Below are 57671 nucleotides of genomic sequence, written 5' to 3' on the forward strand. Positions count from 1 at the left end.
TGTGGGGCAACACCAGCAATTCCGACACTGTTATTCGTAAGTGCTCCAGTAATTCCAGCGCAATGTGTACCATGACCATTACCATCATCAGATGTGTTGTCGTTATCAACATAATCATGCCCGTAAATTACTTTCGAAGCCAAATCAGGATGTGAACCTTGAACTCCTGTATCAATAATAGCTACTTTTACACCAGGATCACTTCGTTGGCTATCCCAAGCTTGTGGAGCTTGAATCTTTTGTAATCCATATTGATTTTTAAAATATGGGTCGTTTGGAGTCCAAAAGGCGTGAACGTAATAATTCGGTTCTGCATATTCCACATCTGGATTATTTTTATAACTCTTTATTTTTTCTTTTACAGTACCTTTTGAAAATTGTACGACTTCAAAACCTAACTTATCATCTTTAGATAAGACATTAGCTCCGACAGATTTATGAAAAGATTGCACATTACTTAAAGATGCATTTTGCTTGAACTTAACGATTAATTGGTTAGGAACGTAATCAGTAGATGATGTTTCAGCGCTTGAAGTATTTGTGTTAAAGAAGAAACCACCAATAATAAATGATAAAACAGATAGGAAAACAATGATTTTGTTTTTCAAAAGATTTTTCCTCCCTTTTCTTGGATGAGTTTTTCAGCGACACTTTAATGTCGCATTCCTTTTCAACTATATAGTTAGACCATACGATTTATGACATTTATGTGAAAAACTTTTGGAGGAATAAAAAGGAGTAAACATTGATATAAATATATTTTTAATGATAGTAATTAAGTAAAAGAGGGGATGAAAAAAGGAATGCTCATCATATATGAGTCATTCCTTTTTTCATAGATTAACTTGCCTGTTTTTTATTATTTTCTTTCAATTTCTCTGCTTGTAAAAAGCGATTAGTTTCAGCAACAACAATACTACTTAATCCAATTAGACCAATTAAGTTTGGAATGGCCATAAGTCCATTTGCAATATCAGCAAATGTCCATACGATTCCTAGCTTTAAATTAGCACCAATTGCAATCATGAAAATAAAGATTGCTTTATAATATTTAACAGCACTTTCTCCGAATAAATAAGCTACACATTTTTCTCCATAATACGACCAGCCTAAAATAGTAGAGTAGGCAAATAAAATAATTGCGATACCGAGAATCATACTACCAGCAGTACCAAATACAGATTGGAATGCAAGTGTTGTAGCTTCAACACCAGTTTTACCAGATTTCCAAGCACCTGTAGTAATTAATACTAGTCCTGTAATTGTACATACAATAAACGTATCTAGAAAAGTACCAGTCATTGAAACTAAAGCTTGCTTTGCAGGTGAATCAGTTTTTGCAGCCGCCGCCGCAATTGGTGCACTCCCTAAACCAGCTTCATTCGCAAATACACCACGCGCCATTCCGATTTGAATAGCTGATGCAACTGTTGCCCCAATAAAACCACCAGCAGCTGCTGTACCATTAAATGCACCAGAAAAAATAAGTGAAAATGCTTCAGGAATTTGGTCGTAGTGATAGAAAATAATTATAAGACCAGCAATTATATAAAAGAAAGCTTTAATAGGAACGACATATCCCGTCACTTTCCCGATTTTTTTTACACCGCCTAAAATAACAATTGCGATTAAAAATGCCATTAGTATACCAGTTAAAGCAGGAGGGAAAGAGAAATTAATTCGCATTGCCTCTGCAACTGAATTAGATTGCACCATATTACCAATACCGAAAGAAGCAGTTGTACCGAATATAGCGAATAATACTGCTAGCCATTTCTTACCCAAACCACGTTCTAAATAATACATTGGCCCACCTGAATATTCACCATTTTCATTACTAACACGGTATTTCACTGCAAGTATTGCTTCAGCATACTTTGTTGCCATACCGAACAATGCGGTAATCCACATCCAAAATATTGCACCAGGTCCACCTATAGTAACAGCTGTTGCAACACCGGCTATATTTCCCATACCAATCGTTGCGGCCATAGCTGTCATAAGTGCTTGGAAGTGACTAATATCTCCAGAAGAAGAAGTATCTTCTGATTTTTTAAACGCTAGTTTGTGAGCGTATAATAGTTTACTAAACTGTAAACCTTTCAAACGCACTGTGAGAATGACACCAGTTCCAACGAGTAGCAACAAAGTTGGTAATCCCCACACGTATTGATTTAGTTGTTCTAATACTTTACTTACTGTCTCCATCTTTATTCTCCTTTTTTAGAAAAAATAAAAACCACTTCAAGTAAATGAAATGGTCTCTGGAGAAACAAGGGATAGAAAAATAAACCGATACAATCGGCTTTTTCTTTCGCTTGTCTCTGTCCTTTTACCTGAGAGATTATCCGCTAAAGTAGCGGATTTGCTCCTTCGGTGCTCGTTTTCCTCCGCGCTCTATAAAAGCGAGAGGGAGTCTCTCCAGAGATTCGTCCCCATGCAGTTCTACTTGTAACCAAGACCTGAGAGTTTCAAAGTTGGTATAACAACTTTTTGCCCCGTCGGTAGATCAATAGACCTTCTCCTGAATGGTTCATCCGAATTATAAAATTTACAAACACATTGATTGTAAATCAATAAAAACATTATAGACATACAAATTGTGAATTGCAATCATTTTTTATTTTAAAATAGTAAATAGTTTTATTTTTTTGTAAGTCCTAATTTATCTTCAACTTCATTTAAAGTAGATAAAGCGATGACAATATGTTGATCCGCAAGTCCTAAAGCTTGTTTTGTTTTTTCAATAGTTTCATTGGTTGGAATAGAGTTATTTGTTCCGTCTATAATCAAATTTGCTGCATTTTTCATGAAATTTGATGCGGATTTAAACTGAGTTGTGAATTGAAGTAGTTGTTTTTGTATATCTATATCTGTGATGTTTTCTTCAATTTTAAGTGTGTCTATTTCGTTCATAATTGTTTCATACTGCTTGGAAACGGCATTCATTGTAACTAATAGTTTATTTCGATCTACTGAATCTCCATTCGTGTTAATCTCTTCCCAGGCAGGCAACCAATCTTTTTCAATGATTTCATTATAATTAGTAGTCAATTCATTAATTTTAGGTTGTAATTTCGTTTTGAAAGTTTTTGTATCCGCTGTTTCTACAGGTGCTTTTTCGTTGTTATTTTTAACATTAGTAACGTAGAAAATTGTACCGAAAATGATGAAAATAGAAATAATAACTGTCCATTTAGTAAAAAATAATTTCTGCAATATGTAACGCCTCCAAAATTTAAAAACTTATAATTATAATATATAACAATAATGTTGTTTGGAGTAGAGAAAATAGGTTGGAAATGATTTAAATTATATCTTTTCTATACATAAATAATTAAAGTTAGTAAAATGATGAAAGTTATATGTGAGAAAAGAGGGTTTTTAGTGAAAATGAATAGAAGAAAACTAGTTTCAAGTCTTTCAATGGCTATGTTATTAGTTGGTGTAATTGCATTCATATTTATGAATAAAGAATCTAAAATTAAAGGTTTTCCAGTACCAATGTCAGCAATTCATATTAACGATGATAAGGAAGAGGACTATCAATATATAAGTGTAATGCCAATTACAAAGGCGAGTGGATGGGAGAACTTAGGGGAAAACGGGCATACTGTTAGTTTTAAAAAAGGGGAGCGGAAGGTAGCAGTAGTACATTATCCAGGAGACATTACGTATTATTTATTTGAAAAATAATTGATGATAAAAGAGATAGGGAGTAGATGATAATGTAAGATTGTTTACTTTCTATCTTTTTTGGATTTTAATTCTGAATTGTTTGAATTAAAAATATTATGCGTATAGAATAAAATAGTATTTCTTATGGAAATGAGTTGATAGTTTGCCAAGTATAAAAAATAGGATGTTTTATTGAATGATATAGATAATCAGTAATATATAATTATGTTATGTAAACTGTAAGTGGAATAAGAAAGCGAAGCAAGAGATTTGAATTTTTATATTCTAGATGTCTTTTTACAAGCTAAGTATTTCGGTAATCAATTTACAGCATTTACGGAGGGGCATCAAACTTCGAGTAAGTAAATGGATCGAATCATAAGGGGGAATTAAAAATGTTACTAAAAACAATCTACTGTAAGGTGGAAGAAGAGAAAAAAGAATTGTTTTCCAGTGCGCAAGAAAAATGGCGTGATATACAGCACCTAGATGGTTTTCATGGACAATTTGGTGGATGGAATGAAGATGAGGCATGTGTATTTACTTTATGGGAAGATAGAAGTGTATATCAATCATTTATGAATGGTGCTCACGATACAATTTATTTAAATAGTAATCAAGAGGATACGTTTCTTTCATGTGAAATTGAATTATTTCAAACGTTGTATGATATAACTGATATGCATTTGAAAGACGCTGTAATAGAGGGAGCATTCGTAAGAGTTGCTATATGTGATGTAAAGTTGGAAAAGGAAAAGCATTTTTTACATAAGCAAGAAACAATTTGGAATAAAGGAATGGAAAAAGCAAAAGGAATGCTAGGTGGAGTAGTTGGGAAGTCTTTGAAAAATGAAAATCGTTACATAGTGTTAACGTATTGGAAAGATGAAATAGCGCACCAACATTATGTGGAAGAGATTTTCCCAGATTTATATAAATTAGCTAATATTCATGAAGATATAGAAAAGATACAAGGGAAACAAGCTGTATGTAAGGAAGAATGGCTTGTATATTAAACGATGAAAAAGTGCATAAATGAATGTATAATAAAGATATTTTCTTATAAACAAGTAATTAATAGAAGACGTTATATACCCTTTCATGTTAATATATTTAAGTTATAATAGGAGGCTTACCCTTTTGTATTGTACGGTAGAAGCAGTGTGAGCTTGAAATTTTTTTTAGAAAAGGATGTGCCTAATTTGCGTATCAATAAATTTATTAGTGAAGCTGGAAAAGCGTCTCGACGTGGAGCGGATAAACTAATTAATGAGAGAAGAGTAATTATTAACGGTAAGGTTGCAAAAATTGGTGACCAAGTGAACCCAGGTGATGATGTACGAGTAAATGGAGAGCAGCTTCGAATTGCTCGAGATCACGTATATATCGCTTTAAATAAACCAGTAGGTATTACATGTACGAGTGAAAAAGCTGTAAAAGGTAATATTATCGATTTAGTGAACCATCCTTTACGAATTAGTCACATTGGACGTCTTGATAAAGACTCAGACGGTTTAATTTTATTAACGAATGATGGTGATATTGTTAATGAAATTTTACGTGCTGAAAACAAACATGAGAAAGAATATATCGTTTCAGTAGATAAGCCAATTACACCTGATTTCTTAGAGAAAATGGCAGCGGGTGTTAAAATTTTAGGAACAAAAACGCTTCCTTGTGAGGTTACACAGTTATCAAAATATGAGTTCCAAATTATTTTAACACAAGGGCTAAATCGTCAAATTCGCCGTATGTGTGAAGCTTTAGGTTATCAAGTATACACGTTAAAACGTACGAGAATTATGAATATCGAATTGAATAATTTACCAGTTGGGCAGTGGAGAGATTTAACGAAGAAAGAGAAAAGACGTCTATTTGCAGACTTAAATTACGAACCACAAGATTGGTAAAATTGTGAAGTGAAACCAAAAAAATTTGGTTTCACTTTTTTAATTAAATAAATAAATTTTTTAAACACTTGCAAAAATAAAATGAATAAGATATATTAAATAACAATAAATGGATGTTTTACAAAAAGCAAAGAAAAGGACACGAGTTATTTTACCCGGTTATACAGAGAAGGAAGGAAAGCTGAGAACTTCCTAACGCAGAAAAATAACTTACCACCTTAGAGCTGCCCTAGGGAAATTAAGTATCTAGTGCCGTGTATGCGACGTTATCGCAAAAGAAGCCATTATGTTTTTTGTGATGGGAATCTGGGTGGAACCACGGATATAAGCATATTCGTCCCTATATTTAGGGATGAATATGCTTTTTTGCATTCAATTTCATAATAAGCGAAGAAAAGGACACGAGTTATTTTACCCGGTTATACAGAGAAGGAAGGAAAGCTGAGAACTTCCTAACGCAGAAAAATAACTTACCACCTTAGAGCTGCACTAGGGAAATTAAGTATCTAGTGCCGTATAAACGACGTTACCGTAAAAGAAGCCATTGCATTTTGTGATGGGAATCTGGGTGGAACCACGGGTATAAGCACGCTCGTCCCTATTTTAGGGATGAGTGTGCTTTTTATTATGAAATGGAGAGATGAAAAATGAAAGAACAAATGATTGAAATTAAATTTCCAGATGGTAGCGTGAAAGAATTTGGAAAAGGAATTACTTTAGAAGAAATTGCGGGATCTATTAGTAGTAGTTTGAAAAAGAAAGCAGTCGGGGGGAAAGTGAATGATGGATTATATGATTTACGCCGAAATATTGAAGAAAATGCGGAAGTAGAAATCATTACTATAGATTCAAATGAAGGTGTAGAAATTGCAAGACACTCCGCGGCACATATTTTAGCGCAAGCTGTAAAAAGAATGTATGGTGATATAAATCTTGGGGTAGGGCCTGTTATTGAAAATGGATTTTATTATGATATGGATCTTCCAAGTAGTGTAAACATAGAAGATTTACGAAAAATCGAAAAAGAAATGAAAAAGATTATAAATGAAAATATAAAGATAGAACGAGTTGAGGTTTCTCGTGAAGAAGCAGCAAAACTGTTTCAAGAAATGAACGATTGCTTGAAATTAGAACTTTTAGAAGCAATTCCTAGTGGGGAAAGTGTAACACTATATAAACAAGGTGAATTTGTAGATTTATGTAGAGGGCCACATTTACCATCAACAGGTTATTTGAAAGCATTTCAATTAACTCACGTTTCCGGTGCATATTGGCGAGGTGATAGTAATAACCAAGTGCTTCAGCGCATATATGGTGTTGCATTCTCTTCTCAAAAAGAATTAGAAGAGTATTTACATTTCGTTGAAGAAGCAGCAAAAAGAAATCATCGTAAGTTAGGCAATGAGCTTGAGTTATTTATGTTTTCTGAAGAGGCTCCGGGAATGCCGTTTTATTTACCGAAAGGACAAATGATTCGTAACGAATTGGAAGCATTTTTAAGAGAAATTCAAAAAGAGTACAATTATCAAGAAGTACGCACTCCGTTCATGATGAACCAAGAAGTATGGGAGAAATCAGGGCACTGGGGACATTATAAAGATAATATGTATTTCTCTGAAGTAGATAATAAAAGTTTTGCATTAAAACCGATGAACTGTCCAGGGCACATGCTTATGTTTAAAAATAAATTGCATTCTTATCGTGAATTACCGATTCGTATGTGTGAATTTGGTCAAGTACATCGCCATGAGTTTAGTGGTGCGTTAAACGGATTATTAAGAGTACGTACTTTCTGCCAAGATGATGCACATTTATTTGTAACTCCAAAACAAATTGAAAATGAAATTAAATCAGTAATGGCGCAGATTGATTACGTATATAAAACTTTTGGATTCGAATATGAAGTAGAACTTTCTACTCGTCCAGAAGATTCAATGGGTGATGATAAATTATGGGAGCAAGCAGAAGCAGCATTAGAAAATGTATTACAATCGCTAAATTATAAATATAGACTAAATGAAGGTGACGGTGCATTTTACGGGCCGAAAATTGATTTTCATATTAAAGATGCTTTAAATAGAAGTCACCAGTGCGGAACAATCCAGCTTGATTTCCAAATGCCAGAGAAATTTGATTTAAATTATATAGATGAAAATAATGAAAAGAAAAGACCAGTTGTTATTCACAGGGCAGTTTTAGGGTCATTAGATCGCTTTTTAGCAATATTAATTGAGCACTTTGGAGGGGCGTTCCCGGCATGGGTGGCACCAGTTCAAGTGAAAGTAATTCCAGTTTCAAATGCAGTACATGAACAATATGCCAATGAGATTGCACTTAAATTAGCACAAGCTGGAGTTCGTGTTGAACGAGATGCACGAGATGAAAAATTAGGATATAAAATAAGAGAAGCACAAATACAAAAAGTACCGTATGTTCTTGTTATTGGGGATAAGGAAATGGAAAACGGAGCTGTAAATGTACGTAAATATGGAGAAGAGAAGTCAGAAGTTGTTGCGCTAGATTTATTTGTGGCAAGTATTGAAGAAGAAATAAAGAATAGAAAATATTGATTGTAAAGAAAACACACTATTAGAAATTAGTGTGTTTTCTTTTTTATCTTACAAAAATGTAAGGTAAATGTAAGCGAAATCGAGGGAACGAGTTGTAGAAAAATGAGAATATGAAGTAGGAAATAGGTTCATGTTAAGGGGGTAACTCTTATTGGGTGAATAATTAAAAAATTCTTAAGAATTTACATGACAAAATAATAAGAAATATGTGAGAAATTGATTTTATACAAAAGGGATGGAGTGAAAGAGATGTCAACAAATGTAGTTACTGTAGAAAGTGTAGAAAAAACGTATGGGAAAAGAAATGAGAATCAGTCAAAAGCATTAAGGGGTGTATCGTTAAGTATTAAAGAAGGAGAATTTGTCGGGATCATGGGACCTTCTGGTTCTGGAAAAACGACTTTACTTAATGTGATAAGTACACTTGACCAAGCGACAGGTGGTAGTGTGACGATAGCTGGTACAAATATTACTTCTATGAAGGGCAATGCGTTATCTGATTTTCGCTCTCAAAAATTAGGTTTTATCTTTCAAGATTTTAACTTACTAGAAAATTTATCAATTTATGAAAATATCGCTTTACCACTTTCTTTGCAAGGCGTACCGTCAAGTGAGATTACTGGAAAGGTAAATGACGTTGCGAAGAAATTAGGCATCACTGAAATTTTAACAAAATATCCGACGGCTGTTTCTGGAGGACAAAAGCAAAGAACAGCGGCGGCAAGAGCTTTAGTACATAATCCAGCAATTGTATTAGCAGATGAACCGACAGGCGCGCTTGATAGTAAAAATGCAAAAAGTTTATTAGAAGCGATGCAAGATTTACATGAAAATCATAATGTAAGTATTTTAATGGTTACACACGATGCATTTAGTGCAAGTTATTGTGAGCGTATTTTATTTATTCAAGATGGTCTTCTTTATAAAGAATTAAATCGTCAAGGCACTCGAGAGAATTTCTATCAAGACATTTTAGGTGTGCTCGCTCATATGGGCTCAGCTGCTGAGTCTAAGTAGGGGGCGAAACTATGTTATTTAAATTATCACGTCATAGTATGAAAAAGATGTTAAAAGATTATATGGTTTTACTTATTGGCCTCGTTATTAGTATTAGTATTTTCTACATGTTCCAAACAATGGCGATGAATAGTGAATTTACGAAAGATAATAGCCTAATTAGTAGTATTAGACTCGTCTTTTGGGTAGGTGCAATACTATTATCTTTCATTACTGTATTTTATATTATATATGCCAACTCTTTCTTACTCACGTTAAGAAGAAAAGAACTCGGTATGTACATGATGCTTGGTGCAAAAAAGAAAAAAGTAGCACAGTTATTATTTATTGAAACATTCGGTATGGGTATTGTCAGTATTATTATCGGTATTTTAGTAGGGATGTTACTTGCAAGTGTAGCAGGAAACTTTTTAATGAATGGAATGGAAATTTCAGCAAAAGGTAGTTATGCATCTGTATACACACCAGCAATTTTAGTTACAGCTATTTTCTTTTTAATACTATTTTTCATTACTGGCTTAATGAACAGTGTCCGATTGTTACGTAAAACTGAACTAGAGTTAATTCGTGAAGATGAAACACTAGATGAAGTGAAGAAAAGTAAAACTCGTATTATTATAATGACAGTACTCGGTATATTGCTAGTAAGTACAGGATACTACTTTATGGTAAATATAAAAATGTTTGCTGAAGTCGGTTTTATAATAGCGACAATCGTTACAACACTTGGAACATATTTTATTTTTAGTTCATTGCTCCCATTTTTTGTGATGAAAATTAAAGGGAATAAAAAACGAAATGAAACAGGCTTAAATAGTTTTACATATGCACAGCTACGCTTTCGCGTAAATAGTTTATCAAGAGTATTAGGTACTGTAGCGATGTTAATTGCATTAGGCGCAGGTGCGATGACGGCAGGTATGGCGTTCCAAAAAAATGTAGGTATTATGACAGACTTTTCTCGTGTATATGATGTTGTAATTCATGATCCGAATGATCAAGACAAAGCTGCCTTAAAAGAAATGGAAATTGTTGAAGAAAGCAAGTACAAATATAAAGTAGATGGAGAAGCGGTTTATTATTTACGTAACGACTTAACTGCGAAACCACCACTTGTTTCAGACCATTTTGATACAAAAACGTTAAAAGAGCCTGTTCGTAAACGTGTGACTGAACCTTTAACTGAACCTGTATATTCAGCTTTAGAGGCTCCTGAATTAGCAAAATTCCCTCGTATGCCAAAGGATTGGGAAGACGCAGTTGTAAGAGAGATACAAATTACGCATAATCAATTTAGCGGAAAACCAGTAAGAATTGCAGACGAAGAGCATTATAAAGGAATTCAAGGAACAGAACACACTGTAACATTAGCAAAAGTAGATGATATGAAAAAATATAAACCGTTATTGATCGAAATAGACAAGAGACAAAAAGCACAAATTGAAAAAGCAACAGGTGAAAAGGTAGACTTATTTACGAAAATGACAATTTATCAGTTTATGAACAGCTTTATGAGCGGAACAATGTTTATGGGATTTTTCCTCGGAATTGCCTTTTTAGCAATGATGGCAAGTTCCCTTATGTTCAAAATATTAACAGGTGCTTCTCGTGACGTACGACGTTATGAAATGTTACGAAAAATCGGCGTAAGACGTAGTATGTTAACGAAAAGTATATATAAAGAAATTTCATATTTATTTATCTTCCCAGCAATTATTGGAATTTCCCACGTTTTAGTTGGGCTTAACTTATTCAGCTTTATATTAGTTGACCCGTTTGTAAAAGTATGGGTGCCAATAGGAATTTTCTTAGTCATTTATTTCATTTATTACTGGATAACTGTTCAACTTTATAAAGGTATGGTAATGCCGAAAGAAGAGGTAGCTAAATAGTTTATGAAAAGAGTCCTTGTGTTGAGAATAAGGGCTCTTTTTTTATGTTTTTTATAAAGAAGGAAAAGATTGGATAATGGTCGAAAAATATAATGTAACTTCCAAGAAATGACTAAAATAATACTGTTTTGTCGAGAGAAAGGATACGAAGTATGAAAGAAATGCTACAGTTATTTCGCAACAAAGTGTATGCACGTTTTTTTCTAGCAAATATTTTAGAGCGACTCGGTTCTATGATTGCTGGAATTTCTTTAATGTTTTATTTGCTAGATCAATACGGAAAACAACCAGTTTACGCAACGATGACACAAATTATGATTGCATTACCTGCATTAATCTTTTTTCTATTGGTAGGGACAGTAGTGGATCGATTTGATAGACAACGTATATGTACAGTAAGTAACATATGTTGTTCGCTCTGTAATATTGGAATCCTAATTTCGCTTTATTACGGGATGATTATACTTGTCTTTATATTTTTATTTTTGGAAAATGCGTGTATACAATTTTTCTCTCCAGCAGAACAATCGATGATACAGGGAGTAGTTGAATCAGACCAATACGGTGCAGCAGCGGGTATTAATCAAATGGTAAATAGTTTGTATGCTTTGTTTGGTGTAGGAATTGCAACGATGGTGTACTGGACTTTTGGGATTTACGGGAGCATTTTAGTAAATACGCTCACTTTTATTATGAGTGGTATTTTGATTCAAACAATCTCCATTCCAGAAAAAGTTCGTTTACCAAATGGTAGAACAAAATGGAAAGAAGTTAATTTGAAGATGTTAATAACAGAGTTTAAAGAAGGGATTAGGTATATATACCAAAATGAAACTTTAAAAAAATTACTTTTAGGATTTATCGTATTTGGATTATTAAATGGTGTTTTAAGTGTATCCACTACTTACATATTAAAATACAAACTAGCTCCAGAAACGTATGAAGGTTTAGCAATGGTGGGCGGTGTAGTTGGAGGGATTTCATTACTAATTGGAAGTATAGTAGCAACGAGTATAGGTAAGAAATATGCGCCAAAATCTATTATAGTTTTTGGTATGGCAGGCTCAGGAGTCTTCTTTGGTATGTGTTACTTTGTAAATTACGTATGGTCTTTTTATGTATGTATCGCTTTAGCGACATTCTTTTTACCGTTTATTAATGTTGCAATATCAGGATGGATGTATGAGATCGTAGAAGAATCATTCATGGGACGTGTTCAAAGTTTACTTAGTCCATTAACGACAGGATTCCAGCTGTTATCTCTCGGTGCGATAGCGATGTTGTTCCCGAAATGGATTCGTGCAGATACGTTGTTTATTATTTTATTTGGTTTATTATTTTTTGTTACGTGTTTATATCAAACCATTTTACCTAGTGGGAAGAAACGTGTGCAAGGTATAGTTGAAGAGATGTAATAAATGTGTTTTTTGATTTCTGAATATTCTATCGGATGGTAAGGGGAAATAGTTATGTTGATGCGAATTGTTAAATGGTGTGGGGTTACTTGTTTACAACTAGTAGCTGCAATTTTATGTATAATCTGCCTAGGTGCGCTGCCACGTTTATTTAAGGGATTGCAAATTGATTTAATCGGTTTTTGGAACACGATTGTCTTTCTTGGAGGGAAGATACTTCAACCGGGTGAAATTACATATGGATTTCGAGACTCAAGAAAATTATTTCCGCAAATATGGATTCATTATTTTGAAACGATGATTGTATTTCTATCAGCGTTTTTACTATCTTTGCTTATAGCGTATATACTTGTCGTTTGGGTATTGCAGCGTTCTCATATGAAGCAAAAAATGTGGAATGGAGTTTTTCTTACGCTAGAGAGTATACCGGATATATTACTTATTTTATTATCACAACTTCTTGTCGTAATTGTTTTTCAAAAAACAGGTTTTATGCCAATAAAACTTGCTGGATTAGGAGAAGAGAGAGTACGATTGTTACCGATTATATGTCTTACAATACCAACAACGTTATTATTTATTAAACTATTGTTATTACGTTTTAAAGAAGAAATGGAGAAAGATTATAGTATATTTGCGAAGAGTAAAGGACTAAGTTTGCAGCATATTTTAACACATCATGTTTCAAGGAATGTTTTATTGACGACAATTTACTATGCGAAAACAAATATTTTATTTATGCTATCCAATTTATATATTATCGAATGGATTTTTAATACATATGGAATGTTTGTATTTGTAAAAGAAAATTCTAAATTAGAAATATTTACAGTGAGTCTAGTTATATTATACGTTCCGCTTTTTATACTATTTCGTATATTACATACGCTTTTACAAAATGTTATAAGGGAGCGTGTGTAACATGTGGCAAGTTGTAAAAAGAGATGTGAGATTTTGGATAGGTGTTACTTTTCTGAGTGTACTAATGATTATTAGTATTGGATATACGTTATTTTTCGATGAGAATATTCGTGAACTTACGATGATGTATAACGAAAAAGGAGAACTAGAGGCTGCTCCATTTTCGCCATCAAGTAAATTTTGGTTCGGAAGTGATACGAAAGGCCGTGACCTTGTCCAATTAATAATAGAAGGCGCGAAATGGACAGTTGGAGCGAGTATAATTATAGCAACTTTACGAGTTATAGTTGGAGGAGGGATTGGTTTACTTCTTGGTATGTATGGTAAGCGATCTTTTCCGGTTATCTCATCCTTTTTTGATCCTTTTAGTATTGTACCAATGGTTATGATTTCTTATTTTATGTTAAATGAAGTTTTAACGTTTGATAGTGGAGCGGAAGTTGTGCCGTTGTATTTGCGGGTGACATTTCAAATTATAGTTCTTACATGTCTTGCTGTACCAACAGTTATGTTGTATGTAGCGCAAGAAGTTAAACGTATTAAGAAAGAAGAATTTATGTTGGCAGCCACTGTGCTTGGCGGGAGTAAATGGCAGAGGTTGAAGCGCCATATATGGCTTCATATGTTACCATCATTTCTTTTATTAGTAGCACAACAATTTGTGAGTACTTTATTACTTCTTTTACACCTTGGTTTGTTGCAATTATTTTTTGGTGGAACAATAACCTTCAGTGGAATGGATCCAGATAGTGTAACAAAAGAATGGACAGGATTAATTGGTCAAAACTTCCGGCACTTAACTACTCATACATGGATTGTACTTATACCGATTGCTTTTTATAGTATGACAATCTTAGCTGGAAACCTAATTAGTAATAGCATGCAAGATGCGATTAAGCTAGGAAATGTGAGAAGGTCAAAGCGGGAAGGGAGAGAAGTGCAAGTAGAGAAACAAGTACAACCAACTATGAATGACTTTTCTTTTTATAGGGAGATACAAAAGTAAAGAAAGATAGCTGAAGACAAATCGTTTTCAGCTATCTTTTTTCGCTTAAAGTGGAGGTAAATCAATCTTACCTTCTTCAAATAATTCTTTTATCATATGCTTCGTATAACCAGCGGCTTGACCAAATGTGATTTTTGCTGGCATTGGTGCTTCGTTAGCATCTACAACTACATCAATAATACACGGTTTATTTTGTTTTACTGCATTTTCGAAAGCGGGAAGGAGTTCATCTAAATTCTCAACACGGTATCCAATACCTCCACACGCCTCTGCATATTTTGCAAAATCAGGGTTCGTTAAATCTGTTTCGAATTCGATGTTACCCATAACTTCTTGCTCGAATTTAATCATCGCAATTTTATTATTGTTTAATACGACGACAACGATTGGTAATTTATATTTTACAGCTGTTACGAAGTCATTCATCGTCATTCCAAATCCGCCATCACCACAAACTGCAAATACTTGTTTATCCGGGAATGCAATTTTTCCAGCAAGAGCACCAGGTAAACCGCAACCAAGTGTTGCGAGCCAGCTAGAAATAACAAATTGCTGGTTCGTCATACGGAAGTGCCTTGCGGTCCATACTGTTACATTTCCGACATCGACTGATAGAATTGCGTCATCATGTGCTACTTGCTGCAGAGCATGCATAACGCGTTGTGGTTTAATTGGAATAGAAGAGTCTTCTTCTTGATCGTGTAATTTTTCTTCCCACTTTTTCATCATTTCTTGATGATGTTCTAAGAAAGAATGGTCTGTGTGTTTTTCAACATTTTCAATTAACCATCGTAATGTTTTATTAGCATCACCAGCTAAACCAATATCTGTCGCATAACGTTTTCCGATTTGGGCAGGATCTGTATCGATATGAATTGTTTTTGCTTTTTCAGGTAAGAAACCAGTGAACGGATAAGAAGTACCAACCATAATTAAAGTATCTGCATGTTTCATTGCTTCATAAGAAGGTTTCGTTCCGATTAATCCTAATCCACCGATACAAAGAGGATGCTCATCAGGAATAATTCCTTTAGCAGGTAATGTAAGTACGATTGGAGCACCAATATGTTCTGCCAATGCAAGTAAAGATTCTCTCGCATGTTTTGTTCCTTTTCCAGCTAAAATCACAGGCTTTTTCGCTTCATTTATTGCGAGTTTCGCTCCATCTAAATCTTCTTTTTGTGGAAACAACTCAGGTAAAGTAAAAGAAGTATTTGTAATACGAGCACCATTTTTCACTTCGAATTTCGGGACATCATCTGGAATTGTAAGAACGGATACACCTTTTTTCGTATAAGCCATTCGAATTGCTTGATTCACTACGGCAGGTAGTTGCTCTGCTGACATAATACGCTGGTTATAAACCGCAACATCATCAAACATTCTTTCTAAATTTACTTCTTGGAAAAAGTCCGTTCCAAGTAAATCGGTTTCTACTTGACCTGAAATTGCTAGAACAGGGGCTTTATCGAGTTTCGCATCATATAAACCATTTAATAAATGAATAGCACCAGGTCCTGCAATTGCCATACAAACGCCAAGTTTTCCTGTTAATTTTGCATAGGCAGCCGCTGCTAATGCACCAGCTTCTTCATGGCGAACTTGAATGAATTTAATTTTATCTTGTTTTTTTCTTAAAGCTTCAATGATAGAATTGATGGAATCTCCAGGCATACCGTATATGTGTTCTACTCCCCAGTCAATTAATAAATCAACTAATGCTTCACCGGCTGTTTTCCCAAACATAATTGTTCCTCCTTATAATAGGTAGATAACATTATGTTTTGGATAAAAAGGAAAAATATACAAATAAGAAAATTTATCTGGTTATTTGTAATCTAAGAATCAGTGTGGGAGGAACAAAAGTTTCACTTTAGCAACTTTAATGATGACCAGCGAATAAAGTGAACACTGTTATTAGTAAAAAACCACTAGTTGCCCACATTAGAAATGTAAGGAAAGAGAGCTGTTTCTTAGCTTTCCAAAGCATTTCATGAATTGTGACATATCCAAGTGAACCAATAGCACTTCCCATAATGAGTCCTTGCAGGTGAAGAGCTTTTCCTTCCATCAAAATGCCAAAAACTGTGCCAGTACCGAGAATAAGAGAAAGTAATAAAGTCGTTAATAAAAAGGAAATATATTTATGTTTTGTAAAAAGAAATGGAATAATTAAAGCTAATCCTTCTGGAATATGGTGAACGACAATTGCTATTAAAAAGGGAATGGCAGAGTCATTATGATTTATAAAAGCTGTACCTAACGCAAATCCACTCGGTATATTATGAATAAATATAGCGAAAGAGAGAAAAAGGAAGGTTTGCCATGCTTGTTGATCTTTTTTATGTATCATTGGATGGTGACAATAGTTATCTAATAAGCTCATAACTAAAATACCGATAGCTATACCAAGTATAGGCCCAACCATTTCGTAGCTTGAAAATGTTTCAGGAATAATTTCAAGGGATAACAGCCCAAGTAAAATACCACCACATAATGCGTATAAACGATGCATCTTTTCTTCAATAAGTTGGCGTGTTGCTACTCCAACAGCACCTCCTAAAAGTAATCCACCGAACGAAAAAAATGTTACAATCATTGGAATCCATAAACGTTCCATAGTATCACACTCCGATTCTATTCCCTTATTTTTAGCTTACGAAAAGGAAAGTTAGATTAGTCCAAGTAATTGTGTTTGATTATAGAGAAAAAAGTAGTGATTCGTTATAATTTATATATTAAATTTAAGTGAGAAAATGAAAAGGGGAATTGGTTATGCAACAAATTAAAAAAATAGGAAACTCATTTTGGTATATGACACCTGTTTCTGAAACAGATAGACCTATATTAGGAATGGTTGTTGGACAAGAAAAAACTTTAATGATCGATGCAGGGAATTCAGAGGAGCATACACAATTATTTTTAGAAATGTTAAAAGAACAAAATGTATCGAATCCAGATTTCGTAGCACTAACCCATTGGCATTGGGATCATATTTTTGGATTATCTGTATTACGGAATGCATTAACTATTTCGCACGCTGAAACGAAAAAAGAAATGCAGACAATAGTATCTTATGAATGGACAGATGAAGCGTTGGATGCACGCGTAAAAGAGGGTACTGAAATTGAATTTTGTGCGGATTGCATCAAGAAAGAGTTTGAAGAAAAAGCGAGAAATATTAACATTATTCCTCCGACCTTAACGTTCCAGAATCAAATTGAATTAGATCTTGGTGAAGTGACATGCGTGTTAAAACATGTGGGCGGAGATCATGCACATGATTCAGTTGTTATTTACGTGAAAGAAGAAAAGATATTATTTTTAGGAGACTGTATATATGCAGATATTTTTTCTTCGAAGTGGAACTATACGACGAAAAGAACGTTTAAATTGATAGATGAATTAGAGAAATTTGATGCTGAGACATATATTCTCTCTCATGGGGAAGCAATAAATCGAGAGGAGTTTTTACAAGAGATTCGTATGTTAAAAACAGTAGGAACTTATACAGAAGCTCATATAGGTGATGAAGAGAAGATAAAGGCAGCGTATAAACAAGAACTAGATAGAGAATTAAATGAAGATGAGTTAGAAACAATAACTTATTTTGTCAATGGTTATGAAATGAATAATCAATAAGACACTACATTAATCCAATATAATTAAATTGCACAAAAAGAGTATTGAAATTTAATTCAATACTCTTTTCAATAGTTAAATATGTAGTTTCAACTAAATTCTAAATATAGGGGTTCATCGTCTGAAGTGATTTTATTCTATTTATTTTTCGTATAGATAGTGGTTCAAGTAGAAGCTTTCTTTGCTAATTCAGTAATATATTCAAAGAATACATCACGTTTTACATCATAAACGACATTTACAGGTCGTCCATCAGCAGTTTCCTCTGTACGTCCTTGGCTTGGTCCGTATGTATGAACGATACTATTAATTGTTTCAGTTTTTGCAAGGTTAGTGTTTCCGACAAGCGCGGTAGTTAGTACATCCCATAAATAGTAGGTAGAGTTCGTTGAGAAGTGAACGAGAGGGGGAACCATTGCATAGCATTGACCAAGGAAATCCATACCAATATACTTTCGTTCTTTTGCCCATTGTTCACGTATGTTTATAGTTAACGGAACTTGGTTTGTACTTTCTAGTGTCACTAAGTCGATTTTAATTTTTGCATCCCATACACGAGCCACTGCTTCAGGGTCCCAAAACGAATTCCACTCAGCTGTTCCATCATGCTCTGGTTCATGTACATTGCCTGCTGTAAGAAATGTACCACCCATCCAAACGAGACATTCAATTTTATCTTCAATTATGGGAGCTTCATATAACGCACGAGCAAGGTCAGTTAGGGGCCCGGTAAATAATAAAGTTGTTTTTCCTTCCGTTTGTAGAAGTGTTTCTATTAAATGGTGATGTGCAGGCTTTGCTGCCATGGGTGCTACAACTTTTCCAGACTCATTTAAAATTGGTAAAGCATCTACATAAAATGCATGCATCCGCCAGTCTTTAGGAAACGGGTTTTGCCCGCGAGAGTTTGAAGCGGCTACTGCAATATTATCTTTGCTGAAGCGATCAATAATTTTACGACTTGCAGACATTGCAGGTTCTAAATAGCAGTCTGCTGGGATAACAGATACACCGGTAAGTTCAACGTTTTCCATTTGAAGTAATAAAAATAATGAAATTAAATCATCTACGCCGCCATCATGATTGAAGTATACTTTTTTTTTCATTGTAATCTCCATCCTATATGATTTAGTTAGAAATTAAATATGAATTGAGGAAAAGTCATCAATAATTTCCACCACTTCAATTTCTCCATTAATCAGTAGCTCAGGAAGCTCATTTCTAATATTTCCTTTCCAATACTTTCTAGCTTGTTCGATTTTTTGAGAAAAAGGAATACCATCTTCTTTCGGTAAAAGATTCCCGTCACCTTCAAAAGAACTTCCGATTACTCGTAGTTTAACAATCTGTAAAACTTCTCGATTGTAAGAATCAAATAGCGCTTTCCATTTCAAAGCATCCTCATAGCTCTTAGCAGCATATAAACAAGATAACCTGGAAGGGTATTCAGGGAATTCTTGTAGTCTAACCATTTCTACAATTGTTTCTCTAACTGCTCTAATTGTTTGATTCATATAATTCATAACTACTTTAGCATTTTCATTATTTATATGTAATTCGTCATTTTTATAGTGATTATTTAAAATTTGTATGCCATCTTCACCACTAAAATTTAATTGTTCTCTTTCAAAAAAGAAGTTATATAGAGTATTGTGTTGATTTTTTTTAAAAGGAATCATTTGTCCGATATGCATTCTTTTCCTTGTTACGATGTGATATGCGTAAAATTCTGTTTCATTCATGGTTATCCTCCTAGTAATAATGTAATGCAATGTTAAATTTAGTAATTCAACATTGAAATATATAAAACCTTTATAAGTAAAAGTGAGAATTTGAGTTGAAAGTAAAGAAAATACATGAAAACGTTTTAAATTTGTTCACAAAATGTTCACTTACGAAGGGGGTTCCAATGTCGATATAATGACAAAGACTCAAAGAGAGAGGATGATGAAATTTGCCAACAACAAGAAAAGAAAACCTCCAATTTGGCATGATGATGTGCTTTGGAATGGTTATCGTAATGACGTTTTACAATTTACTAATGAATGAAACAGGAGGACCAATTTATATTAAAGAGATTGCATTAGAACTATTAATTGGCTTTATTATTGCGCTATTAATTGAAATAAGTATAGTTGGACCTTGTGCGAAAAAAATTGTATTCATGTTGCCATTTGATAAATCTAAGAAAATAAATATTATCGTTGCAATGGCGACAACTATGGTAATCGGAATGGTGTTCTTTATGTCATTTTTCGGTATGGCTATGATGCATTTACATGGTGGGCTACAAGGAGATTCATTTGTTTTAATTTATTTTTCGATTTTTATTAAAAATTTCATAATGGCATATCCATTACAATTAATTATTATGGGACCGCTTGTACGTTTCTTATTTGCAAAGTTTGTTATGAAAAAGAAATCTTTTAATGTAGCGTAATTTTTATTTATAAAACATTATATATAAATAATTAAAAACGCATCTCGCATTTTTGAGGTGTGTTTTTTTTCATTCCAAGTTATTTTCATAGTGATGTGACATTTGTCCTTTTGCCATTATAGGATGATGGTTTTTAATTAAGTCAGAAATAAAGGATGAGGAGATGATTTTTTGAAAGGTATTCTATTTGCTGTTTTTGCGGGGATATTTATAACACTTCAAGGAACCTTTAATGCGAAACTTAGTTCACATATCGGTATATGGTCGACGAGTATTATAACCCATTTAATTGGATTCATTATTGCAACAGCTGTATTTTTGTTAAAGAAAGAAGAGAAAGTAACGGATTTAAAGAGTGTAAAAAAAATATATTTAGTAGCGGGTGCATTTGGTGGATTCATTATTTGTGCAGAAACTATGGCAATATATTCACTAGGAGTTACATTGACAGCTGGCACACTAATGGTTGCTCAATTGTTAACGGCAACAGTTATTGAAATGAAAGGACTGTTTCATATAAAAAAGATACAGATGGAGAGATATCATATTGTGGGAACAATAGTAATGATTATAGGTATTGTTGTATTTAATATGTAAATGAAAGGAGGAAATGAATATGGAGAATAGATCAAGTTTAATTACGCATTATTTGAAAATCAATAAAACGCTCGAGGTTTTTTCAGAAATAGATACAGCATATTTTCAATTAAATCATTTTGAAAAAGGCGAGCTTATTTGCAATATAGATGACGAAATGGATCGTTTATATTTTGTTGTTAAAGGTAAAGTAAAAGTTTATACGATTACACCTGAAGGGAAGAAACTAATCCTTCGCTTTATCAATCCACTCGCAATTGTTGGTGATATTGAATTAATTCAAAATAGCAAAGCACATAATGTCGTTGAAGCTTGTTCAGATGTTGTAGCAATCTCTATTTCTAATACGGTTATTAGAAACAAGTTATTACATGATCCTATATTTATGAAGTTCTTGCTTGAAAACATTGCGAACACGTTAAAAATATCGACTCGTTTTACTGCTCTTAATTTACTGTATCCTGTAGAAGTACGTGTAGCTAGTTATTTACTTTCAATTTCAACAGATAGTAACGGGAATATGTATAAAGGGGATTTGGATGCAACTTCGGTAACGAGTATTGCAGATTTTATAGGGGTAAGTTATAGGCACGTAATACGGGTATTACAAAAATTTTATAATGAAAAATTAATTGAAAAGAGTAATGGAGTTATTGTAATTAAAGATTTTTCTAGAATGAAGGAAGTCGCTAAAGATAATATATATGAGCAATGAAAGGGAGAGGAAGATTTTGATTGGATTTAGTTTAGCTATATTAGCAGGAATATTAATTAGCTTACAATCTGTTTTTAATGCAAAAGTAAATGAAAATGTAGGACAGTGGTTAACGACTACATGTGTCCTTGGAATAGGTCTCATTAGTTCTATTCTATTTTATATCATTACAGAAAACAGTATTAGCATTAAAGTGTATACTGCAAATTATTTGTTTTATGTAAGTGGACTGTTTGGCATTGGGTTAATTATTTGTATAATGGGTGCAATAAAGAGTTTAGGTCCAGCATATACGGTGCTAATTAGTCTTATTACTCAATTGGTCGTTGCGTTATGTATTGATACATTTGGATTATTTGGAATGGAGAGCATTCCATTACAAATTAATAAATTAGTTGGTATAGGTTTATTAATTGTGGGAGTAGGAATTTTTAAAAATCTATTTTCGAATAAGAAAGCTATTCATATAAAAAAGGATAGGGTTTAAAGAATTTAAAGGTAAAAGCTATTGACGGTCAGAACATATACATTTAAAAAGTAGTAAGTGGGTTATAAGAAGAGAGGGTAAGTGATTCAACATATGTTGCAAGATGGTGTACATGATTTGGAAATCGATGAGATTCAACATTTTAGCTCCTACGTAAAGTGCATGCAAGATTTTATCCCGCTATTTGTCGGGCAGTAAGACCCCTACCTCAAAATTCAGCGAAAGCAAAGAAGTTAGGTGGGGAGCGGGCTGCCCGTAAAAGCCCGATTGGTGAGGGCTAATAATCAGTGGGGGATGAGCAAAGCCCCCATTGATTAAAGTTTCACTTCACAATTATGTTTCTGCCTTTGATTTTATTAAAATTAACATTTATGAACTAAGTATAAATGTATTGAGCTCTTCTTTACTTTTTATTTTTTGAACCGTAAATGAACAAACTTCAACATTTTTATTAAGTTTACAATTCTCATCATTATACGCGTACTACCGTCCCAATCTTTATTTGTAGCTATATCTTTAAAGAAAGGGGAGCAGCTCAATACTTTTATTGTAGAGGACCATTTTTCTATTGATTTTGGATTATTTACGTAAAAATACATCATAGCACCCTTATTACCAGATTTCTTTACAGTAGCATTCGAAAGATTCAGTGCGAACTTTGATTCAGCGTCAAAATATAATTCTCCTCCAGGGAAACGTTTTGACATAGCGACTACGATCTTTTTTAAATCTTCTTCTTTAAAGTAATAAAACACACCTGCTGATATAAAAAGAATACCGTCGTTTGGATTATATTTTATATCGTCAAACCAAGAAGTATCAAAAAATGATTTAGCAATGCTAATGTTTCTAGGAGTATCTTCAATTAAAGTTTTGCGAAAAGAGATTGCATCGGGCAAATCAAGATTGTACCAATGTATTGTACCGTTATCGATTCTTGAAAAAGTAGTGTCTAGTCCGGAACCGATGTTTACAATAGTAGCATTCGGGTGTTTTATTATAAATTGTTTTATCGTATCGTCAATTTTTCGTGCACGGGTAATGTATGTGATACATCCGTATTCGCCAAATGTATTTGCTATTGTTGAGAAGTCAAAATCACATTCTTTAATTATTTGAATAGCTTCTATATCATCTAAAATATCCTTATTTTTCTCACTGCCATATGCTCTTCCCCATAGTGGAATAAGCATTGTACCTTGTACAGATTGCAAATCTAATTCTTTAACCATGAAACATCCTCCGTTTAATAATAAACAATATATTTAGTCGTTATTTAACATTTTTGAGAGCATTGTATTTGTTTTATATAGTCCATAAGTTAAATCCCGCCTATCTTCTTCAGATAACTTTTCGAGGTTTACTGTGAAATTATTATATATTTGTTTCCATCTCTCATAATGTACTTTTTCAGCTTTTTCTGTCAGAGAGATTAATATAGCTCTTTTGTCTACCATATCTTGCTTTTTTATGATGTATCCGTTTTGTTCTAAGTTACGCACTGTTACACTTAATTGTTGTTTAGGGATGTTTAAATAACTAGCAATCATTTTTAAGTTTACAGGCACCTTTTGCTGGGCGATATACTCTACTACGTGTTGTTCTAAATGTGTAAATTCTGAGGATTTCTCCGATAGTAATTTAAAAGTACCTGACATATTTAATAATAAATTCATGTATTCGTTTAATAATTCGTTTTGGTTCATTGTTTTTGATTCCTTTATGAATTTAGTTATTATTTTATTACTAAATTTACTATAAATCAATTGAAATTACTCTTTATAGTAAATGAACGTTTACTAATAACTGTTTTTTTGAATTTATGTGGACTGAATTATGAAGGTGCGAGAAGTGGTTTTAGGGAACGAGAATATAACCGAATATAAAATATTACTAAACATATATAACTAATGAATACAATGTCTTTTTCAGTTATTAAGTTGTAAATCATTTTATGATAAAATCTTTTACATAATTTAATAAAGGGGTAGTTTTCAATGGGTTATTTCTCAAATGGTTTATTAGTTTTGTTTGTGCTAATCGTATGCAGTTGTATATTTTTTGGTTGATAATATAATGAGAGTCTTATATAAAAGAAGTTATCTTAAGTGAGATAACTTCTTTTTATTTTATGTTGAGAAGGAATTTTATCTTTCTTATTGAAGTTTGTTCTAGTTATTTTTACATCGATCAGATTTGTGTAATGGGAATTTTATGAAATATAAACAAGCCAGAGAATAGGGAGTATTTACATGGAAAATAGTATACGCTACACAAGTGAACAACCTACAGATTTTAATGGATTATTATCCTTATACGAATCTTTAGAATGGAATTCTCTTAAATTAACGGTTAACGAGTTAGAACGAATGTGTAAGCAAAGTTGGTATGCAATTTATGTTTTTGATGATAAGAGGTTAGTAGGGATGGGGCGTGTCATATCAGATGGAGTCATAACAGGCATTATTTGTGGAGTTGGTGTATTGCCAAAATATCAGTCTAGTGGCATCGGAAAAGAAATAGTGAAACGATTAATCCAGCACTGTGAACAAAACAAGGTTATTCCACAACTTATGTGTGTAGAAAAATTGCAATCTTACTATGAATCTATAGGGTTTGAGGCATTCTCTATTGGTATGACAAAACATATTATAAGATAGAGGTGCTTTATTCCGCTATTTGCCGGGCAGTAAAACCCCCACTGATTAAAGTTTCACTTTATATTTTCAGTTTACTCGTATATATTTTTAAACTTTAATATAAAGGAGAATGGCTGTATGGAGATCGCTAAAGGGATAGAAATGTTACAACTTGAATTTCAAGAATTTGTTATTCATCCAATTCTTTTATGGGATGATGAAATGGCAGTATTAATAGATACGGGTTTCCCAGGACAAATTGAAGATATACAAGTAGAGATGGAAAAGGTTGGGGTATCATTTGATAAGTTAAAAGTCGTGATTTTGACGCATCAGGATATTGATCATATAGGTAGTCTTCCGGAGTTGTTGCAGCGCTGTCGAAGTAATATTAAAGTTTATGCGCACGAACTAGATAAGCCATATATCGAGGGGGATTTACCTTTATTGAAGGACGGAAATATAGAGAACCGACCAAAAGGAAAAGTGAGTGATACTGTGATTGACGGGCAAGAACTTCCGTATTGCGGTGGAATACTAATTCTTCATACTCCAGGGCATACTCCGGGTCATATTAGTTTATATTTGAAACAAAGTAAAATTCTTATTGCAGGAGACTCTATGTATAGTGTGAATGGGATGTTAGGAGGAATTCACGCCCCAACAACTATAAATATTAAGGAAGCACAGCAGTCTTTGAAGAAGTATTTAAATTTACATATTGAATCTGTAGTTTGTTACCATGGGGGATTTAGTAAGGGGAATATAAATGTTCAACTTCAAAATTTGTAAAAGTTAAAGTGAAATTTTTTGTTAAACAGCATTGAAGTATAATCTGATTATTAGTATATAAATAAATTATAAAAAGAGCATGTTTGAAAAAAATCAAACATGCTCTTTTATTAAAGCAAATCAGTTTAATATGAATGACCTAATCCGTTCCAATAAAAAGAAACGATTTCTTGTGATAATTCATCTATATTTGCAAGAATAGGATTGTGATTTTCATCTTTAAAATTCCCAATTGATAATAAAGATACGAAAGCATGAGCCGCAAATTTAGCGTTTCCTTTTGGGATTTCTCCGATGTGCATCGCATTATCGAGTGCTTTTTCTAGTACTTCATACATATTATCTTCAGCATTTTTTAATTCTTTCAATTGTTCTTCAGATAACGACAGTTTTGCATCTTTCATAAAATTTTTCATATCAATATCCATCGTTGCGTGTAAGTAAACTTTAGCGAAGTCTAATAATCTTTCTTCTAACGTTTTGTTTGTAGAGAGTATTTGAGACATATTCTCACGTATACGTACCATCATTTCGATCATAGTAGCGGTAAATAAATCGGCTTTTGTTGAATAGTAATAGTAGACAGTTGCTTTCGTAACACCACAAACTTTTGCGACCTCATCCATAGAAACGACTTGATAATTTTGTGTAAGAAATAAGCGGGTTGCTACTTCTAAAATGGTTTCTTTTGTAGATTTTGTATTTTTATTTTGACGCGGCCTTCCGAGAGGACGTTGTTTTTGTTCCAAATACATTCGCTCCTGACATTTATGATTGAGATAATTATAACATAATTTTCAATCATTCTTGATTAATTAACCGACCAGTATATATAATTAATAATGGAGGAAAAAAGGAAGGTGGGTTTTTATGAAAAAGCACCCGTTACATATGTTAGGGAGGCTTGTGGCAGGGAAAAATACGCAATGGATCACTTTATCGGTGTGGATTCTTATTACATTATTACTTTCATTTACGTTACCACAAGTAAACAGTACGAAAGAACCGAATCCGAAAAATTTACCTGAAACAGCTATGTCACAGCAAGCGGAAGCGCTTATGAAAAAAGAGTTTCCGAATAATGCAGGGAATCCGTTGTTAGTAGTATGGTATAGAGATGGTGGATTACAGTCACAGGATTATAAACTCATACAAGATGTTTATAAGGAGTTAAAAGCTAGTCCTTTAAAAGAACAATCAACGTTACCACCATTTGATACAATCCCAGAGCAAGTATTATCAAAAAGTGCATCAAAAGATGGTACATCATTTGTTACACCGGTATTTTTTAATAAATCTGCTGGTACAGATATATTAAAAGGAAATCTTGAAGAGTTTAGAAAAATAGTGAATAGTAAGGTGGATGAAGATCCATTTAAACAAAAAATAAGTGAATCTGGTTTACATGTTCGATTATCAGGACCTGTAGGTATTCAAACGGATGCAGTTAGTTTATTTAGTCAAGCAGATGTGAAATTGTTAGTGGCTACTGTACTACTAGTGTTAGTTTTGTTAATTTTACTGTATCGTTCACCAATTTTAGCGATTTTACCTATACTTGTTGTTGGCTTTGCATACGGTATTATTAGTCCTACACTCGGTTTTTTAGCTGATCACGGATGGATTAAAGTAGATGCCCAAGCGATATCAATTATGACAGTATTATTGTTTGGCGCTGGAACGGACTATTGTCTATTTTTAATTTCGAGATATAGAGAGTACTTGTTAGAAGAAGAAAGTAAATATAAAGCATTACAACTTGCGATTAAAGCTTCTGGCGGTGCAATTATAATGAGTGCATTAACTGTTGTACTTGGATTAGGAACATTACTACTTGCTCATTATGGAGCCTTTCATCGATTTGCAGTACCATTTAGTGTTGCTGTATTTATAATGGGAATCGCTGCTTTAACGATTTTACCAGCACTATTATTAATATTCGGTAGGATTGCATTTTTCCCGTTTATACCGAGAACAACTTCAATGAATGAGGAGTTTGCAAGAAAGAAAAAGAGGGCTGTAAAAGTTGAAAAATCAAAAGGCTCCTTTAGTAAAAAACTTGGAGATATTGTAGTACGAAGACCGTGGACAATAATTATGCTAACTGTATTTGTATTAGGCGGATTGGCTTCATTCGTACCACGTATTCAATACACATATGACTTATTAGAGTCGTTTCCAAAGGATATGCCTTCTCGTGAAGGGTTTACGTTAATTAGTGATCATTTCTCAGCTGGTGAACTAGCACCAATAAAAGTTGTTGTTGATACGAAAGGCAAAGAGCTTCCTATTAAACAAGAACTAGAGAAATTTTCTTTCGTAAATACAGTGAAAGAGCCAAAAGAGGGAAAAGAAAATAAGCAAATACAAATGTATGAAGTTTCTTTAGCGGAAAATCCATACTCAATTGAAGCGTTAGATCAAATTCCTAAATTGAAAACTAGTATAGAAAAAGTATTAAAAGATGCTGGGATTAGTAATGCTAAAGATCAATTATTGATTGGTGGGGAAACAGCTTCATTATATGATACAAAGCAAATTACGGAACGTGATGAATCAGTAATTATTCCAGTAATGATTAGCATTATCGCTTTACTATTACTTGTCTACTTACGATCGGTTGTTGCGATGATTTATTTAATTGTAACTGTCGTTTTATCATTCTTCTCAGCGTTAGGAGCAGGATGGATATTACTTCATTACGGTATGGGTGCGCCGGCCATTCAAGGTGCGATACCGTTGTACGCATTCGTATTTTTAGTTGCTTTAGGTGAAGATTATAATATCTTTATGGTTTCAGAAATATGGAAAAACAGAAAGACACAAAATCACTTGGATGCAGTAAAAAATGGTGTAATACAAACAGGTAGTGTTATTACATCGGCTGGTTTAATTTTAGCAGGAACTTTTGCAGTGTTAGGTACACTTCCAATTCAAGTATTAGTTCAATTTGGTATTGTAACTGCAATTGGCGTATTACTAGATACGTTTATCGTAAGACCGTTACTTGTACCCGCGATTACAGTAGTTTTAGGCCGATTTGCTTTTTGGCCAGGTAAACTTTCAAGAAAGAGTGAAGAAATACAAAAGGTGGATGCATAGTTAAAAAAGCCAAGGATATTTTCCTTGGCTTTTTTCAATGTAGTTAATTAATTTTTTGAAGTCAAATCATCAGATGCAGCGTGATCAGCATCTTCAATTGTTGTTTCGGGCATTCCGTATAAGCCGTTCATTGCTTGTTCTTCGATAGTAAGATTTGCAGTATTATTATTTTGAATAGATGTAGTGTTTTCAGTAACATTTTCTTTTTTATTCATATTTTTGTTATTCATGTATGTATCCTCCAAATTTCATTTGATTTATCTATAGTATGTGGATGGATTTCCAGAAATATGTGAATTGATTCTTACATATGTTATATAATTAAATGAATAATTAGGGTGAATTGTAAACTGTTAGGAGTGACAAAGTATGGTGAAAGCAAGGGAATTAGCCTTCTAAAATAAAAAGAAAATTTTAGGAGGCTATTAGAATGAAGTTTCATGTAATTGATAGAGAAGATTGGAATAGAGAGCGGTATTTTGAGCATTATTTAAAGTTGAAATGTACATTTAGTATGACTGTGAATGTTGATATCACGATGTTATTAGAGGAAGTATATCAAAAGGGAATAAAATTTTATCCCGTTTTTATATATTTAATTTCTAGAGTAGTAAATAATCATAAAAAATTTCGAACATGTTTTAACGATGAAGGAGTTTTAGGCTATTGGGAGGAAATGATACCGAGTTATACAATCTTTCATAAAGATGATAAGTCTTTTTCAAGTATATGGACGGATTATTCAAGTGATTTCCGCACTTTCTATAAAAAGTATGAAGACGATATGAGATACTATGCTAGTGTTCATGGTCTTTTCACGAAAGAAAATATTCCGCCTAATGTATTTCTGATTTCTAGCATACCTTGGACTAGTTTTACTGGATTTAATCTTAATATTAATAATGATGAAAATTTTCTATTGCCAATTATAACTTGTGGGAAATATTTTAACGAAGGAAACAAGGTTATGCTACCAGTTTCATTGCAAGTACATCATTCGGTTTGTGATGGATATGATGCGAGTAAATTTATAGAAGATTTACAGCAGTTAAGTAATACTTGCAACGAGTGGCTTAAGTAATATCTAATTTTTAATTATATAAAGTGAAACTTTAATCAGTGGGGGATTCAGCCCTCACCAATCGGGATTTTACGGGCAATTGATCCCCCACCTAACTTCTTTGCTTTCGCTGAATTTTGAGGTGGGGGTCTTACTGCCCGGCAAATAGCGGGATAAAATTGAAAATGAATAAAAGAAGAGACCATGTTTATATTACATGGTCTCTTTTTATTATTCATTAATACTAAGTAACTGTGGAAAATATAGGGTGATTTGTAGTTTAATAGTAAAGAGAGTGATTAGTGTTAATTTTCTTAGTTTTCAAAAAAAGGATATAAATGTTTTAATAGGGGGGAGTAAAGTGAAATTTGTAAGCATTGAAAAAGAGGAGATCTTAATTGGGAATATGGCAAATTTGTATTGTAAAGTATTTGAGAAAACAAATTTCAATGAAATGATCGAGCGAATGAACAGGCATATAGAATATACAGGTTTTAAAGGTATAGTAGCAATAAATGATGAAAATGAAGTAGTTGGTTTTACTTATGGTTATCGCTCAATGGAGGGACAGTACTATAATCAATTAATGAGAGAAGCGTTACATCTAGAGCAAGTAGACGAATGGTTACAAGATTGTTTTGAATTTGTAGAGTTAGCAGTCCACCCACAATATCAAAATGAAGGTCTTGGAACGAAATTACATAATGAATTACTAGAAGGGATTCCAAATAGAACGAGTGTTTTAACAACACAAATAAACAATGAAAAAGCACGTTCGTTATATGAAAGATTAGATTGGGTAAATGTATTAGAACCATTTCATCCAAGTAAAAATGATGTTCCATATGTAATAATGGGAAAAGCATTAAAAACAAAAGTGAATTGATAATTATGCCATTCACAAAAATGGTTGGTTTGTAATAATGAAAGGGAAAACGAAAATGACGAAAATATCTATAGAAAAAGCTACAATTTTAGATGCTGAGAAATTAACAGAAATAATGAAAAGAACATTTGATGCAGAAGCAAAACAGTGGCTATACGGCCAAGATGATGTCGTTGATTATAACATTCAACCGCCAGGATATTCTTCAGTTGAAATGATGGAATATTCCATTGAAGAATTGAATTCTTTCAAAGTTGTAATGGATAAAGAAATAATTGGAGGGATAATAGTTACGATTTCTGGTAAGTCGTATGGTCGAATTGATCGTATTTTTGTAGATCCTGTTTATCAAGGAAAAGGAATTGGATCACATGTTATGAAATTAATAGAAAAGGAATATCCAAACATAAAGATTTGGGATCTCGAAATATCTAGTAGACAAATTAATAATCATCACTTTTATAAAAAGATGGGCTACCAAATGATTTTTGAATCGGAAGATGAGTATTGTTACGTGAAAAGAATAAAAACAAGCTCAAATAAAGAGAGTGTAGTTACAAATAAAGATATGAAAAATAGTCAATACGAAAACTGTAATTTAGCAAATACAGAGTATTATCAAGTGAATTTAAAAAACAGTTCATTTGTTGGTAGCAATATAATGAATACGAATATGAGTAATTGTAATGTAAGTCAATCAAAGTTTAGAAATATAAATTTTAGATGGTCATCATATGCAGATTTAAATCTTTCTGGTAGTAAATTTAATTTGGTGACTTTAGGTGGAGTGCAATTTAAAAATACAAGTCTCGGAGATGAGAAGGAACCTATTTTATTCGATAAATGTGTTTTGGAAGGTAGCACCATAAGTAATAGTAATCTGAAAAATATTGAAATAGAAAATTGTGATATAGTCGGCATGAAACTAAATGGTATTCCAATTGAAAATTTGCTTAATTTATATAATAAAGTGAAAAGTTAACCATATAGATATAGTTGTTAATCTTTTTGGAAATTAAGTATTATATCGAAATAATTATGTAAAAATGACATAAAGAAATACGGACGAGAAGGTCATTCGTGAACGTTTCTAGAATATACCACAAATATATTGTTATTTATATGGAGGAGAGAAAGATGGGGATCAACGTTAGAGCAGTAGAAATACAAGATGCTAGAGCAATTCATCGTATATGTATACAGGATGACGTTTTACCGTATATGGTTTTCTTACCTAGCATGCGTGTAGAAGCTATGGAAAATAGAATTCGAAATTTAGCACCAAATCAATTTGAATTTGTTGCAGAATATGATGGAGAAATTGTTGGGTTTGTAGGTTTAACACAAAGTCCGGGACGAAGATCTCATTCAGGCGATTTATTCATTGGGGTTGATAGTGAATATCATAATAAAGGAATTGGGAAAGCACTTCTTACGAAGATGCTTGATTTGGCTGATAATTGGTTAATGTTAGAGAGAGTAGAACTAGGTGTGTTAGAAACGAATCCAAAAGCAAAAGCTTTATATGAAAAATTTGGATTTGTAGAAGAGGGAGTAAAGATAGGGAATTTGAAAGCTCACGGAAAGTTTATTAATGAAATTATGATGAGTCGTTTTAGACCGGAGGGTTTAATTGTACATAATTAGTAGTTAAAAGCATGACAGTATACTGTCATGCTTTTTTATTAGAATTTGGCTGTATTAAAAATAATACTAAACCAATAAAAATAACGGTAATTCCTAGTCCTTGTTGTAAAGAAATGGTCTCATGTAATATAAAGTACGCTAGTATACAAGTGCCAATTGTTTCACCTAAAATACTCATTGAAATTACAGTAGCACTTATCCATTTTAATAACCAATTAAAAATGGTTTGTCCTAAAATTGTAGCAATGAAAGCTAATCCAATAAAGCACAACCAAGTTTGTGTAGAGTAATGGATGAAAGATTCTTGTTGCGTGAAAGCAAATATACCAAGAAAGCCAGCACTACTTCCATAACTAATTACCGAATATGGTATAAGTGCTAAATCTTTACGAACGTGTTGGCTAATGAAAAAATAAGCAGTAATGATACCGGCAGCGATAAATGCTAAAATATCTCCATATAATGCTTCTCCGCTAATTTGGAAATCTTGCCAGCCAATGATGATACTACCTGAAATAGCGATGAGGCAACCAATAACTGCTCCTTTCGTAAATCTCTCCTTAAATAAAAAATAACCACCAATCATTGAGAACAAAGGTTGTAACGTTACGATAACTGTAGAGCTTGCTACAGAAGTATATTGTAATGATTCAAACCATAGTACATAATGTGCAGCTAAAAATAGCCCAGATACGAATCCAAGTGCCCATTGTTTTTTCGTTAAAGTTTTTAGCTTATTTCGACTATTTTTATTAAATAGTAATAACGGTAACAGAATTAGTGTGGCAAAGAATAATCGGTAAAAAGCAATGATTGTCGCAGGAGCATCTGCCAATTTTACAAAAATAGCTGAAGTTGATAAGGCGAATACACCAAAAAATAAGATGCAATATGAAAGAATAGGTGATTTCAAAGTTTGTCCCTCCGATAGAATGTTTATTATAATAAACTTAATACGATATAATGTACAAAGGTAAGTATATAAGTCCCGGAGATAATAGGGAAGGGTTATTTGCCTTTGTTTAGTATGTCAGCACAAAGACAACGAAACATGCATTATGATGGACGAAAGGAAGTTTTACTATGGTACATGATAGGCTTGGGCAAACAGTATTAAGTTATCGTAAGAAAAATAATATGACAATTCGTGAATTCGCTGATTATGCAGGGATTAGTACGTCGTTAATTAGCCAAATTGAAAGAGGACATGCTAATCCTTCTTTAAATGTTTTGGAATTAATTGCAAAAGCATTAAATGTACCGCTGTTTACACTTTTTATTAACGATATTGATACAGATTCGCTCATTTCTAAGAAAAAAGATCGAAAAAAAGTATATAGGGAAAACAATGATCACATTGTATATGATGTATTAACACCTGATTTTATGAAAGCACGTATTGAAATGTTAATGATGGATTTAAATAAACGAGCAAACACAACAGAAAGCCATTATTCCCATGAAGATAAGGAAGAGATTGCTGTAATTATGAAAGGGGAAGTGTATGTGGAATTGGAGGGAAAAGAATATTTTTTAGAAGAAGGCGATGTTGTACGTATTCCACCGAATGTGAAGCATCGATTTTTGAATAAAAGTGATGAATCGAATCACATTTTATTTGTCCTGACACCATCTTTAGGATGAAAATATAGTGATTTTTATTAGGGGAGTAAGAAAATGGGAAAAAGTATTTTAAAAGGCGGTCTTTCAATTATTTCTCAATGTAAAAAAGAAACAAATGATATTTGGCATGCACATTTTGGAGCAGCTGCAATTGCTAGTTATTTTTTTATGAAAGATAATCATATTGATGAAGAAACAGCTCGTAATATACATTCGCAAACAAGGATGATGCTAAGCAAGAAAAAAATTGGTGAGATGATTGATGATAAAAAAGAAATAGATTTTCAAATTGCGGAGAATATGATTATAAAATCTTTAGAACAAACGATTGATGAACTTCATTGGGTCGGGCATAACGTCATTTATGCGTCATTAAGCTTATTAGCTATGAAAGAGCTACAAAAATGGGGAGATAATCAAGCAATTGAAGGGATTACTACTCTTATTTTATCATTTCGAAAAACAATTCCAGGTAGATCGTGGATTGGTTATACGATGAAAGAAGTAAAACAATTAAGTTTTGAAGATGAGATACAAAGTGAATTGAGTAATCCAACACAAGTATCTCGATTCGTTTTAAATGAGTTATCGAAATTTAATAGTATTTATCGAGCAGAATCACATCATGATTTAATTGGGCATTTGCTTACATACTCCCACGCAATTAATATAATGTACGATTTAGGACATATAGATCTATTTCAACGAGGGATACGTCCGCTTTTAAAACTAGTATACGTACTAAGAGCTAGCCAAAAGCTCAAGCTGAATACGGAAATAACTTTACACTCACCCATAGATCGATTACCTTTAATTCAATCTAAACGTGCAAATATTTTACCAACTGAAAATATATTTTGGATAAAAGACTATAGTGAATTCGATTGGGATTTTGGTCATGTATTTAAATTCTCATATAGTTATTTTAATCATATAAAGAGAGCTCCAAATTATAAAGATATAACATTAGAAAAATTCCGGTATGTTATTCATTCTTAATGAACGTCAATAATCTGTAAAAGGAAGTTTAATCTAGTTTCTTTTTTTGTTAGTAGTATATTATTTTTTCAAATATGTAAGATTTTACATGCGTATTTTACTTTTACTAATTATGTAAGTAGGCTATACTGAAATACATACATTTTATTTTTGGAGAGATGTAAAACGACATGGAACTAGCGAAATTGGAAAAAGTAATTGAAATAAAAAAAGAAGAACTTTTATATTTAGTATCGGATTATGGAATTCAACATGAAAAAGTATTGGCATTGAGTCAAGAACTAGACAAATTAATCAATTACTTTATGTTTTTAAAATAAAGAGAACTATGACGGGGTTTGTAAATGTTATAGTTCTTTTTTATTAGGTAATTTGAAAATATATTAAAATATATTGTCTAATTTCTTACAGAATGCGCAACTTGCTAGTCGAATATAAGGACTTTTGGTTATAATAAAAAGGAATTATTAATTGTATCGGTTAGGAGCGCAGCACATATGAAAACAGTTGTTGTTATCGGTGGAGGTATAACGGGACTTTCTACTATGTTTTATTTAGAAAAATTAAAAAAGGATTATAATATCGATTTAAATTTAATTCTTATTGAGAAAGAAGAGTATTTAGGTGGTAAAATCCATAGTGTGGAAGAAAAGGATTTCATTATGGAGTCAGGGGCGGATTCAATCGTTGCTCGTAATGAACATGTTATGCCACTTGCAAAAGATTTAAATTTAGAAAATGAAATGGTATATAATGAAACGGGTATTTCTTACATATATTCTGAAAACATGTTACATCCAATTCCTTCTGATACTATATTTGGGATACCGATGAGTGCCCGGTCGTTGTTTAGCAGTACGCTAGTCTCAACGAAGGGGAAAATCGTAGCTTTAAAAGATTTCATAACGAAAAATAAAGAGTTTACGAAAGATACATCACTTGCTCTATTTTTAGAAAGCTTTTTAGGGAAAGAGTTAGTGGAAAGACAAATTGCTCCTGTGCTTTCAGGCGTATATTCTGGTAAATTGAATGAGCTTACAATGGCATCTACATTACCGTATTTACTGGATTATAAAAATAAGTATGGAAGTATTATTAAAGGTTTTGAAGAGAATAAAAAACAATTTCAATCAGCAGGAAATAAAAAATTCGTATCATTTAAGGGTGGACTATCTACGATAATTAATCGCTTAGAAGAAGTGCTGACTGAAACTGTCGTAAAAAAAGGTGCTATAACGACGGCTGTAAGTAAACAAGAAGATCAATATGAGATTTCTTTTGCAAATCATGAAACAGTACAAGCAGATTATGTTGTTTTAGCAGCTCCACATGATATAGCGCAAACTTTATTACAGTCTAATGAGTTAAATGAGCAGTTTAATACATTTAAAAACTCATCCCTTATTAGTATTTATTTAGGATTTGACATACTAGATGAACAACTACCAGCTGACGGTACGGGGTTTATTGTAACGGAAAACAGTGATTTACATTGTGATGCTTGTACATGGACAAGTCGAAAGTGGAAACATACATCGGGTAAACAAAAATTATTAGTTAGAATGTTTTATAAGAGTACCAATCCGGTATATGAAACAATCAAGGATTACAATGAAGAAGAGTTAGTACGAGTAGCTTTATATGATATTGAAAAGAGTCTCGGAATTAAAGGTGAACCAGAAGTAGTTGAAGTTACAAATTGGAAAGATTTAATGCCGAAATATCATTTAGAACATAATCAAGCGGTTCAAGCATTGCAAGAAAAAATGACAAATCTTTATCCAAATGTATATTTAGCTGGTGCCTCATATTACGGTGTTGGAATTGGTGCGTGTATTGGAAATGGAAAGAATATTGCCAATGAAATAATGGCTACATTAAATAAATAATACTGTAGAATAAATAAAAACTGTTCCTTCAGCAAAATGAAGGAACAGTTTTTATTTATTTTATTTGAATGGAAATTTTATTGTTTTTTATATTGTATTCTTTTATTGTTAATGTTATTTCTCCAGATTCTTTAAATGAATACGGTGATAGTTGATAAATATCTTTTATATCATGTTTTTCTTGTAATTTACTTATCGGTATTAATACGATATTTGGCTTCCATGTTTCTTGTTTTCCTGAAGGATATTCTATAAGTATTACCGGATTTTTTAACTGCATTTTTTTCCAAGAGACGAAATATAGTTGAACTTCTGTATCTTTTTTTAATAATTCTTCGGAGAAATAACCGAATTCGCCTACATTACCGAAAACAGTGTAGTTTTGATTTTTTAATTTAATATCTAAATAACTAGGTTGATATGTTACTGCATGATAAGTTCCATATGAAAGTGAGAGTATGGCAGCGATTAAAATACCGATTGAAAATGTCTTAAAGCTATTGCCTTTAAAGTTAGTCATCATGAAAGAGTTTGGTGTGAATTTTTTTGCGAATAAAAAAATAAGTAATATGAGTAAGAGGGATAAGCCGATGAATATATACATAGGAAATTTACACCTCCACAATAAAATAATGTATTAACTATATTTTACCATAAATGTATGGGGTAGGGTGGTTGTTTGGAAGGAGAAAATGAAGAAACAATTTTTTTACAGTTCTTGATAATTTGAAATTCGATTTATGGAAATTATAGCGTAATGTTTGAGTAGTAATCAGAAGGTATCCAATTCGTGTATATAGAATAAAGAGGGAATGCGTCATTAGAAATGTTTGATTTATGGAACAATAAGGACTTTAGTAATTATAAATATTTTTTCTGATATAATGAATGAGTAGAGAGAAAGGAGTGATCCTATGGCATTTCCTATATTAGAAACAGAACGCTTACGTTTAGTTGAAATAGAACAATCTTATTGTCAAAAAATATATGAAATCTTTTCATTGGATGAAGTAACGTGTTATTACGGTATGAATTCTTTTACGGAGTTTGGACAAGCTTCACGTATGATCGAATCTTTTTCGAAAAATTACTTTGAGAAAAAGGCAATACGATGGGGAATTGTGTTAAAAGAAACGAACGTTTTAATAGGAACAATTGGACTAAACAATTTACAATTATGGAGTAAACGATCTGAGATTGGATATGACCTGCATCCTCGTTATTGGGGAAATGGTTATGCGTCAGAAGCGGCTCGAGAAATTATTGATTATGGGTTTAAAGATTTGGGTTTGTTTAGAATTGGAGCTATTACATATCCTGAAAATGTTACTTCTTGTAGAATGTTATCTAAAATCGGCTTTCAAAAGGAAGGTCTATTGCGCGGATATATTCATCAAGGAAATAAGCAACACGATGCATTATTGTATTCTATAGTGCGAACTGATATTGAGGACATAAATTTATAATAAAAAAACCCTCTTAATTAAAAGAGGGTTTTTTTATTATAAATTAACCTAATTTAGGTAATAAACGTTCTCCGCTTTTCATGCTACTTTTACATAAAGGGCATTTAGGCTCTTCTTCAAATGAAAAGTTCTTTCTCATCCATCCTAAACAATCCTCTGATTCACATTCCCAAACAGGGGTTTGTTCTGGTGGTACTTCTGCTACATCGTTCTTTCGATTGCGATACATGTAACCACTCCTTTTATGTAAAAAATTTTAGTTATATATTAAAAAGGTTGTTAACCTTGCTGGTAACAACCTTTTTATTGTTTGAATTATAGCTTTACAACGTTTTTAGCTTGAGGTCCGCGGTTACCTTCTTCAACTTCGAAGCTAACTTCTTGACCTTCGTCTAGAGACTTGAAGCCGTCGCCAGTGATAGCTGAGAAGTGAACGAATACGTCGTTACCGTCTGCAACTTCGATGAAACCGAAACCTTTTTCGCTGTTAAACCATTTTACTTTACCTGTTAATGTCATGGTAATGCCTCCTAAAAGTAGAAAAATTACAATATGATCGGCCTTATTTGAATGAAAATAAAAGTTCACATATTATCAAAAACCCATAAGGAGTACAAAATGTCCCTGATTGATACTTGATAATATGCAAAGAAAATATAGTGTTAAATTGACCTTAATTACTATCTTACAACAAATGGTGGGAAATAGCAAGTGCTGGTAATACCACTGACTAATCTGGGTGATAATAGTAAAGGCACAAAGGCACCTCTTTTATTTATATATTATTCCTAATTTGAATTTATTCCAAACAAAAATCATTTATATGAAAAAATAAGTTTAAATAAAAGGCTAAATATTATTTTAATATTGCTGATGAGTACCATAATTAGGAGGATAGAATATTGCAAAATAAACAATTTAAAATAATTGAAGCAGCAAAAGAAGGAAGAAGAAAAGTTCATCCTGTTTTTGCTGTCATACTCGCGATTATATTTTTAACTTTAGGTGAATTATTTATGTTGTTTATGCTGATTTTACCGAAAGCAGAAACAACTTTTATGAAGGCGATTTATAGCGACATTGAGATGATATTAACGTTTGGCGGCGCAATATTTTTTGTGTTTTTATGGATTAGATTTGTAGAGAAAAGATCATTTTCATCTATTGGTTTTTGGGGGAATCAATGGATAAGAAAATATTTGAGAGGTGCATTAATAGGATTTGTTTTCATTTCAATACCAGTAATTTTACTCCTATTAGCAGGAGTTGTAACATTACAAATACAAAAAATTACAGTAACCGCTATATTGGGTATTGTAGGTTCTTTAGTCGCATTTTTAATACAAGGGGCAACAGAAGAAATTATTGTACGAGGTTGGTTATTCCCGGTTCTTTCTGTTAGAAGTCGTATATGGGTTGGGATTGTTGTGACGTCTTTCTTATTTGGTTTTCTTCATTTACTTAATCCAGGTATTACAATTCTTTCAATATCGAATATAATATTAGTTGGTGTATTTGCAGCTTTTTACGTTTTAAAAGACAGTAGTCTGTGGGGGATTTGCGCATGGCATTCCATTTGGAATTGGGCACAATATAACGTCTACGGTTTTGCAGTTAGCGGGATGACCATATATTCAACGCCGTTATTTAAACCTGCAACAAATGGCCCCGTATTCCTTCATGGAGGCACGTTTGGAATTGAAGGTAGTATCATTACAACAATCATGCTCACTATCGCTTCAATTGTTTTATGGAGAAAGTTATGGGGAAGAAAAGTGAAACAACGAAATTTTAGTTAATGAAAGAGGGAGAAACTATGGGGATAATAGCATTTGAGGGAGCAAGCGCTGTTGGTAAAAGTACCACGTGCCGTGAATTAGAAAAGAATTATGGTGCTTATATAATACCTGAAGTGAATTCTTTATTTGAAAGGCCAAAAAATGAACATAGAACATGGTATTTTGAAAAACAAGTTGAGCGCTGGAATATAGCTGTTCAGAAGTCAGAGCAATATGAATTAGTAATACTCGATGGTGATATATTTCAGCCACTTAGTTATAATTGGTGTTTTCATTTTGATATATTTAATCAGCCATTATCTTTAATAGAAAATTTTTATAAAGAAAAGATGTTAAATAGGGAAATTGGTTTTCCGGATCAATATTTTTATTTATATACGAACGATGAAGAACTTAGAAAGCGGAAAGTATATGATGAAACGAAAAGAAGAAGAAACTTTGAAAAACATTTACATATATCAAAATCGTTTCAGCGTTATTATGAAAATTTAAATACTGTTACAGATGGGTATTGTAAATTAATTGAGGCGAAAAGTGTAAGAAATAATGAATTAGAAATAGTGAGAAACTCAAAAAATTTGAATGTGTGTGAAGAAAGACGTTTTGATGTTTCGAGGTTAGATGCTATTACGAAGTGGTTAAAAGAAAATCGTGCATAAAGTAAAAACAACGAGTGTTGTAGAACGCGCTCGTTGTTTTTTTGTTTCTTTATAAATATAAAGGAAAAATTTGTAGAATATTTTCATTATTTAACAGAATAATCTTTCAATTTTAAAGAAAAAGAAATACAATATGAGGAAGTATATATAAATAATATGATAGGGGATGCGATGCGATATTTTGAATGAAGTAACAGTTTTTATATAAGAAATAATTAGGTAGTCAGAACAGAGATATTTGGGAGGAAACAAGCGAGATGAAAACATTTTTGAAAATAATAGGTGTTATAGCTGGTATGGCGGTAATCGGAGTAGGTTTAACATATGGTATGCTGCATTATTTAAATAATAGTAAACCAGCTGCGAAAAAGGCATCACCAGCTGCTCCAGCAGTAGAAGTATTAGCCGATAGTAACGTAAAAGCAGAAGATGCAAAGATTTTAGAAAATGGCAATTATTCATTGCCAAATAGTGGTTTTAATAAAAATTTTAAATGGACAGATGAGAACATACAGACAGCATTACATGAAATGGCACATCAAAAAGCGAAAGCTGATCAAAAGTGGGGCTATATTTTTATTACACAAGAGCGGATTGAAAGCTTAATTGATATTGTAAAGAGTAATGATCTTGTACAGGGAAGTACATATGTAGAAATTTTAGAACGATGGAAACAAGGGAAATATGAAAAGGTTGATGGGGATCACAATAAGATTTGGAAATTACAAAGTGGGAATTTAGGAGAAGGAAAAGGAGTAATGTCGGAAGCTGAGCAAAAAGAATTAATTAATCAAGTGTTTATGAACAAAGGTACATATTCAGGTAGTAAATTAATTGCAGGTGGCGGACAGACTAATAAATAATATACTAATTAATGTAAGAGAGTAATTGCTTATTAGGCAATTACTCTTTTTAAATGTACTTCTTAATATCTTAATCTCGTTCAAGTAAGGAAAGAAACGACTGTAACACCGGGGAAATCCATCTGGATTTATGATAGATTACATGACTTTGAATAACGGATGGAGTTTTGATAGGCTGAAAACATAGTTGTTCTTTTTGACAACTTTCCTGTACAACGATATAAGGAAGAATTGAAATGCCTAACTCACACATGACGGATTGTTTAATGACTTCAACATTGGAAGTTTCAAATGTTTTAGCTGGAATATTTCCGCTTTGACGTAAAAAACGATCTACCATTGTCCTATAGCCGCAGCTTCTTTCTGTAAAAATGAACTGGGTTTCCTGTAATAACTGGAATGGATTTGTATGTGCAGCGGAATAAACTGGTAAAATCCATCCAAATGTTTCATTACTAAAAGTACGCGTAATAAAATCATTATGTTCTATACTTTCTCCAATTATGAAGACAACGTCTGTTTCTCCTTCACGTAATTTTTGTAATGCTTGTTCATTTGTGTTTGTTTCAAGTACGATATTTACTTTCGGATTTTTCTGTTTGTAAGTACGTAATAATTGTGGTAATCGGTATACCGCTAATGATTCATTAGATGTAATACTTAATGTACCTTCTAAATAATCTGTATTTTGGGGGATTTCTTGCGCTTTTTCATATATTGAAAGTAATTCTAATGCATAAGGATGAAATTGATGACCGGCTTTTGTAAGTAGCACTTTTTTCCCTAACCGATCGAAAAGAGGAATATGTAAATCGTTCTCTAAAGCTTTCATATGTGCTGTAACAGTAGATTGCGCATAACCTAGCGCGTGCGCAGCTTTAGAAAAATTACCATACTTCACAATGGCGCAAAATGTTTTAACATGTCTCATTTCCATAAGCGATCCCTCTTTTATTATCATGATTTGTGAATGATTATATCATGTATTTTAATTTTCCAAATGATTAAATTCTGTATAAAATGAAATTGTAGAAATATTCATTCAGGTGATATTGGAGGAGAAAAGATGATCAAAAAGGGCTATCATGTAGCTGTTGTTGGGGCTACAGGTGCGGTAGGGCAAAAAATTATTGAACTGTTAGAGAATGAAATGAAGTTTAATATAGTTGAAGTTACATTGCTTTCGTCAAAACGATCCGCTGGTAAGAAAGTAAGATTCAAAGGACGAGAGATAATTATACAAGAGGCAAAAACAACTAGCTTTGAAGGTGTAGATATTGCCTTTTTTAGCGCTGGGGGAGAAGTATCTAGACAATTTGTAACTCATGCAGTTTCTAGTGGTGCGATTGTAATTGATAACACAAGTGAGTACCGAATGGCACAAGGTGTACCGCTCGTTGTTCCGGAAGTGAATGCGCACACTTTAAAACAGCATAAAGGTATCATTGCAGTTCCAAATTGTTCAGCACTACAGATGGTAACAGCACTTCAGCCGATTCGAAAATCATTTGGTTTAGAAAGAATTATCGTTTCAACATATCAAGCTGTATCGGGTTCTGGCATTCATGCGATTCATGAATTACGAGAGCAGGCTAAGTCTATACTTGCAGGTGAAGAAGTGAAGAGTGATATATTACCGGTGAAAAAAGATAAAAAACATTATCCAATAGCATTTAATGTACTGCCTCAAGTAGATATATTTACAGACAATGATTTTACTTTTGAAGAAGTCAAAATGATTCAAGAAACGAAGAAAATATTAGAAGATGAAAACTTGAAAATGGCAGCTACTTGTGTACGTGTTCCAGTTGTATCGGGGCATTCAGAATCGGTTTATATAGAACTGGAAAAAGAAGCAAGCGTTGCGGAAATCAAGGGAATACTAATGGATGCACCAGGTGTTATTTTGCAGGATAACCCTAGTGAACAGCTGTATCCAATGCCATTATATGCAGAAGGGAAAATAGATACATTTGTCGGAAGAATACGTAAAGATCTTGATACGCCAAACGGATTCCACCTCTGGATTGTTTCCGATAACCTATTAAAAGGTGCGGCTTGGAATTCAGTTCAAATTGCAGAGACTTTAGTGGAAAAGGGGATACTTTAATATAGTTTAAAAAACTGGGGAATCGTTAATGACTCCCCAGTTTGTATTTCATAATTGTTTTCTTTATTTCGGCCGACTTTAATTAAAATTAGTCGTTATTGAATTTTTATAAATGTCTACTTTATGTGCAGTGAAGCGTAAGGTTTTGGATTCTGCATGAATTGTAAGATTAATAATAATCGATAACGGCATTTCGACCGTTTTCACAATATCTTCTATAGCAATATACTCATTTTTTGCTTCCTTATAATAAACAACAGAACGAATTACGGCCTCGTCACCTTCAATATCAATTTCACACATCATAGGGAATTTTTCACCATTATGTAAGAATAATTCGCCTAGTACGATTGAACCGTTTAATTCTTCTGTAAAATTAGTAGTTGCCGCTGGTTTTACCCATGTTTCGTCATGTTCTTCGTTTTCCTCTTCATCTATTGCCCATTCCCAAATGGGGTTTTGTTTTAGGTCCTCAATAGTTAATTTATCAATTGGTTTGCAACTACTCATACATAAATTCTCCTTTTATTTTGATAAATAAGTTTTTTGATTTCATGAATTAGATGATTGCTTATAAGTGGGTTTAACAAAGTATTTTGCTCATTTGATATCCAAACTACTTTATTTTGAAATAAAGCTATTACAGCAATATTAACAAAACTTTAATTGTCTAGTAAATAATTATTAGTGGAGATATTAAAATGGGATGGTGTTAAAGAAAGATAGTAAAAAACATCAAGGATGAATGAAATCCATTTGGTACGATATGGATATATCCAATGTGAGGGGGATTTTGATGTATCAAGTAAAGGGGTATTTTTCATCATTAAAAGGAAGTTATTATGAGATTGGAAAGCAACAAGGGGAATTCGTGAAACAAAATCCGTATCTCATCCCGCAATTTATACACGAAGAAAATGTAATATCTAATAACCATTGGACAGAATCGAGAAATATACTAAACAAACATTGTCCAGGCATAAATGAAGAAATTGAGGGGTTTTGTGAAGTGTTAAAAATTCCTTCAAAAAATATGATGTATTACTATCAAACACTATTGAAAGCAGGTTGTAGTCATTGTGCAGTATTACCTAAAAAGACCGATTTAGAGCACACATATGTATTAAGGAATTATGATTTGTCACCAGTAATAGATGATATGCGTTTTTGTTCAACTCATGTTGAAGGTGCGTATGCACATAGTGGCTTTTCTACTCAATATTTTGGCCGAACGGAAGGGATAAACGAGCATGGATTAGCTGTTACATTTTCAGCATGTGGTCAACCAGTAGGAAATATTGCAGGTTTAAGAAAGCCAATGGTGAGTGGTTTACAATGTTTTGCGGTAATTCGATTGTTGTTGGAGAAATGTAAAAATGTGCAGGAAGCTAAGTTACTAATAGAAGAAATCCCAATTGCTAGTAATATTAATTTAATAATAGCTGATCCTTTAAATGCAGCATATATTGAAATATTTGACGGTCATAAATCCACAATAACGATTGATGGTGAAAAACAAGCTTTTATTGTATCAACAAACCATGCAGTTAGTTCATCAATTCAGAAATTAAATAATAGGAAATTAGAACAATCAACAAAGAGATATCACCTTTTACATGAGCATTTAAATAGATGTGAACAAGTAAGCATAGAGTCTTTAAAAAAGTTAGTAGAAGAAGAATATCCTGCTGGACTTACTGTGCATAACTATGAAGAATGGTTTGGAACTTTACATTCTGTATTATTCGATTTACATGATCGTACAATGAAGATTTGTTTCGGATCACCACTTTTAAACGACTGGTATTCATTGAAAGTTGGAGGAAGTATGCCGTTTTCTGAGGTGAACGTGAACTTTAAAAATAAAACTTATACTGACTTTTGGAAGGAAGATAAGAATGAATTGATACCTAAAAGATAAATGGGATAAGATGGTGATGTAAAGAGTGCATTTATACTGGAGGGATTATCAATACTAAAAGTTATGTTACCATTTGTTCTTATCTTTTTTCTTGTCATTGCGATGTATATTGCTTATCAAAAGAGAAAAAAGTCTGGGATAAAAGGATTGAAAAGTGCGGTAACTTCTATTTGCTTCTTTTCACTTGCAATCTTAAATATGTTTGCATATTGGTTTCATTTTGGCGGTGCTTTTACTTGGTTATTTTCAATTGTATTATTGCTAGTTCGTGCATATTTTACTAAATATATTCCAATATCTAAAAAGGTACATTAAAGTTTATAAGAGTTAAATATAATGTTTACTTTGTTTTGAAAAGAGATTATTCTACTAAATTCTTGTGAAACGGTTTCATAGGATAATCTCTTTTGTTTAGTTTTGGAAAGAACGTACTGTGATTTTTAGTTGCTCAATAAATTCTCGAGTTGCAGCACACATATATTTATCTTTTCTATAAATTAGCCCTATTTCAATTATTGGAGTAGGGTTTTCTATTTTAATAGCTTGAATGTTTTTATTTTGTAAAAAGTCTATATATGGTTTGGGTAACACTGTAATTCCCATTCCTTTGGAAACCATTTGGATTAAAGATTCCATCGTACTAATTTCTAAAATTGGCCTTGGTTTAAAGTTTAACTTTTGACAATGAGATGTAATTAGTTCGGTTAAAAAGAAATTTTTAGGTAAAAGAATTAAAGGGTAGTTCTGTAATTCAGCAATAGATACATGATTACGTTCAGCTAATCGATGACCAGTGGGCACGACCAATGTAAGATCGCTTTTGTATAGAGGGATGGAGATAATCTCTTTATCTTGCACCGGGAGAAATGTAATTCCAATATCTAGTTCGTTTTGTAATAATTTTTCACGAATATCTCCTGTACGAAGCCCTAATACAGAAAGCTCTATATTAGGATATAAATTATTAAAATTTAAAATAGCTGTTGGTAGTAAATAATTTACGACGGTTAACAAAGCCCCTATTGTTAAGGAACCTTGCTGTAATCCGTTTAGGTCTTGAATAGCTGAACGAGCTTGTTCGACTTCATGAAAAATGGTTTTACTATGTGATAATAAAATCTTCCCTGCTTCAGTTAATGATATTTTTTTACCAATTCGATCGAAAAGTGGCATTCCTACTTCATGCTCTAATGCACGTATTTGTTGACTTAGTGAAGGCTGTGAAATATTTAATTTTTCAGCTGCTTTTGTGAAATGTAATTCTTTTGAAACAGCTAAAAAGTATTCAAGTTGTCGTAATTCGATTGGAATCACCTCAAGTATAATGATAGGTTATACCTATCATTATTATATAAATAATTGAATTGAACAATGATTTTAGAGGTTTTATAATCATCTTTATGTAACAGAGAGGGTTGTAAAAATTAATCGAGAGAAAATACATGTAACACCTTTAAAGGAGGAAATAGAATGGCTAATGAATATCAATTATTATCTTTAAATATAGGATTACCAAAAGAGGTTATATACGGCGGAAAAGTAATTCATACAGGCATAAATAAGAAACAAGTAAAGGAACCGGTATATTTATCCTTTGTAAAATTTAATGGAGATGGACAGGCGGACTTAGTTCATCATGGAGGAGTAGATAAAGCAGTTTGTGTTTATACTGGTGATCACTATCCATACTGGGAAAAAGAATTGAATCAAGATCTTGTATATGGGGCTTTCGGAGAAAATATAACAGTTAGTGGTATGCGCGAAGAGGATGTTTGTATTGGTGATACGTTTGAGCTCGGAGAGGCAATCGTACAGGTAACACAACCAAGGCAACCTTGTTTTAAATTAGCAAAAAAATATAATATTCCAAAGTTACCACTATATTTTCAAGAAACAGGATATACAGGATTTTATTTTCGTGTATTAAAAGAAGGATGGGTATCATCAGTCGATACATTAAAAAGTCTACAGTCTGATCCGAAAGGTGTTTCAATAGCGTTTGCTAATCGTATCATGCATAAGGAAAAACAAAATATTGAAGGGGTAAAAAGAATATTAGAAGTAAATGCACTTTCAAGTAGTTGGAGAAAGTCTTTTGAAAAGCGTATAAGTGGAGAAGAAATTAATACGAAGGAAAGACTTGAAGGGATAAAAGAATAAAAATATTTTATTATAAATAGTGTATTTCTATTAGTAAAAGCTAATTAGAAAGCGCTATTTTTATATAATAAACTAATTAATATCCAGAAATCTTAATATTGTTTTATTCGACTTATTTTCAAATAGTCAAAACATAAAATTAATTAGACTTTTTTTTTATGTTTTATGATAGTATATTGATTGGTAAGACCTCTATTTTTAAGAGTAGGTCATATAAGTATATCTAATTTAATGGAATTTAACATTTGGAGGTACAACATGGGGAATGTTGAAAAATTGGCAAGTCTTCTAATAGAAGAACCGAAAAGAGAGCAGTTATTTCCTTTATTTGAAGAAGTGTTTGGAATTAAAACTCAAACATTGAATGATTTTTCGGATAAAGGATATTGGGATGATACATATAAAGCTTTATCGTTTTTACAAGAAGATAAAGTGATTGCAAATGTTGCGGCATTTTCACTCCCATTATTAATTAATGGTGAAAAAATAAATGCGGCGGGTATTCAATCAGTAATGACACACCCTAATTTCCGTAGACAAGGGTTAATGACACAATTAATGGATAAAATGATAGAAGAAATCGATAAGAAATGTGAATGTGCATTATTGTTTACGGAAAACCCTGAACTATATACAGCATTTGGATTTAAAGTTGTGCAGGAATATTTGATGACTATACCATATGATAAAAATATTAATAATAACGATTCACTACTTAAAAAGTTAGATTACTATAATATAGAGAATAGACAGTTAATACATGAAACTATTGATAGTAGCCAAAGACTTTCAAATAGTTTTTCAACTTTAAACTTCCATCCTTCATTTTATTTGAATATGTATGATTCGGAATGGAATGAGAAATTGTATTATTCAGAGAAACTAGATGCTCTAATCGTTTATGAAGTAGAAAATGAAAAGTTGAAATTATTTGGAGTATTTGCGCCAGTACTTCCGGTTTTAGATGAATTATGTGGAGAAATCAATGAAAGGTTTACGGAAATCGAATTTTATTTTTCTCCGGATCAATTAGGGGTTGAGGATGTACAGTTTACAGAAGTACAGTCTAGCAAGTATTTAATGGTTCGAAGTGATAAAGAGTTAGATTTTAAAGGTTATAAATTCCCAGTATTAGCGGAGTTTTAAATGTCTATATAAATGCTTTATTATGGAGGAGCTATGAATATATCGTATATACCAGAACATATTGAGCAACTCACTATAATGAATGTACCTGAATACTATAAAATTAATGATAATCATGCGTTTATTGTCCGTTCGAAAGCAGAAACTGATTTTTGGCTTAAAACACATTATGGTTTTGAAGTAATGAATGGTCATGTATTTTATAATGAGATGATGACAGACTTTCAAGCTGAAGTTCAGTTACGTATGAATCCAAATTCAAAATTCGATCAAGCAGGTCTTTTTGTTATGATTTCGGAGAACTGTTGGCTAAAAACATCTTTAGAATATATCCCTGAAGGGCCATCTCACTTAGGTGCTGTCGTAACGAATAATGGATATTCTGACTGGTCAACGCAAGATTATCCAACTGAAGCAGCTAAGCAACAACTTCGTTTTCGAATTATTCGAAAAAGCGGTGATTATACAATATATGTGAAAAAGGGCCATCAATGGGAACAAATAAGAATCGCTCATTTAATGGAGGATATAGGGAAGGAGCCTGTTAAAATAGGTTTTTACACGTGTAGTCCTTCTAAAAATAAGGGATTTGAGACTGAGTTTTTACATTTTACAATTGAAGAAATATAGATGAAAAACCGTATTCTTTTCATTAAGAATACGGTTTTTGTATTTATAAAATATAAAGCACATTTATTGACTAGAAAGTCATTAATACTTATCATTTAATAATGTTAAATATTAATTTGCATAATATAATAGAAGTAATAAAGAAATTACAAAATATATAGCTTAAATAAGGAGGGATATGAATTATTCAGTGGTAATTTCATGGGAAAAGGAGATTATGTATGAAATCATTTCGTAAGTTATTACAGTATTTAAAACCATACATGTTCTTCGCTATTATTGGGCCGCTATTTATGGTACTTGAGGTTGCGATGGACTTAATTCAACCGACTATTATGCAACATATCATTGATGTTGGGATTGCAAATCGGGATTTAAATTATGTAATAAAAATGGGGCTTCTTATGATAGGAGCAGCAGCACTCGGTTTAGTTGGAGGGCTTGGGTGTATGATGTATTCTACAAAAGCAGCTGTTAATTTCGCTACAGACATACGAAAAGATGTGTTTGCGAAAATAGAAACATTTTCTAGTAATAATCGGGACTCATTTGGAACAGGTAAATTATTAACGATCGTGACAAATGATATCACTTCCATTCAATCGGCAATGACGATGACATTACGTGTTCTCGTTCGTGGTCCACTGTTATTTATCGGAAGTATAATTATTGTTTTTGTAACAGCGCGAGAGTTATTTCCAATATTACTTGTAGTTGTTCCGATTTTATTACTTGCGATTATTTTAATTGCAAGTAAAGCAAGTGGTACATTTAAAAAGGTGCAAGAGGCATTAGACAAAGTGAATACAAAGCTACAAGAAAATTTATCTGGTGTGCGTGTTATAAAAGCGTATGTAAGACAAAAATACGAAATCGCTCAATTTGGAAATGTAAATACAAATTTAACGAAGATAAATATTCGAGCTGTGCAACTTATTTCTTTAATGATGCCAATCATTATGCTAGTTGTAAGTGGCGGCATTGTCGCAACATTATGGATTGGTGGAGAAAAAGTATTCGATGGAACGCTTCAAGTAGGAGCGATTTTGGCATTTATTAATTACTTGAATATCATTTTAATGTCACTTATGTCGATTAGCATGGTATTTATTCAAATTGCGCGAGCTTTTCCATCTGCGGATCGTGTACAGCAAGTGTTAAATACCGAGGTTGATATTATAAGCGAAGCGTATGCGATCGAACCTGAGAAAATTGAAGGAAATATCGAATTTAAAAATGTTAGTTATAGCTATACGAAAAATAATGAATACGTTTTAAAAGATATTTCGTTTAGCATACAAAAAGGTGAAAAAGTAGGGATTATTGGATCAACTGGAAGTGGTAAATCTACCTTAGCGAAACTGTTACCACGTCTATATGATGTGGATCATGGTGAAATATGTATAGATGGAATAGATGTTAAAAAATATGATTTGCAAAAACTCCGTGCTTCAATAGGGTTTGTACCTCAGAAGGCGTTGTTGTTCTCAGGCAGTATAGAAGAAAATTTACGTTATGGTAAAGAAGATGCAACACATGACGAGCTGGAAGTAGCAGCTGCATCAGCTTGTGCGACTGAGTTTATCAATAAGCTGGAAGAATCTTATCAATATAATTTAACACAAGGCGCGACAAATCTATCAGGTGGACAAAAACAACGTGTATCAATTGCAAGGGCACTTGTGAGAAAGCCACCGATTCTCATATTAGATGATTCTACATCAGCAGTTGATGCAAAATCAGAGGCTACTATTCAAATAGCTTTAAAAACAAAATATAAAGGCACAACAACTTTATTAATTGCGTCTAAAATTTCTTCCATAATGGATGCGGATAAAATACTTGTATTAGATAATGGTGAATTAGTTGGCAATGGTACACATGAACAATTGTTAGAACAAAGTGAGGTTTATCAGGAAATTTATCTTTCCCAAGGTGGTAATTTAGATAAAGAAGGTGGGGAAGAACATGCGTAATTTTCAAGGGCAATTTGCTAATAAAGGTGGACGAAACACCCCAAAGATGGGAAAAGCTAAAAATGCTCAAGGAACTGTAATGCGGGTATGGAACTATATGGGCTATCAAAAAGCTGCTCTTATGTTTGTTATATTTCTAGTCGTTGTTACTACATTACTTGGATTATTAGGTCCCTATTTTATGGGAGTTATTATAGATCAATATATTGTACCGAAAGATTTAAGTGGTACAGCAAGAATGTGTATGTTACTTATCGCGATTTATGGTGTAACTGTACTTTTAACATGGTTACAAACGTTTGTCATGATTAACGTTGCATTAAAAACAATTCAAAAAATACGACAAGATATTTTTGAGAAAATCCAAACGCTTTCTTTACGGTTCTTTGATGTGCGTTCTCAAGGTGATTTAATGAGCCGTGTGACAAATGATATAGATAATTTGAATCAAGCTTTGACACAAAGCGTTGTACAAATTATTTCATCAGCATTAACTTTTATAGGTGTAACGATTGCAATGTTCGCCTTAAATTGGATTTTAGCAATTGTAACTTTAATTACAGTACCTATTATGTTTTACGTTACAAAAAAACTAGTTACATATAGTGGTAAAAACTTTGCGAAGCGTCAAAAAGATTTAGGTGAATTAAATGGATTTATTGAGGAAGCAATTACAGGTGCGGATGTTACAACGTTGTACGGAAAAGAAAAAGAAACTGTACAAAATTTCAATAAAATTAATGAACAGCTAAGAGTTTCAGCTACGAAGGCTGATACATTTTCAGCTTTTATTTTTCCAAGTATGAACTTTATTAATAATTTAGGTATGGGCCTTGTCATTGGGACTGGATCAGTTATGGTCTTAAACGGAATGACAACAGTAGGAGTTATTGCGGCTTTTATTAATTATTCTCGTCAATTCTCAAGACCGCTAAGTCAATTTGCGACTTTAATGAATACAATTCAAGCGGCAGTTGCTGGTGGAGAACGTGTTTTTGAAATTATGGATGAGGTACCAGAAATTCAAAATAAAAAAGACGCATTCGTTGTACAAAATTTACAAGGGCATGTTGCACTTGAGAATGTTTCATTTGGCTACGCAGAAAATAAAACGATTTTAAAAGAAGTGAGTCTTAAAGCGCAGCCAGGAGAGACAATTGCTTTAGTTGGTCCGACTGGATCAGGGAAAACAACAATCATTAATTTGTTAACTCGCTTTTACGATATACAGCAAGGACAAATTCATATTGATGGAAAAGATATAAAAGATTATGATATTAATTCTTTACGAAGTAAAATAGGAGTAGTTTTACAGGATACGTATTTATTTGCTGGTTCGATTATGGATAATATCCGTTATGGACGCTTAGATGCTAGTGATGAAGAAGTTATCACTGCAGCTAAGGCAGCATCTGCACATTCTTTTATTAAGCATTTGCCAAATCAATATGAAACAGAAATTGCTTCAGAAGGATCGAATTTAAGTCAAGGACAAAAACAACTTCTTGCGATTGCACGAGCAATTTTAGCAGATGCAGATATATTAATTCTCGATGAAGCGACATCAAATATTGATACAAGAACAGAATTACAAATACAAGCAGGACTAAATAATTTAATGAGAGGTCGCACAAGTTTTGTGATCGCTCATCGACTTAAAACAATTGAAAAAGCAGATCAAATTCTTGTTATAAAAGATGGAAATATTTTAGAAAGAGGGAATCATGAATCTCTCATGGAAGATAAAGGGTTTTATTTTGATTTGTATACGAGTCAGTTTAAAATTTAATATAAAAAATGAGGTTTCTCTAGAAAAGAGAAGCCTCATTTTTTATATTTCTAAATTTTATGAATCACTTTTCTAACCCAATTAATTATCCGACCTGAAAAATACTTATACTTGCAGATACATTTGTTAAAGAGCCACCATCACTATTTGAGAGAGTGATAGTACCTGCTGAAGAGGTGTTATTTATTAAAGTCAAGGTTGAAGGAACAATTGTTACGGTAAAAGCAGCAGTACCTTGATTGATTGTATGTGGTGACCCCGTACCAAAACGCCCACCTGGAATTGGTGTACCATTTAGTTCGAGGGAGAATTGGTTTTCGCGAGAAGCTTGTAATTGAAACTCTGCTACATATGTTCCTAGTGTATTAATTATAATATTTCCAGTACCTGTGATGTGACTAAGAGCAGTTCCTGTTATAGGTCCATTTGTGTTAAAAGTAACACTACTTCCCACTGCGATTGATTGGTTAGTAGTATCAAAAACATATAGATAGTTTGTTAATCCTACACTAGCCGCCCCGGTAGGCCCGGTGGAACCGGTAGAGCCAGTATGTCCAGTAGCCCCAGTAGGCCCGGTGGAACCAGCGGAGCCAGTAGAACCGGTAGCCCCAGTAGGCCCGGTGGAACCAGCGGAGCCAGTAGAACCGGTAGCCCCAGTAGGCCCGGTGGAACCAGCGGAGCCAGTAGAACCGGTAGCCCCAGTAGGCCCGGTGGAACCAGTGGAGCCAGTAGGCCCGGTGGAACCAGCGGAGCCAGTAGAACCGGTAGCCCCAGTAGGCCCGGTGGAACCAGTGGAGCCAGTAGCCCCGGTAGGTCCAGTGGAGCCAGTAAGTCCAGTGGAGCCAGTAAGTCCAGTGGAACCAGTAGCCCCAGTGGAACCGGTAGAGCCAGTAGCCCCAGTAGGTCCAGTGGAACCGTTAGAACCGGTAGCCCCGGTAGGTCCAGTGGAACCAGTGGAACCAGTAGAACCAGTAGCCCCGGTAGGCCCAGTAGCCCCGGTAGGCCCAGTGGAACCAGTAGGCCCAGTAGTCCCGGTAGAGCCAGTGTGTCCAGTGGAGCCAGTAGAACCAGTAGAACCGGTAGGCCCAGTAGGAGAATGTGGGAGAATAATACGGTTAATATCTAAAAGTGAAAAGTTAATGAACATATCTTTGTTTTGATAATCTATCGAAATCACCTCACTAGCATGTTTAAAGAAATAGTAAAGTAATAATTTTTATAGGTATTTCATTTCTATATTATTAATGCAACTTATTTTGGAAACAGTAAATAGCTATCATGACTATAGGGTATTAATTTTTAACCTAAATTTTAATAAAACCTTTATTAAAGATAAAGAGCGCTTTTAAAGGCGCTCTGAGACAAGTTTCATGTTGAAAAAGGGAATTGAGGATATTATGTGCATACTGTTTTAGAATGTTGTAAATTTTTAATTAAAAATAAAAAAATCTTATAAAAATTTAAAATCTGTATTATTAGATAGTTACCATACAATAAAATATGCTTGTTTGATATAAATGTGTGTCAAATTTACCAAAATATATTTTGGCATGCATAAGAAAATTAAAATACTTTTTTAGCAAATAATAGCGGCTTCAGTGACAGATGGTAGAAATAATTTACGTGGTATTGTAATATATAGCCTTTAAATCCTTGATATATAAAGGGTTTGAAGACTATGAATATATGGATTGCAAACATTTTGCAAACATTGTCATCCGAAAATGTTTTTTGCAAAGTTTTTAACAGCATCCTCTTGCATATTCGGAAGAACATGAGAATATATACTTAATGTCATAGATATATTTGAATGTCCTAATCTTTCGCTAACGATTTTCGGGTTTACACCTTGCTTTAATAATAGAGTTGCGTGTGTATGCCTTAAATCATGGAATTTTATTTTTGGCACGTTAGCTTTTTGAATTATTTTATAGTAACTTTTTCGGAAATAGTCTCTGTATACAAAATTCCCACTCATTGTACAAACAATCAGATTAGAATCGCTGTATGCATTTCCAAATCTCAATTTTTCTTTTTTTATAAATAGGTGGTGTTCTTTTAAGGCATTTATAGTTTCTATCGGTATAGGTAAAGTACGTTTAGAAGAATTTGATTTAGCGCTTTGTTTAATTTTATTATCATGACCTAATGTTTGATTAATTGTAACTGTGTGTTTATCGAAATCAACATCTTGCCAACGTAGCCCTAAAACTTCACCTAGCCTCATTCCTGTTGTTATTGCCAGAATAAAGCCAGTATGATATCGTGAGTTTTGTGAATGTAACAAAAAAGTTTTTACTTCTTCCTCTGTCCAAGTTTGGATAGAGGTGCTTTCTTTTTTTGGTTTCGCTGCAAATCTAGCAGGATTTGTGATGATTAAATTTTGTGCAACAGCTTGATTTAATGCAGTGTTTAAAATCCTATGAATCAATATGATTCTACTGTTAGATAATTTTTCAGTTAAATTTCTATAAAATTGTTGAATCTGTATCACATTTAGTTTATTAAGGTTGTTTTTTCCAAGCGCAGGAATAAGATGCTTTAAAACAATACATTCGTAACCACCATACGTACTTTTGTCGACTTCCATTTCTTTTACTTTTAACCACTCTAACAAATAATCCTTTAGAGTAATTTTAGACGGTTCGATAAAAGTCCCTTCATTTAACTCCGTAATCTTTTTCGCTACATCTTTTTCAGCTTCTTTTTTTGTCTTATATCCAGAGAACCACTTTTGTCTTCTTTTTCCTGTCTCCGGATCAGCCCCGATATCAATAACGATGCAATATCTATTTCCTCTTTTTCGAATATGTCCTTTCACTTAAAACACTCCTTCATTTTGTTTTGAATCATGTTGTGTAAGTCTAGTTGTAATTTTGCTGCTATGAAAATTACATAGTTGGACATATCAGCGATGGATATATCTTACCATATATGAGCAAATTCAGTTATAGGATATGATTGTCAGTCGATGTTAAATAATAGTAAAATATTAATAGAATTAGATAAAGGGGGAAGTAAGACTATGAGAAAATTTACAACTGATCCAGGCGGACATAAAGTAATTGATCCTGGTGTAGGATGGCATAATGAACCGGGTGGTGGTGGTTGGAAACACAATCAAGAACCTGGTACAGGGTGGAAAATGATTTCTGATCCAGGTGGAGGTGGATGGGATATAAGTTTAGATCCAGGAACGGGTGTGTAATACATAGGAGCCTAACGGCTCTTTTTTTATTGCAGAAAAAAAGAGAGCATACGCTCTCTTGCTCAAATTGTAAAAAGAAGAAAATTTTACAATTTGAAAATGGAAATGATTTCTTCTACAATCAAATCATAACAATTCGTCAGTCTCCGCTAAGACTTTAGAATAAAACGCGAGTTGTTTGCAAAAACGCTCTCGTTTAGGTTCTTCTAACGCCGCATACGTTTGTTGAACTTCTTCGAGAGTGTTACGTAACAATACGTCATTTGTATCGCTATAACCATTACAAAGTAGGTCTAACGAAACATTGAAAAACGAACTGATTTGAAGAAGAGTTTCCATACTCGGTTCAAACATTGCATTCTCGTAATTATTTATCTGATTTCGACTGAGGTTTAGTTGTTCACCGAGTTGTTCTTGTGTTAAATCTTTAGACTTTCTAAGCTTTTTTAAATTTTGACCAAACAATTCTAACGCCTTCATAATTCGAGTATAGTCTTTAAGTATTAAACATACTATAATTGATTGTAAAACAATCATTATTAGTATTGTGATTAGTTTTCAAAAAATAAATAACCAAAAACAAGAACTTATGTTCTGTTTTTGGTCGATTAGTGGTAATATATGCATATGGGACTTTAAAACACGAAATGCAAAATTGCATATTTTATTTCATTGAATACGAAGAACGTTGATATATAGCGTTTTTTGAACTTTCTCAATAATTGTCAGATTACTGAATGACCGAATTTTGGGAAATTTGTGTTATTATGAAAATAAATAAAATAGATGGACGTGAAAAAAGACCCACGGTGTAAGTAGTGTTACCAGCACTCTTACACTGCCCCCTAACCTGACTAGGGAACATTGTCGCGGATCTTATACATAACTATTATAACACAACTTAGAGTGGAAGTGACACGTTCTCCTTTATATGTAAGAAAATGGGGTAACGTGTCTTTTTGTCCAAAGGAGGACAAAATGGAAATATTATTGAAGAAGATGCACGAAGACTTAAAG

At 32.9% G+C, this 57671-nt stretch carries 61 protein-coding genes, 1 riboswitch and 2 other annotated features (2 of these 64 cut by a window edge); of the genes, 40 read left to right on the forward strand and 21 right to left on the reverse strand.

What is annotated here, in order from left to right; translation table 11 throughout:
• The 3 genes from ACUXVC_RS11440 to ACUXVC_RS11450 all read right to left on the reverse strand — a co-directional run.
• Nucleotides 1–608, reverse strand: the 5' portion of a protein-coding gene (locus ACUXVC_RS11440; protein ID WP_065223657.1) for a S8 family peptidase. It extends 586 nt beyond the left edge of the window; only the first 608 of its 1194 coding nucleotides appear in the window; its start codon is at nucleotides 606–608; the stop codon falls past the left edge of the window.
• 232 nt (nucleotides 609–840) lie between these two features.
• Nucleotides 841–2208: an alanine/glycine:cation symporter family protein gene (locus ACUXVC_RS11445; protein ID WP_071730145.1), complete on the reverse strand. Its 1368-nt coding sequence runs from the start codon at nucleotides 2206–2208 to the stop codon at nucleotides 841–843.
• A gap of 106 nt (nucleotides 2209–2314) precedes the next feature.
• Nucleotides 2315–2435, reverse strand: a riboswitch (glycine riboswitch).
• 208 nt (nucleotides 2436–2643) lie between these two features.
• Entirely contained in the window at nucleotides 2644–3219 is a 576-nt protein-coding gene (locus ACUXVC_RS11450; protein WP_095690953.1) for a hypothetical protein, read from the reverse strand.
• Nucleotides 3220–3351: 132 nt separating this feature from the next.
• On the opposite strand from ACUXVC_RS11450, the gene ACUXVC_RS11455 reads away from it, so the two are divergent.
• The 9 genes from ACUXVC_RS11455 (at nucleotide 3352) to ACUXVC_RS11495 (ending at nucleotide 14409) form a co-directional block, all read left to right on the forward strand.
• The gene (locus tag ACUXVC_RS11455) at nucleotides 3352–3696 is read left to right on the forward strand and encodes a hypothetical protein (protein WP_142947220.1); all 345 of its coding nucleotides are present in this window, start codon (nucleotides 3352–3354) and stop codon (nucleotides 3694–3696) included.
• Between the two features lie 377 nt (nucleotides 3697–4073).
• Nucleotides 4074–4694 carry a YdbC family protein gene (locus ACUXVC_RS11460; RefSeq protein WP_095690951.1) on the forward strand — a complete coding sequence of 207 codons (621 nt, stop codon included), beginning with the start codon at nucleotides 4074–4076 and terminating at the stop codon, nucleotides 4692–4694.
• A gap of 186 nt (nucleotides 4695–4880) precedes the next feature.
• The gene (rluF, locus tag ACUXVC_RS11465) at nucleotides 4881–5588 is read left to right on the forward strand and encodes a 23S rRNA pseudouridine(2604) synthase RluF (RefSeq protein ID WP_001222162.1); all 708 of its coding nucleotides are present in this window, start codon (nucleotides 4881–4883) and stop codon (nucleotides 5586–5588) included.
• Between the two features lie 121 nt (nucleotides 5589–5709).
• Nucleotides 5710–5933 (forward strand) — a binding site (T-box leader).
• Nucleotides 5934–5969: 36 nt separating this feature from the next.
• Nucleotides 5970–6191, forward strand: a binding site (T-box leader).
• Between the two features lie 44 nt (nucleotides 6192–6235).
• A complete protein-coding gene (gene thrS / locus ACUXVC_RS11470) occupies nucleotides 6236–8158 on the forward strand; it encodes a threonine--tRNA ligase (RefSeq protein ID WP_095690950.1) in 1923 nt (640 codons plus the stop codon).
• Between the two features lie 249 nt (nucleotides 8159–8407).
• Nucleotides 8408–9175, forward strand: a complete 768-nt coding sequence (locus tag ACUXVC_RS11475) for an ABC transporter ATP-binding protein (RefSeq protein WP_000106426.1) — start codon at nucleotides 8408–8410, stop codon at nucleotides 9173–9175.
• 11 nt (nucleotides 9176–9186) lie between these two features.
• A complete protein-coding gene (locus ACUXVC_RS11480; RefSeq protein ID WP_098127891.1) occupies nucleotides 9187–11067 on the forward strand; it encodes an FtsX-like permease family protein in 1881 nt (626 codons plus the stop codon).
• 143 nt (nucleotides 11068–11210) lie between these two features.
• Entirely contained in the window at nucleotides 11211–12482 is a 1272-nt protein-coding gene (locus ACUXVC_RS11485; protein WP_446026152.1) for an MFS transporter, read from the forward strand.
• Nucleotides 12483–12536: 54 nt separating this feature from the next.
• Nucleotides 12537–13403, forward strand: a complete 867-nt coding sequence (locus ACUXVC_RS11490; RefSeq protein ID WP_142947221.1) for an ABC transporter permease subunit — start codon at nucleotides 12537–12539, stop codon at nucleotides 13401–13403.
• Between the two features lies 1 nt (nucleotide 13404).
• Nucleotides 13405–14409: an ABC transporter permease subunit gene (locus ACUXVC_RS11495; protein WP_446026050.1), complete on the forward strand. Its 1005-nt coding sequence runs from the start codon at nucleotides 13405–13407 to the stop codon at nucleotides 14407–14409.
• Between the two features lie 45 nt (nucleotides 14410–14454).
• Here ACUXVC_RS11495 and ACUXVC_RS11500 read toward each other — a convergent pair whose 3' ends face one another.
• Together ACUXVC_RS11500 and ACUXVC_RS11505 are read right to left on the reverse strand one after the other, a co-directional pair.
• Complete coding sequence (locus ACUXVC_RS11500; RefSeq protein ID WP_065483489.1) at nucleotides 14455–16155, reverse strand: pyruvate oxidase; 1701 nt, start codon at nucleotides 16153–16155, stop codon at nucleotides 14455–14457.
• Nucleotides 16156–16291: 136 nt separating this feature from the next.
• Nucleotides 16292–17029 (reverse strand): ZIP family metal transporter, encoded by a 738-nt coding sequence (locus tag ACUXVC_RS11505; protein ID WP_000440632.1) that lies wholly within the window; start codon nucleotides 17027–17029, stop codon nucleotides 16292–16294.
• 155 nt (nucleotides 17030–17184) lie between these two features.
• On the opposite strand from ACUXVC_RS11505, the gene ACUXVC_RS11510 reads away from it, so the two are divergent.
• Entirely contained in the window at nucleotides 17185–18051 is an 867-nt protein-coding gene (locus ACUXVC_RS11510) for an MBL fold metallo-hydrolase (protein ID WP_095690948.1), read from the forward strand.
• A 164-nt stretch (nucleotides 18052–18215) separates the two neighbouring features.
• Here ACUXVC_RS11510 and ACUXVC_RS11515 read toward each other — a convergent pair whose 3' ends face one another.
• The gene (locus tag ACUXVC_RS11515; RefSeq protein WP_141241068.1) at nucleotides 18216–19169 is read right to left on the reverse strand and encodes a nucleoside hydrolase; all 954 of its coding nucleotides are present in this window, start codon (nucleotides 19167–19169) and stop codon (nucleotides 18216–18218) included.
• 21 nt (nucleotides 19170–19190) lie between these two features.
• Nucleotides 19191–19793, reverse strand: a complete 603-nt coding sequence (locus ACUXVC_RS11520) for a DUF2441 domain-containing protein (protein WP_446026051.1) — start codon at nucleotides 19791–19793, stop codon at nucleotides 19191–19193.
• Nucleotides 19794–20005: 212 nt separating this feature from the next.
• On the opposite strand from ACUXVC_RS11520, the gene ACUXVC_RS11525 reads away from it, so the two are divergent.
• The 4 genes from ACUXVC_RS11525 (at nucleotide 20006) to ACUXVC_RS11540 (ending at nucleotide 22290) form a co-directional block, all read left to right on the forward strand.
• Nucleotides 20006–20491 carry a DUF2798 domain-containing protein gene (locus ACUXVC_RS11525; protein ID WP_446026052.1) on the forward strand — a complete coding sequence of 162 codons (486 nt, stop codon included), beginning with the start codon at nucleotides 20006–20008 and terminating at the stop codon, nucleotides 20489–20491.
• A 171-nt stretch (nucleotides 20492–20662) separates the two neighbouring features.
• Nucleotides 20663–21088: a DMT family transporter gene (locus ACUXVC_RS11530; protein ID WP_144488712.1), complete on the forward strand. Its 426-nt coding sequence runs from the start codon at nucleotides 20663–20665 to the stop codon at nucleotides 21086–21088.
• A gap of 19 nt (nucleotides 21089–21107) precedes the next feature.
• Nucleotides 21108–21803: a Crp/Fnr family transcriptional regulator gene (locus ACUXVC_RS11535; RefSeq protein ID WP_000431608.1), complete on the forward strand. Its 696-nt coding sequence runs from the start codon at nucleotides 21108–21110 to the stop codon at nucleotides 21801–21803.
• 16 nt (nucleotides 21804–21819) lie between these two features.
• Nucleotides 21820–22290 carry a DMT family transporter gene (locus ACUXVC_RS11540; RefSeq protein WP_098127482.1) on the forward strand — a complete coding sequence of 157 codons (471 nt, stop codon included), beginning with the start codon at nucleotides 21820–21822 and terminating at the stop codon, nucleotides 22288–22290.
• A gap of 410 nt (nucleotides 22291–22700) precedes the next feature.
• On the opposite strand, the gene ACUXVC_RS11545 is transcribed toward ACUXVC_RS11540, so the two are convergent.
• Both ACUXVC_RS11545 and ACUXVC_RS11550 read right to left on the reverse strand, forming a co-directional pair.
• Entirely contained in the window at nucleotides 22701–23522 is an 822-nt protein-coding gene (locus ACUXVC_RS11545) for a class I SAM-dependent methyltransferase (RefSeq protein WP_098127483.1), read from the reverse strand.
• Nucleotides 23523–23555: 33 nt separating this feature from the next.
• A complete protein-coding gene (locus tag ACUXVC_RS11550) occupies nucleotides 23556–23996 on the reverse strand; it encodes a MarR family winged helix-turn-helix transcriptional regulator (RefSeq protein ID WP_016081689.1) in 441 nt (146 codons plus the stop codon).
• Between the two features lie 546 nt (nucleotides 23997–24542).
• On the opposite strand from ACUXVC_RS11550, the gene ACUXVC_RS11555 reads away from it, so the two are divergent.
• Both ACUXVC_RS11555 and ACUXVC_RS11560 read left to right on the forward strand, forming a co-directional pair.
• Nucleotides 24543–24950, forward strand: a complete 408-nt coding sequence (locus tag ACUXVC_RS11555) for a GNAT family N-acetyltransferase (RefSeq protein WP_017657653.1) — start codon at nucleotides 24543–24545, stop codon at nucleotides 24948–24950.
• 117 nt (nucleotides 24951–25067) lie between these two features.
• Nucleotides 25068–25721 (forward strand): MBL fold metallo-hydrolase, encoded by a 654-nt coding sequence (locus tag ACUXVC_RS11560; RefSeq protein WP_053564539.1) that lies wholly within the window; start codon nucleotides 25068–25070, stop codon nucleotides 25719–25721.
• Between the two features lie 125 nt (nucleotides 25722–25846).
• On the opposite strand, the gene ACUXVC_RS11565 is transcribed toward ACUXVC_RS11560, so the two are convergent.
• Nucleotides 25847–26470, reverse strand: coding sequence for a TetR/AcrR family transcriptional regulator (locus tag ACUXVC_RS11565; RefSeq protein ID WP_053564538.1), 624 nt, complete (start codon nucleotides 26468–26470; stop codon nucleotides 25847–25849).
• A 121-nt stretch (nucleotides 26471–26591) separates the two neighbouring features.
• Here ACUXVC_RS11565 and ACUXVC_RS11570 point away from each other — a divergent pair, with 121 nt between their 5' ends.
• Nucleotides 26592–28823: an MMPL family transporter gene (locus tag ACUXVC_RS11570; RefSeq protein WP_446026053.1), complete on the forward strand. Its 2232-nt coding sequence runs from the start codon at nucleotides 26592–26594 to the stop codon at nucleotides 28821–28823.
• Nucleotides 28824–28870: 47 nt separating this feature from the next.
• Here ACUXVC_RS11570 and ACUXVC_RS11575 read toward each other — a convergent pair whose 3' ends face one another.
• Entirely contained in the window at nucleotides 28871–29053 is a 183-nt protein-coding gene (locus ACUXVC_RS11575) for a DUF4021 domain-containing protein (protein WP_001060660.1), read from the reverse strand.
• A 200-nt stretch (nucleotides 29054–29253) separates the two neighbouring features.
• Between ACUXVC_RS11575 and catA the strand changes: the two genes are divergently transcribed.
• The 4 genes from catA to ACUXVC_RS11595 all read left to right on the forward strand — a co-directional run bounded on the left by catA (nucleotide 29254) and on the right by ACUXVC_RS11595 (nucleotide 32416).
• The gene (gene catA / locus ACUXVC_RS11580; protein ID WP_098127486.1) at nucleotides 29254–29904 is read left to right on the forward strand and encodes a type A chloramphenicol O-acetyltransferase; all 651 of its coding nucleotides are present in this window, start codon (nucleotides 29254–29256) and stop codon (nucleotides 29902–29904) included.
• 340 nt (nucleotides 29905–30244) lie between these two features.
• Nucleotides 30245–30769, forward strand: a complete 525-nt coding sequence (locus ACUXVC_RS11585) for a GNAT family N-acetyltransferase (protein WP_098127487.1) — start codon at nucleotides 30245–30247, stop codon at nucleotides 30767–30769.
• Nucleotides 30770–30806: 37 nt separating this feature from the next.
• Nucleotides 30807–31751, forward strand: a complete 945-nt coding sequence (locus ACUXVC_RS11590) for a GNAT family N-acetyltransferase (protein WP_141558541.1) — start codon at nucleotides 30807–30809, stop codon at nucleotides 31749–31751.
• Nucleotides 31752–31906: 155 nt separating this feature from the next.
• On the forward strand, nucleotides 31907–32416 hold the full coding sequence (locus tag ACUXVC_RS11595) for a GNAT family N-acetyltransferase (protein WP_446026054.1): 510 nt from the start codon (nucleotides 31907–31909) through the stop codon (nucleotides 32414–32416).
• A 25-nt stretch (nucleotides 32417–32441) separates the two neighbouring features.
• On the opposite strand, the gene ACUXVC_RS11600 is transcribed toward ACUXVC_RS11595, so the two are convergent.
• Entirely contained in the window at nucleotides 32442–33329 is an 888-nt protein-coding gene (locus ACUXVC_RS11600) for a DMT family transporter (protein WP_098976120.1), read from the reverse strand.
• A gap of 170 nt (nucleotides 33330–33499) precedes the next feature.
• On the opposite strand from ACUXVC_RS11600, the gene ACUXVC_RS11605 reads away from it, so the two are divergent.
• The 4 genes from ACUXVC_RS11605 to ACUXVC_RS11620 all read left to right on the forward strand — a co-directional run bounded on the left by ACUXVC_RS11605 (nucleotide 33500) and on the right by ACUXVC_RS11620 (nucleotide 36927).
• Entirely contained in the window at nucleotides 33500–34060 is a 561-nt protein-coding gene (locus ACUXVC_RS11605; protein ID WP_098127490.1) for a helix-turn-helix domain-containing protein, read from the forward strand.
• A 33-nt stretch (nucleotides 34061–34093) separates the two neighbouring features.
• A complete protein-coding gene (locus ACUXVC_RS11610; RefSeq protein WP_071730188.1) occupies nucleotides 34094–35038 on the forward strand; it encodes a hypothetical protein in 945 nt (314 codons plus the stop codon).
• A 170-nt stretch (nucleotides 35039–35208) separates the two neighbouring features.
• Complete coding sequence (locus tag ACUXVC_RS11615) at nucleotides 35209–35358, forward strand: aspartyl-phosphate phosphatase Spo0E family protein (protein ID WP_000417698.1); 150 nt, start codon at nucleotides 35209–35211, stop codon at nucleotides 35356–35358.
• 177 nt (nucleotides 35359–35535) lie between these two features.
• On the forward strand, nucleotides 35536–36927 hold the full coding sequence (locus ACUXVC_RS11620) for a protoporphyrinogen oxidase (RefSeq protein WP_446026055.1): 1392 nt from the start codon (nucleotides 35536–35538) through the stop codon (nucleotides 36925–36927).
• A gap of 55 nt (nucleotides 36928–36982) precedes the next feature.
• Here ACUXVC_RS11620 and ACUXVC_RS11625 read toward each other — a convergent pair whose 3' ends face one another.
• Nucleotides 36983–37531, reverse strand: a complete 549-nt coding sequence (locus ACUXVC_RS11625; protein WP_095690942.1) for a hypothetical protein — start codon at nucleotides 37529–37531, stop codon at nucleotides 36983–36985.
• 310 nt (nucleotides 37532–37841) lie between these two features.
• Here ACUXVC_RS11625 and ACUXVC_RS11630 point away from each other — a divergent pair, with 310 nt between their 5' ends.
• Nucleotides 37842–38393, forward strand: a complete 552-nt coding sequence (locus ACUXVC_RS11630; RefSeq protein ID WP_000885398.1) for a GNAT family N-acetyltransferase — start codon at nucleotides 37842–37844, stop codon at nucleotides 38391–38393.
• A 43-nt stretch (nucleotides 38394–38436) separates the two neighbouring features.
• Here ACUXVC_RS11630 and ACUXVC_RS11635 read toward each other — a convergent pair whose 3' ends face one another.
• On the reverse strand, nucleotides 38437–38622 hold the full coding sequence (locus tag ACUXVC_RS11635; protein ID WP_000286203.1) for a cold-shock protein: 186 nt from the start codon (nucleotides 38620–38622) through the stop codon (nucleotides 38437–38439).
• Nucleotides 38623–38708: 86 nt separating this feature from the next.
• A complete protein-coding gene (cspD, locus tag ACUXVC_RS11640) occupies nucleotides 38709–38912 on the reverse strand; it encodes a cold-shock protein CspD (RefSeq protein WP_000176366.1) in 204 nt (67 codons plus the stop codon).
• A 383-nt stretch (nucleotides 38913–39295) separates the two neighbouring features.
• Between cspD and ACUXVC_RS11645 the strand changes: the two genes are divergently transcribed.
• The 3 genes from ACUXVC_RS11645 (at nucleotide 39296) to ACUXVC_RS11655 (ending at nucleotide 41714) form a co-directional block, all read left to right on the forward strand.
• A complete protein-coding gene (locus tag ACUXVC_RS11645; protein ID WP_095690941.1) occupies nucleotides 39296–40192 on the forward strand; it encodes a CPBP family intramembrane glutamic endopeptidase in 897 nt (298 codons plus the stop codon).
• Nucleotides 40192–40851 (forward strand): AAA family ATPase, encoded by a 660-nt coding sequence (locus ACUXVC_RS11650; RefSeq protein WP_139213228.1) that lies wholly within the window; start codon nucleotides 40192–40194, stop codon nucleotides 40849–40851. The genes ACUXVC_RS11645 and ACUXVC_RS11650 overlap by 1 nt, the downstream gene beginning before the upstream one ends.
• 257 nt (nucleotides 40852–41108) lie before the next feature.
• Nucleotides 41109–41714: a PRK06770 family protein gene (locus tag ACUXVC_RS11655; protein ID WP_000846978.1), complete on the forward strand. Its 606-nt coding sequence runs from the start codon at nucleotides 41109–41111 to the stop codon at nucleotides 41712–41714.
• 70 nt (nucleotides 41715–41784) lie between these two features.
• On the opposite strand, the gene ACUXVC_RS11660 is transcribed toward ACUXVC_RS11655, so the two are convergent.
• Nucleotides 41785–42651, reverse strand: a complete 867-nt coding sequence (locus ACUXVC_RS11660) for a LysR family transcriptional regulator (RefSeq protein WP_446026056.1) — start codon at nucleotides 42649–42651, stop codon at nucleotides 41785–41787.
• A 129-nt stretch (nucleotides 42652–42780) separates the two neighbouring features.
• Here ACUXVC_RS11660 and ACUXVC_RS11665 point away from each other — a divergent pair, with 129 nt between their 5' ends.
• Entirely contained in the window at nucleotides 42781–43824 is a 1044-nt protein-coding gene (locus ACUXVC_RS11665) for an aspartate-semialdehyde dehydrogenase (protein ID WP_446026057.1), read from the forward strand.
• 78 nt (nucleotides 43825–43902) lie between these two features.
• On the opposite strand, the gene ACUXVC_RS11670 is transcribed toward ACUXVC_RS11665, so the two are convergent.
• Entirely contained in the window at nucleotides 43903–44334 is a 432-nt protein-coding gene (locus ACUXVC_RS11670; RefSeq protein WP_000093107.1) for a hypothetical protein, read from the reverse strand.
• Nucleotides 44335–44620: 286 nt separating this feature from the next.
• Here ACUXVC_RS11670 and ACUXVC_RS11675 point away from each other — a divergent pair, with 286 nt between their 5' ends.
• Nucleotides 44621–45745: a C45 family autoproteolytic acyltransferase/hydolase gene (locus ACUXVC_RS11675; RefSeq protein WP_000285230.1), complete on the forward strand. Its 1125-nt coding sequence runs from the start codon at nucleotides 44621–44623 to the stop codon at nucleotides 45743–45745.
• 63 nt (nucleotides 45746–45808) lie between these two features.
• Nucleotides 45809–46060 carry a hypothetical protein gene (locus ACUXVC_RS11680; protein WP_446026058.1) on the forward strand — a complete coding sequence of 84 codons (252 nt, stop codon included), beginning with the start codon at nucleotides 45809–45811 and terminating at the stop codon, nucleotides 46058–46060.
• Between the two features lie 96 nt (nucleotides 46061–46156).
• Here the strand turns inward: ACUXVC_RS11680 and ACUXVC_RS11685 are convergent, their stop codons facing one another.
• The gene (locus ACUXVC_RS11685; protein ID WP_065483522.1) at nucleotides 46157–47059 is read right to left on the reverse strand and encodes a LysR family transcriptional regulator; all 903 of its coding nucleotides are present in this window, start codon (nucleotides 47057–47059) and stop codon (nucleotides 46157–46159) included.
• A gap of 156 nt (nucleotides 47060–47215) precedes the next feature.
• Here ACUXVC_RS11685 and ACUXVC_RS11690 point away from each other — a divergent pair, with 156 nt between their 5' ends.
• The 5 genes from ACUXVC_RS11690 to ACUXVC_RS11710 all read left to right on the forward strand — a co-directional run bounded on the left by ACUXVC_RS11690 (nucleotide 47216) and on the right by ACUXVC_RS11710 (nucleotide 53446).
• Entirely contained in the window at nucleotides 47216–47905 is a 690-nt protein-coding gene (locus tag ACUXVC_RS11690) for an MOSC domain-containing protein (RefSeq protein WP_001262982.1), read from the forward strand.
• Nucleotides 47906–48163: 258 nt separating this feature from the next.
• Nucleotides 48164–49051, forward strand: a complete 888-nt coding sequence (locus ACUXVC_RS11695; RefSeq protein WP_050843558.1) for a GNAT family N-acetyltransferase — start codon at nucleotides 48164–48166, stop codon at nucleotides 49049–49051.
• 33 nt (nucleotides 49052–49084) lie between these two features.
• Entirely contained in the window at nucleotides 49085–49681 is a 597-nt protein-coding gene (locus tag ACUXVC_RS11700; RefSeq protein ID WP_001027675.1) for a DUF1349 domain-containing protein, read from the forward strand.
• 221 nt (nucleotides 49682–49902) lie between these two features.
• On the forward strand, nucleotides 49903–51657 hold the full coding sequence (locus ACUXVC_RS11705; RefSeq protein WP_053564518.1) for an ABC transporter ATP-binding protein: 1755 nt from the start codon (nucleotides 49903–49905) through the stop codon (nucleotides 51655–51657).
• On the forward strand, nucleotides 51650–53446 hold the full coding sequence (locus ACUXVC_RS11710; RefSeq protein WP_095690938.1) for an ABC transporter ATP-binding protein: 1797 nt from the start codon (nucleotides 51650–51652) through the stop codon (nucleotides 53444–53446). The genes ACUXVC_RS11705 and ACUXVC_RS11710 overlap by 8 nt, the downstream gene beginning before the upstream one ends.
• A gap of 85 nt (nucleotides 53447–53531) precedes the next feature.
• Here the strand turns inward: ACUXVC_RS11710 and ACUXVC_RS11715 are convergent, their stop codons facing one another.
• Nucleotides 53532–53900, reverse strand: a complete 369-nt coding sequence (locus ACUXVC_RS11715) for a hypothetical protein (RefSeq protein WP_098128090.1) — start codon at nucleotides 53898–53900, stop codon at nucleotides 53532–53534.
• A 76-nt stretch (nucleotides 53901–53976) separates the two neighbouring features.
• On the opposite strand from ACUXVC_RS11715, the gene ACUXVC_RS11720 reads away from it, so the two are divergent.
• Nucleotides 53977–54606, forward strand: coding sequence for a hypothetical protein (locus ACUXVC_RS11720; RefSeq protein WP_446026059.1), 630 nt, complete (start codon nucleotides 53977–53979; stop codon nucleotides 54604–54606).
• A 554-nt stretch (nucleotides 54607–55160) separates the two neighbouring features.
• On the opposite strand, the gene ACUXVC_RS11725 is transcribed toward ACUXVC_RS11720, so the two are convergent.
• Nucleotides 55161–56267 (reverse strand): site-specific integrase, encoded by a 1107-nt coding sequence (locus tag ACUXVC_RS11725; protein ID WP_446026060.1) that lies wholly within the window; start codon nucleotides 56265–56267, stop codon nucleotides 55161–55163.
• 204 nt (nucleotides 56268–56471) lie between these two features.
• Here ACUXVC_RS11725 and ACUXVC_RS11730 point away from each other — a divergent pair, with 204 nt between their 5' ends.
• On the forward strand, nucleotides 56472–56654 hold the full coding sequence (locus ACUXVC_RS11730; RefSeq protein ID WP_446026061.1) for a hypothetical protein: 183 nt from the start codon (nucleotides 56472–56474) through the stop codon (nucleotides 56652–56654).
• A 126-nt stretch (nucleotides 56655–56780) separates the two neighbouring features.
• Here ACUXVC_RS11730 and ACUXVC_RS11735 read toward each other — a convergent pair whose 3' ends face one another.
• Complete coding sequence (locus tag ACUXVC_RS11735) at nucleotides 56781–57134, reverse strand: helix-turn-helix domain-containing protein (RefSeq protein WP_048558286.1); 354 nt, start codon at nucleotides 57132–57134, stop codon at nucleotides 56781–56783.
• Between the two features lie 498 nt (nucleotides 57135–57632).
• Here ACUXVC_RS11735 and ACUXVC_RS11740 point away from each other — a divergent pair, with 498 nt between their 5' ends.
• Nucleotides 57633–57671, forward strand: the beginning of a protein-coding gene (locus tag ACUXVC_RS11740; protein WP_446026062.1) for an AimR family lysis-lysogeny pheromone receptor. The gene runs 1104 nt beyond the window's last position; 39 of the gene's 1143 nt are visible here — the first part of the coding sequence; it begins with the start codon at nucleotides 57633–57635; its stop codon lies beyond the right edge, outside the window.

It is taken from the genome of Bacillus sp. N6 (assembly GCF_052805735.1).

Bases quoted from the DNA above. Each gene is read 5' to 3' on its own strand.
- ACUXVC_RS11445 (WP_071730145.1), bottom strand. From the start codon at position 2,208: ATGGAGACAGTAAGTAAAGTATTAGAACAACTAAATCAATACGTGTGG.
- ACUXVC_RS11455 (WP_142947220.1), top strand. From the start codon at position 3,352: ATGATGAAAGTTATATGTGAGAAAAGAGGGTTTTTAGTGAAAATGAAT.
- ACUXVC_RS11460 (WP_095690951.1), top strand. From the start codon at position 4,074: ATGTTACTAAAAACAATCTACTGTAAGGTGGAAGAAGAGAAAAAAGAA.
- thrS (WP_095690950.1), top strand. From the start codon at position 6,236: ATGAAAGAACAAATGATTGAAATTAAATTTCCAGATGGTAGCGTGAAA.
- ACUXVC_RS11475 (WP_000106426.1), top strand. From the start codon at position 8,408: ATGTCAACAAATGTAGTTACTGTAGAAAGTGTAGAAAAAACGTATGGG.
- ACUXVC_RS11480 (WP_098127891.1), top strand. From the start codon at position 9,187: ATGTTATTTAAATTATCACGTCATAGTATGAAAAAGATGTTAAAAGAT.
- ACUXVC_RS11490 (WP_142947221.1), top strand. From the start codon at position 12,537: ATGTTGATGCGAATTGTTAAATGGTGTGGGGTTACTTGTTTACAACTA.
- ACUXVC_RS11495 (WP_446026050.1), top strand. From the start codon at position 13,405: ATGTGGCAAGTTGTAAAAAGAGATGTGAGATTTTGGATAGGTGTTACT.
- ACUXVC_RS11500 (WP_065483489.1), bottom strand. From the start codon at position 16,155: ATGTTTGGGAAAACAGCCGGTGAAGCATTAGTTGATTTATTAATTGAC.
- ACUXVC_RS11505 (WP_000440632.1), bottom strand. From the start codon at position 17,029: ATGGAACGTTTATGGATTCCAATGATTGTAACATTTTTTTCGTTCGGT.
- ACUXVC_RS11510 (WP_095690948.1), top strand. From the start codon at position 17,185: ATGCAACAAATTAAAAAAATAGGAAACTCATTTTGGTATATGACACCT.
- ACUXVC_RS11515 (WP_141241068.1), bottom strand. From the start codon at position 19,169: ATGGAGATTACAATGAAAAAAAAAGTATACTTCAATCATGATGGCGGC.
- ACUXVC_RS11520 (WP_446026051.1), bottom strand. From the start codon at position 19,793: ATGAATGAAACAGAATTTTACGCATATCACATCGTAACAAGGAAAAGA.
- ACUXVC_RS11535 (WP_000431608.1), top strand. From the start codon at position 21,108: ATGGAGAATAGATCAAGTTTAATTACGCATTATTTGAAAATCAATAAA.
- ACUXVC_RS11545 (WP_098127483.1), bottom strand. From the start codon at position 23,522: ATGGTTAAAGAATTAGATTTGCAATCTGTACAAGGTACAATGCTTATT.
- ACUXVC_RS11550 (WP_016081689.1), bottom strand. From the start codon at position 23,996: ATGAACCAAAACGAATTATTAAACGAATACATGAATTTATTATTAAAT.
- ACUXVC_RS11555 (WP_017657653.1), top strand. From the start codon at position 24,543: ATGGAAAATAGTATACGCTACACAAGTGAACAACCTACAGATTTTAAT.
- ACUXVC_RS11560 (WP_053564539.1), top strand. From the start codon at position 25,068: ATGGAGATCGCTAAAGGGATAGAAATGTTACAACTTGAATTTCAAGAA.
- ACUXVC_RS11570 (WP_446026053.1), top strand. From the start codon at position 26,592: ATGAAAAAGCACCCGTTACATATGTTAGGGAGGCTTGTGGCAGGGAAA.
- ACUXVC_RS11575 (WP_001060660.1), bottom strand. From the start codon at position 29,053: ATGAATAACAAAAATATGAATAAAAAAGAAAATGTTACTGAAAACACT.
- catA (WP_098127486.1), top strand. From the start codon at position 29,254: ATGAAGTTTCATGTAATTGATAGAGAAGATTGGAATAGAGAGCGGTAT.
- ACUXVC_RS11590 (WP_141558541.1), top strand. From the start codon at position 30,807: ATGAAAGGGAAAACGAAAATGACGAAAATATCTATAGAAAAAGCTACA.
- ACUXVC_RS11595 (WP_446026054.1), top strand. From the start codon at position 31,907: ATGGGGATCAACGTTAGAGCAGTAGAAATACAAGATGCTAGAGCAATT.
- ACUXVC_RS11605 (WP_098127490.1), top strand. From the start codon at position 33,500: ATGGTACATGATAGGCTTGGGCAAACAGTATTAAGTTATCGTAAGAAA.
- ACUXVC_RS11610 (WP_071730188.1), top strand. From the start codon at position 34,094: ATGGGAAAAAGTATTTTAAAAGGCGGTCTTTCAATTATTTCTCAATGT.
- ACUXVC_RS11615 (WP_000417698.1), top strand. From the start codon at position 35,209: ATGGAACTAGCGAAATTGGAAAAAGTAATTGAAATAAAAAAAGAAGAA.
- ACUXVC_RS11620 (WP_446026055.1), top strand. From the start codon at position 35,536: ATGAAAACAGTTGTTGTTATCGGTGGAGGTATAACGGGACTTTCTACT.
- ACUXVC_RS11625 (WP_095690942.1), bottom strand. From the start codon at position 37,531: ATGTATATATTCATCGGCTTATCCCTCTTACTCATATTACTTATTTTT.
- ACUXVC_RS11630 (WP_000885398.1), top strand. From the start codon at position 37,842: ATGGCATTTCCTATATTAGAAACAGAACGCTTACGTTTAGTTGAAATA.
- ACUXVC_RS11635 (WP_000286203.1), bottom strand. From the start codon at position 38,622: ATGTATCGCAATCGAAAGAACGATGTAGCAGAAGTACCACCAGAACAA.
- cspD (WP_000176366.1), bottom strand. From the start codon at position 38,912: ATGACATTAACAGGTAAAGTAAAATGGTTTAACAGCGAAAAAGGTTTC.
- ACUXVC_RS11650 (WP_139213228.1), top strand. From the start codon at position 40,192: ATGAAAGAGGGAGAAACTATGGGGATAATAGCATTTGAGGGAGCAAGC.
- ACUXVC_RS11655 (WP_000846978.1), top strand. From the start codon at position 41,109: ATGAAAACATTTTTGAAAATAATAGGTGTTATAGCTGGTATGGCGGTA.
- ACUXVC_RS11660 (WP_446026056.1), bottom strand. From the start codon at position 42,651: ATGGAAATGAGACATGTTAAAACATTTTGCGCCATTGTGAAGTATGGT.
- ACUXVC_RS11665 (WP_446026057.1), top strand. From the start codon at position 42,781: ATGATCAAAAAGGGCTATCATGTAGCTGTTGTTGGGGCTACAGGTGCG.
- ACUXVC_RS11670 (WP_000093107.1), bottom strand. From the start codon at position 44,334: ATGAGTAGTTGCAAACCAATTGATAAATTAACTATTGAGGACCTAAAA.
- ACUXVC_RS11675 (WP_000285230.1), top strand. From the start codon at position 44,621: ATGTATCAAGTAAAGGGGTATTTTTCATCATTAAAAGGAAGTTATTAT.
- ACUXVC_RS11680 (WP_446026058.1), top strand. From the start codon at position 45,809: ATGTTACCATTTGTTCTTATCTTTTTTCTTGTCATTGCGATGTATATT.
- ACUXVC_RS11690 (WP_001262982.1), top strand. From the start codon at position 47,216: ATGGCTAATGAATATCAATTATTATCTTTAAATATAGGATTACCAAAA.
- ACUXVC_RS11695 (WP_050843558.1), top strand. From the start codon at position 48,164: ATGGGGAATGTTGAAAAATTGGCAAGTCTTCTAATAGAAGAACCGAAA.
- ACUXVC_RS11700 (WP_001027675.1), top strand. From the start codon at position 49,085: ATGAATATATCGTATATACCAGAACATATTGAGCAACTCACTATAATG.
- ACUXVC_RS11705 (WP_053564518.1), top strand. From the start codon at position 49,903: ATGAAATCATTTCGTAAGTTATTACAGTATTTAAAACCATACATGTTC.
- ACUXVC_RS11710 (WP_095690938.1), top strand. From the start codon at position 51,650: ATGCGTAATTTTCAAGGGCAATTTGCTAATAAAGGTGGACGAAACACC.
- ACUXVC_RS11730 (WP_446026061.1), top strand. From the start codon at position 56,472: ATGAGAAAATTTACAACTGATCCAGGCGGACATAAAGTAATTGATCCT.
- ACUXVC_RS11735 (WP_048558286.1), bottom strand. From the start codon at position 57,134: ATGAAGGCGTTAGAATTGTTTGGTCAAAATTTAAAAAAGCTTAGAAAG.